Origin of the sequence: Arcicella lustrica, from assembly GCF_034930985.1 — a bacterium.
Lineage (GTDB): Bacteria > Bacteroidota > Bacteroidia > Cytophagales > Spirosomataceae > Arcicella > Arcicella lustrica.
In genome coordinates this window covers 1-51,960 of record NZ_JAYGIM010000024.1, presented here as the reverse complement: position 1 = coordinate 51,960, position 51,960 = coordinate 1, and the positions used below count along the sequence as shown (strand labels likewise).

The 51,960-nt window shown below is 33.9% G+C and carries 45 protein-coding genes; 27 read left to right on the top strand and 18 right to left on the bottom strand.

The window, feature by feature from the left end:
* Positions 1–474: 474 nt before the first annotated feature.
* Positions 475–771 (bottom strand): hypothetical protein, encoded by a 297-nt coding sequence (locus tag VB798_RS23740; protein ID WP_323689730.1) that lies wholly within the window; start codon positions 769–771, stop codon positions 475–477.
* Positions 772–917: 146 nt separating this feature from the next.
* Positions 918–1,220, bottom strand: coding sequence for a hypothetical protein (locus tag VB798_RS23735; protein ID WP_323689729.1), 303 nt, complete (start codon positions 1,218–1,220; stop codon positions 918–920).
* 406 nt (positions 1,221–1,626) lie between these two features.
* Here VB798_RS23735 and VB798_RS23730 point away from each other — a divergent pair, with 406 nt between their 5' ends.
* From VB798_RS23730 to VB798_RS23690, 9 genes are all read left to right on the top strand, one after another.
* Entirely contained in the window at positions 1,627–2,166 is a 540-nt protein-coding gene (locus VB798_RS23730; RefSeq protein ID WP_323689728.1) for a hypothetical protein, read from the top strand.
* Positions 2,167–2,611: 445 nt separating this feature from the next.
* A complete protein-coding gene (locus VB798_RS23725; RefSeq protein WP_323689727.1) occupies positions 2,612–3,157 on the top strand; it encodes a DUF7010 family protein in 546 nt (181 codons plus the stop codon).
* Positions 3,158–3,277: 120 nt separating this feature from the next.
* Positions 3,278–4,396 carry a transglutaminase-like domain-containing protein gene (locus VB798_RS23720; protein WP_323689726.1) on the top strand — a complete coding sequence of 373 codons (1,119 nt, stop codon included), beginning with the start codon at positions 3,278–3,280 and terminating at the stop codon, positions 4,394–4,396.
* A gap of 124 nt (positions 4,397–4,520) precedes the next feature.
* Positions 4,521–5,006 (top strand): GyrI-like domain-containing protein, encoded by a 486-nt coding sequence (locus tag VB798_RS23715; RefSeq protein WP_323689725.1) that lies wholly within the window; start codon positions 4,521–4,523, stop codon positions 5,004–5,006.
* Between the two features lie 296 nt (positions 5,007–5,302).
* Positions 5,303–5,827 (top strand): RNA polymerase sigma factor, encoded by a 525-nt coding sequence (locus VB798_RS23710; RefSeq protein WP_323689724.1) that lies wholly within the window; start codon positions 5,303–5,305, stop codon positions 5,825–5,827.
* Positions 5,828–5,841: 14 nt separating this feature from the next.
* Complete coding sequence (locus VB798_RS23705; RefSeq protein WP_323689723.1) at positions 5,842–6,657, top strand: HEAT repeat domain-containing protein; 816 nt, start codon at positions 5,842–5,844, stop codon at positions 6,655–6,657.
* 15 nt (positions 6,658–6,672) lie between these two features.
* On the top strand, positions 6,673–7,533 hold the full coding sequence (locus VB798_RS23700; protein ID WP_323689722.1) for a DUF4097 family beta strand repeat-containing protein: 861 nt from the start codon (positions 6,673–6,675) through the stop codon (positions 7,531–7,533).
* 30 nt (positions 7,534–7,563) lie between these two features.
* Positions 7,564–8,385: a DUF4097 family beta strand repeat-containing protein gene (locus VB798_RS23695; protein WP_323689721.1), complete on the top strand. Its 822-nt coding sequence runs from the start codon at positions 7,564–7,566 to the stop codon at positions 8,383–8,385.
* Positions 8,386–8,571: 186 nt separating this feature from the next.
* The gene (locus VB798_RS23690; RefSeq protein ID WP_323689720.1) at positions 8,572–10,992 is read left to right on the top strand and encodes a TonB-dependent receptor domain-containing protein; all 2,421 of its coding nucleotides are present in this window, start codon (positions 8,572–8,574) and stop codon (positions 10,990–10,992) included.
* Between the two features lie 301 nt (positions 10,993–11,293).
* On the opposite strand, the gene VB798_RS23685 is transcribed toward VB798_RS23690, so the two are convergent.
* Positions 11,294–12,331 (bottom strand): aldo/keto reductase, encoded by a 1,038-nt coding sequence (locus tag VB798_RS23685; protein WP_323689719.1) that lies wholly within the window; start codon positions 12,329–12,331, stop codon positions 11,294–11,296.
* A 240-nt stretch (positions 12,332–12,571) separates the two neighbouring features.
* Positions 12,572–12,961: a LytR/AlgR family response regulator transcription factor gene (locus VB798_RS23680; RefSeq protein ID WP_323689718.1), complete on the bottom strand. Its 390-nt coding sequence runs from the start codon at positions 12,959–12,961 to the stop codon at positions 12,572–12,574.
* A gap of 288 nt (positions 12,962–13,249) precedes the next feature.
* On the opposite strand from VB798_RS23680, the gene lysS reads away from it, so the two are divergent.
* From lysS to VB798_RS23665, 3 genes are all read left to right on the top strand, one after another.
* Positions 13,250–14,962, top strand: a complete 1,713-nt coding sequence (lysS, locus tag VB798_RS23675; protein WP_323689717.1) for a lysine--tRNA ligase — start codon at positions 13,250–13,252, stop codon at positions 14,960–14,962.
* A 277-nt stretch (positions 14,963–15,239) separates the two neighbouring features.
* Positions 15,240–15,686, top strand: a complete 447-nt coding sequence (locus tag VB798_RS23670; RefSeq protein ID WP_407654187.1) for an Hsp20/alpha crystallin family protein — start codon at positions 15,240–15,242, stop codon at positions 15,684–15,686.
* Positions 15,687–15,976: 290 nt separating this feature from the next.
* Positions 15,977–17,464, top strand: coding sequence for a Do family serine endopeptidase (locus tag VB798_RS23665; RefSeq protein WP_323689716.1), 1,488 nt, complete (start codon positions 15,977–15,979; stop codon positions 17,462–17,464).
* A 52-nt stretch (positions 17,465–17,516) separates the two neighbouring features.
* Here the strand turns inward: VB798_RS23665 and VB798_RS23660 are convergent, their stop codons facing one another.
* Together VB798_RS23660 and VB798_RS23655 are read right to left on the bottom strand one after the other, a co-directional pair.
* Positions 17,517–18,149, bottom strand: coding sequence for an SGNH/GDSL hydrolase family protein (locus VB798_RS23660; protein WP_323689715.1), 633 nt, complete (start codon positions 18,147–18,149; stop codon positions 17,517–17,519).
* Positions 18,149–18,934 (bottom strand): amidohydrolase, encoded by a 786-nt coding sequence (locus VB798_RS23655; RefSeq protein WP_323689714.1) that lies wholly within the window; start codon positions 18,932–18,934, stop codon positions 18,149–18,151. Before VB798_RS23655 ends, VB798_RS23660 begins: the two co-directional genes overlap by 1 nt.
* A gap of 198 nt (positions 18,935–19,132) precedes the next feature.
* Between VB798_RS23655 and VB798_RS23650 the strand changes: the two genes are divergently transcribed.
* The 3 genes from VB798_RS23650 (at position 19,133) to VB798_RS23640 (ending at position 21,794) form a co-directional block, all read left to right on the top strand.
* Positions 19,133–20,254, top strand: a complete 1,122-nt coding sequence (locus VB798_RS23650; protein WP_323689713.1) for a redoxin domain-containing protein — start codon at positions 19,133–19,135, stop codon at positions 20,252–20,254.
* Between the two features lie 174 nt (positions 20,255–20,428).
* Positions 20,429–21,379, top strand: a complete 951-nt coding sequence (locus VB798_RS23645; protein ID WP_323689712.1) for an NAD-dependent epimerase/dehydratase family protein — start codon at positions 20,429–20,431, stop codon at positions 21,377–21,379.
* Positions 21,380–21,434: 55 nt separating this feature from the next.
* The gene (locus VB798_RS23640; protein WP_323689711.1) at positions 21,435–21,794 is read left to right on the top strand and encodes a DUF4260 domain-containing protein; all 360 of its coding nucleotides are present in this window, start codon (positions 21,435–21,437) and stop codon (positions 21,792–21,794) included.
* An 89-nt stretch (positions 21,795–21,883) separates the two neighbouring features.
* Here VB798_RS23640 and VB798_RS23635 read toward each other — a convergent pair whose 3' ends face one another.
* The 3 genes from VB798_RS23635 to VB798_RS23625 form a co-directional block, all read right to left on the bottom strand.
* Positions 21,884–22,903 carry an AraC family transcriptional regulator gene (locus VB798_RS23635; RefSeq protein WP_323689710.1) on the bottom strand — a complete coding sequence of 340 codons (1,020 nt, stop codon included), beginning with the start codon at positions 22,901–22,903 and terminating at the stop codon, positions 21,884–21,886.
* A 224-nt stretch (positions 22,904–23,127) separates the two neighbouring features.
* The gene (locus VB798_RS23630) at positions 23,128–24,213 is read right to left on the bottom strand and encodes a M42 family metallopeptidase (RefSeq protein WP_323689709.1); all 1,086 of its coding nucleotides are present in this window, start codon (positions 24,211–24,213) and stop codon (positions 23,128–23,130) included.
* 136 nt (positions 24,214–24,349) lie between these two features.
* Positions 24,350–25,906 (bottom strand): acyl-CoA carboxylase subunit beta, encoded by a 1,557-nt coding sequence (locus tag VB798_RS23625; RefSeq protein ID WP_323689708.1) that lies wholly within the window; start codon positions 25,904–25,906, stop codon positions 24,350–24,352.
* 230 nt (positions 25,907–26,136) lie between these two features.
* Here VB798_RS23625 and porQ point away from each other — a divergent pair, with 230 nt between their 5' ends.
* Positions 26,137–27,246, top strand: a complete 1,110-nt coding sequence (gene porQ, locus VB798_RS23620) for a type IX secretion system protein PorQ (protein WP_323689707.1) — start codon at positions 26,137–26,139, stop codon at positions 27,244–27,246.
* 55 nt (positions 27,247–27,301) lie between these two features.
* Positions 27,302–28,693 carry an ATP-dependent protease ATPase subunit HslU gene (hslU, locus tag VB798_RS23615; RefSeq protein ID WP_323689706.1) on the top strand — a complete coding sequence of 464 codons (1,392 nt, stop codon included), beginning with the start codon at positions 27,302–27,304 and terminating at the stop codon, positions 28,691–28,693.
* Positions 28,694–29,014: 321 nt separating this feature from the next.
* Here hslU and hisB read toward each other — a convergent pair whose 3' ends face one another.
* Positions 29,015–30,136, bottom strand: coding sequence for a bifunctional histidinol-phosphatase/imidazoleglycerol-phosphate dehydratase HisB (gene hisB / locus VB798_RS23610; RefSeq protein WP_323689705.1), 1,122 nt, complete (start codon positions 30,134–30,136; stop codon positions 29,015–29,017).
* Between the two features lie 298 nt (positions 30,137–30,434).
* On the opposite strand from hisB, the gene VB798_RS23605 reads away from it, so the two are divergent.
* A complete protein-coding gene (locus VB798_RS23605) occupies positions 30,435–31,778 on the top strand; it encodes a DUF937 domain-containing protein (protein WP_323689704.1) in 1,344 nt (447 codons plus the stop codon).
* Between the two features lie 43 nt (positions 31,779–31,821).
* Here VB798_RS23605 and VB798_RS23600 read toward each other — a convergent pair whose 3' ends face one another.
* The gene (locus tag VB798_RS23600) at positions 31,822–33,327 is read right to left on the bottom strand and encodes an acetyl-CoA carboxylase biotin carboxylase subunit (protein WP_323689703.1); all 1,506 of its coding nucleotides are present in this window, start codon (positions 33,325–33,327) and stop codon (positions 31,822–31,824) included.
* 683 nt (positions 33,328–34,010) lie between these two features.
* Between VB798_RS23600 and VB798_RS23595 the strand changes: the two genes are divergently transcribed.
* Positions 34,011–36,338 (top strand): LruC domain-containing protein, encoded by a 2,328-nt coding sequence (locus VB798_RS23595; RefSeq protein ID WP_323689702.1) that lies wholly within the window; start codon positions 34,011–34,013, stop codon positions 36,336–36,338.
* A gap of 72 nt (positions 36,339–36,410) precedes the next feature.
* Here the strand turns inward: VB798_RS23595 and VB798_RS23590 are convergent, their stop codons facing one another.
* A complete protein-coding gene (locus VB798_RS23590; RefSeq protein ID WP_323689701.1) occupies positions 36,411–36,779 on the bottom strand; it encodes a hypothetical protein in 369 nt (122 codons plus the stop codon).
* A 372-nt stretch (positions 36,780–37,151) separates the two neighbouring features.
* Here VB798_RS23590 and VB798_RS23585 point away from each other — a divergent pair, with 372 nt between their 5' ends.
* Positions 37,152–38,429, top strand: coding sequence for an aminotransferase class I/II-fold pyridoxal phosphate-dependent enzyme (locus VB798_RS23585; protein ID WP_323689700.1), 1,278 nt, complete (start codon positions 37,152–37,154; stop codon positions 38,427–38,429).
* A gap of 150 nt (positions 38,430–38,579) precedes the next feature.
* Positions 38,580–38,762, top strand: coding sequence for a histone H1 (locus VB798_RS23580; protein WP_184137647.1), 183 nt, complete (start codon positions 38,580–38,582; stop codon positions 38,760–38,762).
* A 63-nt stretch (positions 38,763–38,825) separates the two neighbouring features.
* On the opposite strand, the gene VB798_RS23575 is transcribed toward VB798_RS23580, so the two are convergent.
* Positions 38,826–39,230 (bottom strand): MaoC family dehydratase, encoded by a 405-nt coding sequence (locus VB798_RS23575; RefSeq protein WP_323689699.1) that lies wholly within the window; start codon positions 39,228–39,230, stop codon positions 38,826–38,828.
* Positions 39,231–39,423: 193 nt separating this feature from the next.
* A complete protein-coding gene (locus VB798_RS23570) occupies positions 39,424–39,852 on the bottom strand; it encodes a YybH family protein (protein ID WP_323689698.1) in 429 nt (142 codons plus the stop codon).
* A gap of 219 nt (positions 39,853–40,071) precedes the next feature.
* On the opposite strand from VB798_RS23570, the gene VB798_RS23565 reads away from it, so the two are divergent.
* Both VB798_RS23565 and VB798_RS23560 read left to right on the top strand, forming a co-directional pair.
* On the top strand, positions 40,072–40,923 hold the full coding sequence (locus VB798_RS23565; RefSeq protein WP_323689697.1) for a diacylglycerol/lipid kinase family protein: 852 nt from the start codon (positions 40,072–40,074) through the stop codon (positions 40,921–40,923).
* The gene (locus VB798_RS23560) at positions 40,916–41,260 is read left to right on the top strand and encodes a translation initiation factor (RefSeq protein ID WP_323689696.1); all 345 of its coding nucleotides are present in this window, start codon (positions 40,916–40,918) and stop codon (positions 41,258–41,260) included. Before VB798_RS23565 ends, VB798_RS23560 begins: the two co-directional genes overlap by 8 nt.
* Before the next feature lie 102 nt (positions 41,261–41,362).
* On the opposite strand, the gene scpA is transcribed toward VB798_RS23560, so the two are convergent.
* Together scpA and VB798_RS23550 are read right to left on the bottom strand one after the other, a co-directional pair.
* Entirely contained in the window at positions 41,363–43,495 is a 2,133-nt protein-coding gene (gene scpA / locus VB798_RS23555) for a methylmalonyl-CoA mutase (RefSeq protein WP_323689695.1), read from the bottom strand.
* 12 nt (positions 43,496–43,507) lie between these two features.
* Positions 43,508–44,899: a methylmalonyl-CoA mutase family protein gene (locus tag VB798_RS23550; RefSeq protein WP_323689694.1), complete on the bottom strand. Its 1,392-nt coding sequence runs from the start codon at positions 44,897–44,899 to the stop codon at positions 43,508–43,510.
* 317 nt (positions 44,900–45,216) lie between these two features.
* On the opposite strand from VB798_RS23550, the gene dnaA reads away from it, so the two are divergent.
* Positions 45,217–46,662, top strand: a complete 1,446-nt coding sequence (gene dnaA, locus VB798_RS23545; RefSeq protein WP_323689693.1) for a chromosomal replication initiator protein DnaA — start codon at positions 45,217–45,219, stop codon at positions 46,660–46,662.
* A gap of 125 nt (positions 46,663–46,787) precedes the next feature.
* Complete coding sequence (locus VB798_RS23540; protein ID WP_323689692.1) at positions 46,788–47,081, top strand: hypothetical protein; 294 nt, start codon at positions 46,788–46,790, stop codon at positions 47,079–47,081.
* 36 nt (positions 47,082–47,117) lie between these two features.
* Here the strand turns inward: VB798_RS23540 and VB798_RS23535 are convergent, their stop codons facing one another.
* Together VB798_RS23535 and recA are read right to left on the bottom strand one after the other, a co-directional pair.
* Complete coding sequence (locus VB798_RS23535) at positions 47,118–48,731, bottom strand: DUF3667 domain-containing protein (protein WP_323689691.1); 1,614 nt, start codon at positions 48,729–48,731, stop codon at positions 47,118–47,120.
* 128 nt (positions 48,732–48,859) lie between these two features.
* Complete coding sequence (gene recA / locus VB798_RS23530; RefSeq protein WP_323689690.1) at positions 48,860–49,936, bottom strand: recombinase RecA; 1,077 nt, start codon at positions 49,934–49,936, stop codon at positions 48,860–48,862.
* A 151-nt stretch (positions 49,937–50,087) separates the two neighbouring features.
* On the opposite strand from recA, the gene VB798_RS23525 reads away from it, so the two are divergent.
* Entirely contained in the window at positions 50,088–51,257 is a 1,170-nt protein-coding gene (locus VB798_RS23525; protein ID WP_323689689.1) for a hypothetical protein, read from the top strand.
* Positions 51,258–51,302: 45 nt separating this feature from the next.
* Complete coding sequence (locus tag VB798_RS23520) at positions 51,303–51,746, top strand: DUF4920 domain-containing protein (protein WP_323689688.1); 444 nt, start codon at positions 51,303–51,305, stop codon at positions 51,744–51,746.
* The last annotated feature ends 214 nt before the right edge of the window (positions 51,747–51,960 follow it).

Here is a 51,960-nt window from a genome sequence, read left to right as displayed (position 1 = left end):
TTAAAATACATTTAGAAATAAAAAATAAATGGTGTAATCTTGGTAATACAATAAAAAAAACTTGACAATCAATTCAGTTTTTAACCCCTAATACTGTCAAGCTTTTTTAGGATGAGACATTCTTGGACGACTTACAAGATTTCTAAATCAGGACGCTTAATTTCTCGGACGACTTACAAGATTTCTAAATCAGGACGCTTAATTTCTCGGACGACTTACAAGATTTCTAAATCAGGACGCTTGATTTCTCGGACGGCTTACAAGATTTCTAAATCGGGATGCTTGATTTCTCAGACGGCTTATAAGATTTCTAAATCGGGATGCTTGATTTCTCGGACGACCTAGAAGATTTCTAAATCAGGACGCTTGATTTCTCGGACGACTTACATGATTTCTAAATCAGGACGCTTGATTTCTCGGAAGACTTACAAGATTTCTAAATCGACTTGCAAACTCCCAAGACTTTAAAGCTAATTACTTTTTCTTGGAATACGTAATACTAATCCCACTCACTTGCTTATACGCTGGGCTACTTGCTCCAAATGCCGCTTTTATATATTTTTTTACATCAATACTAATATAATATAAACCTGTTCCTTCTTCATATAAAACCTTATCCCTCAGAAGCCTAGCATTACTAAGGTCAGTATAAATAGCCGAAACATGTTCGTTGGCATTACTTTGTTGGTTAATTAAATTTTTTACAGTACTTACTTTCAAATCCACTTCATTAGGAGCATAACTAGGCTCGCTTTCTAAAATAGCGACCAACGCTTTTAAATGCTCAACTTGTTGGTTAAAAGATAGTTGTGACGATGAAATTGTTTTAGTGGTTTCACTATTACTACTATCTAAATTGTTGGTTGTTACTTTAGTAGAGCTTGCTCTCTTCCCTTGCAGTTTTCGATTAAATCCTTTTACATCCTTCTTGTAGCATCTGGGGCATCGGTAGTATCAAAAACATTCATGAGTCGAGTAGATAAAGGTTTATTGTCTTTAAACAACAAAGCCCTTTCATTGATAGCGATATTATAAGCAGCATTTTGTCTGATAATTTCGTCGATTGCATCCTTTGCTTGGCTGTGAATGGTTTCTAAAGAAGGGATTTGAATAGAAGTTTTGCTAGGTTGGTATTGAGTGCCGAATCCTTTGCAGAAATTAATAAGGTCTAGGAAGTTTTTCACGTTCATAACGTGTCCTGTTTCTGATGTTGTAGTCATTTTTGTTGATTTTGGGAAAAGTGAGAAATTAATAATAAGGTAGCTTAGAGCAATCAGCTTTGAGTTCCATAATAGAATACATCTACCTAGCTCTCAGCTGTTTAAAATTAAGATTTTTTTTAAATTGAAAAGACGAGCACCTCCGTATTTTTATTAAACGGTAATTTTTTGGGTGGAAATTCGCTTGTATCTGCATTACAGGGGGATGATATGTTTGTAGAGAAAGGAAAAGGGGAGAAATGTACGACTAGCAAAGGTTAGAATAGGAGGGATTGGTACAAGAAAATAATAACACTAAACAATATAAGAAGTACGACTAAACTTTAGCATATTTGGGGGTTATAAGTAATTATTTACCACCACCATACAAAGAATTTGACACTTTAAATCAGACCCAAAAACAAAAATGAAAACTTACAAAATTGACAATTCAAAAATCTCTGAATTCACAAAACGAAGTAACAATAGAGTATTTAAAATTTTAGCAATTACTACGGTGACAATTTCGATTCTAATGTTTCCAATGACACGACAGAAAGATGCACCAGCCGAATTAATTTATATTATGCTTTTTTCTTTACTATTTACAACTATAATTGTTGGATTTATTTACCTTAACAATAAAAAATTGACTCGGTTGACAGCAGAAAATCTTAAAATTATAATTGATGAAAATTCAATAACAAAGGTAGTAGATGTTGAAAACGACCCAAGGCTTAACTTTTTACACAGATTTGCAATTAACAAAGCAAAGAACATTACGAGTGATATTTATTATTCTAAAATTGACTTTGACAACATTAAGCCTATCAAAAAAAAGAATGGAGATTTGTGGGTTAAAGCAATAAACTCAAATGCTTTTAATGGTGAACACATTATAGTAGTTCCTAAAGAATTAACAAATTTTGACGAACTAGAAAAAGAGGTTAACAATAGACTAAAATAAGAATCACGACTTATGTTGGAGATTTTGGTATTTCCGCCCTTGTTGGTATTTGTTCACCAACAACTAGTGCTTAAGCAACGCACCAATTATCAAAACCATATTTTTTGAGTTGTAGGAAAGCCTCGACTACTTGAAGCATGTAAAGTAAAATAGAATAAATATCCCTTTTTCCCAATCCCGAAGGGATGTCAGTATTATAGAAAAGAGCAAGATATTGTTTCTATCACCCCTTCGGGGTTTTTAGTTTTTTGTAAATGGTTTATCTATAATCCTATCATCCCTTCGGGATTTTGATTTTCGTCATTGTTGTTTGTCACGGGTCACCAAGACTAATGATACGGCATAAACAACTTACCAATTATCAAAACCATAATTTGAGTTGTATGAAAATCTAATATTAGTGGCAAGCATAATGCAGAATCAAGTAACTAACACAATACAAAATATGAATAATTTTAAAGAGGCTCAAGAAGATATGAGAAATGGCTACGGCTATGGCTCAATCGGTATTTTTGTTTCAGGGACAGTTTGGATAACCGCTGGTTTAATGGTGAATTTATATTCATCCCAAAAAGGCATTTGGACCTTAATTATTGGGGGAATGTTCATTTTTCCATTGGCAACATTAATTGAAAAACTAATAGGTATCAAAGGAGGACATCATAAAGATAATCCCCTCGGAAAACTTGCAATGGAAGGAACAATATGGATGATTATGTGTATTCCCTTAGCTTATGGTTTATCTTTGGTTAAAACAGAATGGTTTTTCCAAGGAATGTTGTTGATAATTGCCGGACGATACTTGACTTTTGCAAGTATTTACGGTTTACGTATTTATTGGCTTTTGGGAATTGCTTTGGGCTTGGCAGCTTATGGTCTATTTATCATGAAAGCATTAGATTTTGTTTCTGCATTGACAGGTGGTTTAATTGAAATCGTGTTTGGTGTAATTGTTTATGTTTTATATAGAGATAACAAACAAAAGAATTGAGTGTTTCCGTTGTTATTGTTGTTTGTCACGAAGTCGCCAAGACCAACAATACCTGTAGTAAACTATAGTTTTTCACAGATTGCCATTGGCAGAAATTGTTAACACATAACTAAACATAAAATGAAACTACAAAACCTAATACTCACAGTTTTAATATCATCCTATTCAACGTTGGCTTACAGTCAAAAAACTTATAAAGGTCTTCCTGTTATAGAGGCAAATAGTGCAAAAATCAAATATTATGTAAACAATATTGAAAACAATAATTGGACAGTTACACCTAAAGTTGCAGACGATAGCCTTCTGATTAAAACCTACCTTTCTGAAAAAACTAAAATTTTGTTCAAGTTCAAGACAGATATTGATAGTATAAAATTTGAAATTAAGAATGATGAAACCAAACGTTTCTATGTTCATTTAAACAAGGAATCTTATGCCTTGACAACAGTAAGAAGACAGAAGATTTTTATACCAACGTTAAATTATGCTTCAACAAAAAGCAATCCTAAATATAAAATTTTATACACCAACGACAATGAAAAAGGGTATCTTGATTCCTTGAATTCAAAATATCCGATTCTTTTCAAAAATTCAAAAACGCAAATTGATAAAGTTTTGACTATCTTAAATTGGACTCGTAGCCAATGGGAACACAGAGGAGATGTAAGTCCTAAAAAAAATGATGCTATCTCAATTTTAGATGAAGTAAAGGGAGGTGGAAGGTTTCCTTGTTTTGCTTATGGATATGTCTTGGCATCACAGTTAAAGGTTTCAGGATTTAAGTCAAGAGTTATATATCTTAAAACCAGTGATATCGCAACGTCAATGCGAGGTGGAGGACACGTTGCGACTGAAGTTTTTATCGATGAATTACAAAAATGGGTTTTTGTTGATGCTCAATTTAACGCCATGCCTTTTCTCAATAATGTTCCTTTGAATGCCGTAGAATTTCAAAATGCTATTAGAACAAATTTTGATAAATTAGAATTTAAGAGTCTGGGGAAAGTTGATAAAATGTCCTACATAAATTTTGTTCAACCTTACCTTTATTATTTTGATTGTTCTTTTGACCAGCGTGAAAATGTAATTACTGAACGTAACAGAGTCAATAACAAACGAAGTTTAATGCTTGTCCCTTTGGCAACGGAAAATCCGACTTTTATGTTGGTGTGGAACTCAAAAATTGATTATTGTGAATACACAAACTCAATTAATGATTTTTATGCAAAGCCCAATTAGATTGGAAAAATCTGCCAAAGTATTTATTAGGAAATGGGGTTGATGCCTGAACGTCGGTACATTAATCAACATTATACCAGCGGGCGAAATACTAAGAAGTTTTGGAAGTAACCAGCTTATGAATATGCAACCAAGAATTGAAACTTTAACCGAACGAAAACTAATTGGCAAGCGACTGACAATGTCATTAGCGGATAATCAAACTTTTAAACTTTGGCAATCATTTATGCCAAGACGGAAAGAAATTAAAGGCAACTTGACGGCTGAATTATTTTCTATGCAAGTGTACCCTCAATCGTTTGACTTTGCTTTTTCTAATCTTAATTTAGAATTTGAAAAGTGGGCAGCTATTGAAGTAGCAGACTTTAAGACTGTTCCTAATGAAATGGAAACTTACACATTGATAGGCGGACTTTATGCAGTTTTTGATTATAAAGGGTTAAGCACTGATACTAAAATATTTGAGTATATTTTCGGAACGTGGTTACCAAATTCAACAATCTATTTACTTGACGACAGACCTCATTTTGAAATATTGGGAGACAAATACAAAAACAATGACCCAAACTCAGAAGAAGAAATTTGGATACCAATCAGACCAAAAGAATAATGAAAGTTTGGCGTTATAGGGCTGAACTGCAAGATTTTAATTTTAGGAATTTGGTGTCATTGTCTTAATTCCACTACCAATTTCTTTTCTGCAAAGCTTTCAATCCAGCAGGCATATTTATAGAACTGTATCTTCGGATTACTGATGGCATTACTTCATTCATGCCATCAGTAATTAAAAACTTTTTTATTTTTTTTCCAATTATTTCTGTAACCTTTCATAATTACTGCAGTTACCAATACAAATTACACAAAATCAACCTTAATTACTTGGATAATCTTTCTGACAACGCACTCATGCTAAAAGTAAAAGCTGGAGACCTCGACAAGATGGGTCTGCTCTTTGAACGGTACCATCGTTCATTGTATGGCTTTCTTTTTCACATGACTAATCAGAAAGAAGCAAGCGAAGATATGACTCAAAATGTGTTTTATCGGATGCTTAAATATAGAAATGCGTTTGTGGGCGATGGTGAGTTTAGAACTTGGATGTATCATTTGGCTCGCAATGTGTTGAAAGACCATGCCAAAAAAACTATCAAAAATGGCGCTCAATACGATATAAAAGATTTTGAGGAAAGAATAGGAGGGAGCACACTGGCTGATGAGCAATTTGAGAAAGAAGAAGAATTGAATATGCTAGAAAAAGCCCTTGGTAGTTTAAGTACAGAAAACCGTGAATTATTGATTTTGAGTAGGTATCAGGAATTGAGTTATCAGGAGATTGCCAAAATATTGGATACTACCGAAGGGGCAATTAAAGTAAGGGTGCATCGTGCGATGGGTCAATTAAAAAGTATTTATTTTAAAATTAATGTATAAAAAAAGCAAGTCTTATGAAATGTGAATATGATAAAGAGCGACTTACTTATTTGTTGAATAATCCTATCAACGATGTTGAGCGTATAGCGTTAGAAGAACATTTAGCTGAATGTCTGGATTGCCAGAAAGAGTTTGAACAATCTCAGAAATTATGGGCAATAATGGGCGAGATTCCTAAGCCTGTGCCTTCTGCCAATATGCGAACAGATTTTTACGCCATGTTGGAAGATTATAAGGAAACCGTTGCCGAAAAGAATAATCCGTTGACGAGTATATTGGCGAAATTCAAACAGCTTTGGACGATTCAACCTGCCCTTCAATTGTCATATAGTTTTATGTTAATCCTTTTTGGGCTTAGTATGGGTTATTTTATCAATCATTTGAATGTCAGACAGGCTTCAAATCAGGAAATAACGGCTTTATCGTCTGAAGTTCAAGAAATGAAGAAAATGATGATGATGTCCTTATTGGAAAACCCTTCGGCCTCTGAAAGAATGCGTGCTGTGAGTTATTCAGAGGAAATTACCGAAGTAAATACACAGGTAGTAGATGCATTGTTGATGACACTGAACAATGATGAAAATGTGAATGTTCGCTTGATGACCTTAGAAGCCCTTACCAAGTTGTCAGATAATGCTAGGGTGCGTGAAGGATTGGTACAAAGTATTACTAAACAAGATTCTCCGTTGGTACAATCAGCCATTGCTGATGTAATGGTGAAATTGCAAGAAAAAAAGTCAATAAAACCGCTTCAAAAATTGCTCAAACAAGACAATCTCAACGAGATGGTCAAAGACAAAATAAAACAAAGTATTAATCAACTCATTTAAATAAACCTTTACATCATGAAAAGAACATTATTCTCCTTTATAATGGGAGTGGTACTCTCTTGTGCCCAATCGTCAACAAATGCCCAAAAATTTGATGAACATCTTCATAAAGAATTTGAAGTATCGAAGACAACCACCAACATTTTAGCCATTTATAATATCAATGGTTTTGTAAAAGTAGAAGGCTATGCTGGTGATAAAGTGATTCTGGAAGTTGATAAAAATATTTCTGCCCGAGATGAAGATGATGTAGAAACTGGAAAGAAAGAATTCCAGTTGGCATTTGAACAAAAAGGCGATAGTATTATTGCTTATGTGGCTCAACCGTTTGATTCTCGCCCTAATCGTAATAACGAGCGGAGAAACGACAAACGTGTAGAATATCATTATAATGTTGAATTTAAAGTAAAAGTACCTTTCAATATGAACTTGCATATTTCTACCATTAATAATGGATTTGTAGATGTAAAAGATGTAGCAGGAGCATTGCATTTACGCAATATCAATGGTGAAATCACTGTAGCCAATGCGAAAGGACAAAGTAATTTGCATACTATTAATGGTAATATCACGATAAACTACGTGAGTAATCCTCCAGAACCATCATCTTATTATACCTTAAACGGTGACATTAGGGTTACCTATCTCAATGACCTTTCGGCAGACTTACAGTTTAAAAGCATGAATGGACATTTCTACACAGATTTTTCTAATACTGAAGTATTACCAACACAGGTAGTGAAAAACAAAGAAACTAGGGGTGACGGGACGGTTTATAAACTAAACAAAACATCTTCTATCAGAATTGGCTCTGGCGGAAAAGCTTACCGTTTTGAAACCATGAACGGAAGCGTATATATCAAAAAACAACTATAAAATATTTATTACAAAAAATATATCAAGCACATGAACACAATAAAAAAAGCAAGTTTCCTGCTACTATCAATCATATTGATGAACAAAGCAGTAGCTCAGTCAGAAACAAAAGACCAAATTACAGTGCCTTTAACTGACCCAACTAAGCCATATTCGTTAACAGTAAAACTAATCAATGGCTCTATTAAAGTAGCCAGTTATGCGGGTAAAGAGATTTTGATTGAGGCACAAGCTGCTAACGCTAAAAAAGAGGAAAGCAAAGCCAATGCCGAAGGCATGAAGCGTATCGTGGCAGATAATGGATTGGAGCTTACTGCGGAGGAAAATAATAACAAAGTAGTAGTACATTCTGATTCATGGAAAAGAGCCGTTAACCTTACGATAAAAGTACCACAAAATGGAAACTTTAAACTCCATACCATCAATAATGGAGATATTACGGTAGAAAACATCAATGGAGAAATGGAGGTAAACAATGTAAATGGAGCAATAAAACTTTCTAACATTTCAGGTTCTGTAGTGGCTAATACGGTGAATGGCAATATCATTACCAATTTCAAATCAGTAGATAGTAAAGCTCCTATGGCATTTACAACGTTGAATGGAAACGTGGATATTACTTTTCCTGCTACCATTAAAACAAATGTTAAGTTGAAATCAGACAGAGGAGAAATCTTAAGCGATTTTGATATTGACATCGATAAAACTCAGCCTAAGACAAATACAGCAAGTGAAAAAGGGATGTATAAAATCAAAATCGAAGACTGGATTTACGGGAAAATCAATGGCGGAGGACCAGAAATCATGATGAAGAATATGCACGGAAATATCTATTTAAGAAAAGCCAAATAAACCTATTTTAACTTATTAATAAAGAATCTGTAGGGTTAAGATTTATTTTAAACTTACAGGTTTTTAACCTCAGCCCGAACCTATTGACCTGTTTTCTCATAATTAAGCCTGATAAAATTGCAACAAATCAGTAAAACCTCTTGTCTTTGTCCCAAACAAAAACCTCAACAAACAACCTAATATGCTATGAAAAAATTACTTTTGCTGATGCTATTACTATGTATTGCTAGTTTTAGCTTCGCTCAAACGTTTACTATCAACGGAACTGTTAAGAATCAGCAAAATGAAGTAGTTCCTTTTGCTACGATTGCCTTGCATAATGCCAAAGATTCTTTATTGATAAAAGCAGACATTGCCACAGAAGAGGGTATTTTTAAAATGGCTAATATTGCTAAAGGATTGTATTATCTACAAATTAATGCAGTAGGGTTCAAAAGTTTTAGGTCTTCATCTATTGAAGTAATCAATCAAAACATTGATTTACCGTCTTTTACTTTGTTAACTTCTGTGCAACAGTTGGAGGAAGTAAAAGTGGTAGCGTCCAAACCTTTAATAGAGGTAAAACAAGACAAAATAGTTTTCAATGTTGAAAGCAGTATTAATGCGACAGGCTCAAATGCGTTAGAATTATTACAGAAATCTCCCGGAGTACAAGTAGATAAGGATGATAATGTGTTGGTAAAAGGCAAAGCCGGCGTAAGGATTTATATTGATGGAAGACCGTCTCAAATGAGTGGGAAAGACCTTGCTTCAACCCTCAGAAGTATGAATTCTGCTGATATTGAAGCCATCGAAATTATCACGAATCCTTCCGCTAAATATGATGCTGCTGGTGATTTAGGTATTATCAATATTCGTTTGAAGAAGAACCGAAAAATTGGTACTAATGGCAATCTAAGTCTTGGGGCTAATTTTGGTATTACACCAAAATACAATAGCTCACTGAATATAAATCATCGTGATAAAAAGGTTAACCTTTTTGGTTCTTATAGTTATAATCAAGGGGCTTGGCATAATACCACTTTTGATGACCAAATTCTGAACAATACCATCTATAATAAAACGTGGCATGGCTTATGGAAGGATACTTCGCAAAGTGCTAAAGTGGGCGTTGATTACTACATTGATTCAAAAAATACGATAGGCTTTAGTGCGAATGGAAGAATGAGCGACCATAACGGCGGAGGCGAAAGCCAAACGCTGATTGGCAAACGATTTAGTACAGTACCTGATTCTGTGGTACTTTATTCACAAACATCTAACCCTGAAAAAAACAAGAACCTCAACTTAAATCTAAATTATCGTTTTGCCGATACTACTGGTCATGAACTAAATGTTGATGCCAATTATGGTATTTTTACTTCAAGAGGAATAAATTATCAGCCCAATAGGTATCAGTTTTATTCACCAGAAATACCTGCTATCGAGCGAAATTATGTCAGTAAAACCCCGACAGATATTACGATTAGTTCTTTTAAAATTGATTATGAACAGCCCTTCAAAAAAGGAAAACTGGGCTATGGCGTAAAATGGTCGGATGTGACTTCTGATAATACTTTTGATTTCTTTAATGTCATTAATAATACAGAAGTTAGAGATATTGACCGAAGTAACAGATTTACCTATACCGAAAGAGTATACGCTGGATATATAAATTATAATCTTCAGTTAAATAAAAAGTGGGATTTTCAAATTGGATTGAGGGCTGAGAATACTAAGTCGTTAGGGAATCTTACCAGTTATAAACACAACGATTTGGATAGGGTAGATACTACTTATCTAAACTTTTTTCCGAGCGGTACGCTATCATTCAAGGCATCTGATAATCATTCTTTTAATCTTAATTATAGTCGTAGAATCAACCGTCCGAGTTATCAGAATCTAAACCCTTTTGAATATAGGATTGATGAATTGGTGTATTCAAAAGGAAATCCATTCCTTCGTCCTGAGTTAGCCAATAGTTTTAAATTGACCCATGTATATCAATCTAAACTGACAACTTCTTTAGGATATTGGCGAACCAAATTCCCAGTGGTGGGTCTAAGAATACCTTATGATAGTAGTCGAACCTATTTTATTTCGAGAAACTTAGATTATTCAGAAGGAGTAAGTTTGGATATGAGTATCACGGCTTCTATTACAAAATGGTGGCAAATTTATTTCAATGTGAGTGCCTACCACAATATCTGGAAGGCTAATCTGGAAAATGGATTAGTCATTAATAACAGTACGGCAGCACTTAATTGCAACGGACAGAATACTTTCAAGATAAAAAACAACTGGACGATAGAATTATCGGGCTGGTATAATTCTCCATATCGTAGAATAGATTACAATTCAGGAATGGGGATGATGGATGTAGGCGTACAAAAGAAGTTTTGGAGTGACAACGCCACTTTCAAGGTTTCTTACAGTGATGTACTAGGTACTGCTCGTGGTGGATACCATTCACGCTATGCAGGGATTGAAACAAATTTAAGGTTCACTTTTGAAGGACAACAATTGAAATTTAGTTTTAATTACCGATTCGGCAATAAGGAAATCAAAGGAGCGAGAAATCGCAACTCAGGTTCTGAGGATGAAATGAATAGGATTAAAGGAGGATGATTTTCTATTAGCGAGTGAGTTAAGTCTTATTGATTACCCTCATCTTTTAAAAAGTTGAAATGAAGATATGATTATTGATAAAATGGGTTTAAATCGCCTTTCAAACCTCATCCCCCAGCCCCTTCTCCTTCAGAGAAGGGGAGCAGACTTTGGAACTTAAAGCTCCCCTCTCTGAAGGAGAGGGGTTGGGGGTGAGGTTAATTTATATTGATTATCAATCACTTATGTACTTGTGGGTAATCGATAGGACTTAAGTCACCCGCTAATAGAAAGTAATATTTAATAGTATTGCTTCTTAGCCCTAATAAAACTTAGGCAAAGGATTCAATTTTAGATTTTGTCTTTGATGCCAATACGGATAAATTGTTGGTACTTCGCTGGCTTGGTCCAATTTCTTTACTTGTTCTGTGGTCAAGTTCCAACCTACTGACTCAATGTTTTGAAGGAGTTGTGCTTCATTTCTTGCACCGATAATGATACTTGAAACTGTTGGTCTTTGTAAAACCCAATTTATTGCTACTTGTGCTACGGTTTTGCCCGTTTCTTCGGCTACTTCATATAAAGTATCAATAATATTGTAAAATACTTCTTCATTAATTACTGCTTCTGGAATCGGGCTACCGCCTTGCGCTACTCTGCTATCTTGTGGAAGTGGCTGATTTCTACGATATTTTCCGCCCAATCTACCTGCCGCCAATGGCGACCAAACAATTGCACCCACTTTTTGGTCTAAACCCAAAGGCATCAATTCCCATTCATATTCACGATTGGCCAAAGAGTAATAAACCTGATGTGCTACATATTTATTCCAACCATATTTATCAGCGATAGCTTGCGATTTCATCAAATGCCAACCCGAAAAATTAGAGGCAGCGATATACCTAATTTTGCCACTTTGAATTAAATCATCTAAAGCACGTAAAGTTTCTTCGATTGGTGTGTTTCCATCAAAGCCGTGCATGTGATAAAGGTCAATATAATCAGTATTTAGGCGTTTTAAACTTCCTTCCACTTGTTTGATTAATCTAAAACGAGAAGAACCTTGATTGTTTGGACCATCGCCAAAAGTAAAAGTAGCTTTGGTAGAAATTAAAGATTTATCTCTTTTACCAGCCAAAGCTTTTCCCAGAATCTCTTCTGAAAGTCCTTGAGAATAAACATCGGCAGTATCAAAGAAATTTAAACCTGCCTCCAAACAAATATCTACTAAACGAGTAGCTTCTTCTACTTGAGTACTTCCCCAAGCTTTGAAGAAATCATTTCCACCGCCAAATGTAGCAGTACCAAAACTTAGCACGGGCACTTCTAAGCCCGATGCACCTAATTGTCTGTATTCCATTTTAAATAGTTTTAATTTTTATGTCTCAACAAGTAAAGTACTTGATGATAAAATACAAAAAAGACAAAATGGGTTCGTTTGTATAAAAGAATTAGCCTGTAGGAAAGGGTAGAGGAGGTTGTTTTTCGAAGTCCTTTAAATCAAAACAGCTTCCCGAAAAATTCAGGAAGCTGTCGTTTTTCACCTAACCACTAATATTTATTGTTGTTGAATAATAACTTTCAAAAGACGACTGTTTAATTATCTTTTTGAAAATTTTCTTATTGTATCTTGAAACTCCGCCTTTCTTCTTCGGGCGATGTCTATTTTTTGCTCGTTAATCATAATTACACTTAGTTCTTCTACGGTATTGAAGGCTTTCAAGTACTTCAAATTAATCAGTACTGATCTGCTAATTCTTAAGAAATCGTAAGGCTTAAAGAGTTCACAAAATTGTTTTAATGTTTTTGAGAACAAATGTTTTTCTCCGTTTTTGTAGTGAACATAAGTATAATTTCCTTCACCTTTGCACATCAAGATTTCCTCAATGTAAATTTCTGTTTTTCCTCTTTCTAAATAAATAATTGTTTTTTTTTCTCTATTAAATCTCTTAGGAGAATATAAAAAATTGGTTTGTATTGGTAAGTTCATAGTTGTTTGGTTTGCAAAAATCACCTTGATGAATAGTATTGCATAGTACAAAACAAATGCCTTTGCTATCAATATTTTAGCGTATAAATACCCTATGGGTAAATTAGCGTATTTGTACGTTATGATGAAACTAGCTTTTGGTACTACAATTTGTTAGTCGCAAAAGCATTTAAAAATGGTAACAAAAAAAGTAGAAATAATTTTATGGGTTTGAAGACACACGAATAATCCTTAATTTTGTAGCAAAACAAGATTTGCGATTTCCTTGCAAATCATATTACAACGACTATGCTTTCAGAACAAGAAGTACTTCGCCGACAAAAGCGAGAAGAATTGATGAAGTTGGGAATTGACCCTTATCCAGCTGAACTATACGAAATCAATGTAACTACTGAAGATATTCAGCAGCATTACGAAAACAATAAGATTGATTATAAAAACATCTCGATTGCAGGTAGATTAATGTCTTTCCGTATTATGGGAAGTGCATCCTTTGCAGAACTACAAGATGCTTCTGGTCGTATTCAATTATATTTTCGTAGAGATGACCTTTGCCCTGGCGAAGACAAAACACTTTATAATACTGTATTCAAAAAGTTATTGGATATTGGCGACATTATTGGTGTAAAAGGTTATGTATTCACTACTCAAACGGGTGAAATTTCTATCCACGTTACTGAATTCAAGATTCTTAATAAATCTTTACGTCCGTTACCAGTTGTAAAACGTGATGAAGATGGCAATGTATTTGATGGTTTAACTGACCCTGAAACTCGTTACCGTCAGCGTTATGTTGACTTAATTGTTAATCCAGATGTTAAAAAAATATTTTTGAAGCGTTCAAGAATTGTAACGACGATGCGTTCAATTTTTGATGATAAAGGTTGGTTAGAAGTAGAAACACCAATTCTTCAACCTATTCATGGTGGTGCTTCTGCTCGTCCTTTCAAAACACATCATAATACATTGGATATGCCTTTATATATGCGTATTGCCAATGAATTGTATTTAAAACGCCTTATTGTGGGTGGTTTTGATGGTGTTTATGAGTTTGGTAAAATGTTTCGTAACGAAGGAATGGACAGAACTCATAATCCAGAATTTACTTCATTGGAATTCTATGTAGCTTATAAAGACTACAATTGGATGATGGGAATTACTGAAGAAATTTTCGAGAAAGTCGCTTTGGCTACCAACGGACAAACGAAAGTAAAAGTAGGTGAAAACGAAATCGAATTTGCAGGACCATTTACTCGTTTGACAATTGCGGAGGCGATTGAAAAATATACTGGTGTTAATGTGGAAGGCATGGACGAAGTGACACTTCGTGAGCATTGCAAATCATGGGGAATTGAAGTGGATTCTTCGATGGGAACTGGTAAATTAATTGACGAAATTTTCGGAGAGAAAGTAGAAGCCAATTTAATTCAACCAACTTTCATTATCGACTATCCAGTTGAAATGTCGCCTTTGACTAAAAAACACCGTAGCAAACCGGGCTTGGTTGAACGTTTTGAATTATTTGTAAATGGTAAAGAAATTGCTAATGCTTATTCAGAATTAAATGACCCAATCGACCAACGTGAACGTTTTGAAGAGCAACTCAAATTAGCTGAAAGAGGCGACGATGAAGCGATGGTGATGGATGAAGATTTCCTTCGTTCTTTAGAATATGGTATGCCACCAACAGCAGGTATCGGTATTGGTATCGACCGTCTGACGATGTTGATGACGAATCAGACTACCATTCAAGAAGTATTATTCTTCCCGCAGATGCGTCCAGAAAAGAAAGCTGAACTTTCTACGAATGAAGAGTATGAGGCAATCGGCGTACCAACAGAATGGATTCCTGTACTTCAGAAAATGGGCTTTATGACGATTACTGCTTTGAAAGAAGCGAATCCGAATAAAGTATTTAATGATTTGGGCGGAATGCGTAAAAAACTAAAATTAGATATTCCAATTCCTGCTAAGGACGATGTTCTTAAATGGTTTGAATAAATAATAGAAAACGGCTACTTCAATTGAGGTAGCCGTTTTTGTTTACTCACATTTTTCATCTGTGCTTTTCTCAGATACTTAATGACAATTTTATAATCGTAATTTTTAAGAATCGGCTATTTTGTCATGTTAAAAATTTTAAAAATAAAGAATAGCAGACAAAATGGCGTAATTGATTGGCTGGTATAAGATTTGAAATAAAAGGGATGTCCATTAATTAAAAATGGATAATTCATTTTAAACATCAAATCAAAAAACATTTAAACATAATAAAGCCATGAAACTTGTAAGATTCAACAACCCAGCATTTCAATTTTTCAATGAAGATTTCAACAACGTTTTAAAAAATCTAGACACTATGTATCCGTCAAAACAAAATCATCAATTAGCTTTCAATAATATTCCAGCAGTGAATGTAAAAGAAGTAGAAGGTTCTTTCCAGATTGAGGTAGCCGCTCCGGGTTTGAAAAAAGAGGATTTCAAATTAAGTCTTCACGAAAATCGCTTGAGTATTTCAACCAAAAAAGAAGAATCTAGTGAAGAAAAAACAGAAAAATATACTCGTCAGGAATTCAATTATTCTTCTTTCCAAAGAACATTCAATTTACCAAAATCAGTAGATGGAGAAAAAATTGAAGCTACTTACAATGATGGTATTTTGAATATCAATTTACCCAAAAAAGAAGAAATCAAGCCAGCAGTAAAAGAAATTTCAGTAGCTTAAATAGTTGTGAGATTTGAGCAATGAGCTTTGAGAATAAATTTAAAAATATTGAGTTTTAAGAGAAAGTTTGATGCACTTAAACACATTATTTTGAGAATAAGACCTGAAAACTCAAAGCTCATCGCTCAAGGCTTAAAACTCATCGCTATTTTTCTTAAAATTTGTTAAAAAGCCCTACAGCGATGCACCTTAAAAAAAGTTTTTGCGTTAAATTAGCAGATGTGAATGAAAGACCGAAAGATTTATTCAATCTTTAAATGTTTTGTAAAATTTAACAAAATATCACAACCATGGAAATTAAAAATAATGTTAAAAACCTAGCTATAGCCGGAGTATTGAGTAGTGCTACTACGCTTGGAGCCTATAAGCTATTTTTAGAAAAATCATCATCAGATTCACTTTTTACTAATACGCCTTCAGCTTTTACTAGAATGGTGTCAAATGCTGGTGCTGTACCAGCGGGAGCGCCGGGTGAATTTACTTTTGCTGCCGAAAAAGCTACTCCAGCTGTAGTGCATATCAAAACAAAAATGACTCGTAATGTGAGCCGTCAAATGATGGATCCATTTGAAGATTTCTTTGGAGGTTTTGGAGGAGGCGGTCGTCGTCAACAACAAGAACCGCAAGAAGCCTCAGGTTCAGGCGTAATTATTAGTTCAGACGGTTACATTGTTACGAACAACCATGTAGTACAAGATGCCGATGAAGTATCTGTAATTTTAAACGATAAGCGTGAGTTAAAAGCAAAAGTAATTAGTACTGACCCTGCTACTGATATTGCGGTGATTCAAGTGAAAAGTAATAATTTGCCATTCCTAACTTTCGGTGATTCGGATGGTATTAGAGTAGGAGAGTGGGTATTGGCTGTAGGTAATCCATTCAATTTAGAATCGACCGTTACGGCTGGTATCGTTTCAGCGAAAGGACGTCAAAATATCATCGATCGTGATAAAGATGTAAATCCACTAGAATCATTTATTCAAACTGATGCTGCCGTAAATCCGGGTAACTCTGGTGGTGCTTTAGTAAACTTGAAAGGTGAATTAATTGGTATTAACACTGCAATTTATAGTCGTACAGGTCAATTTGCAGGTTATTCATTTGCAGTTCCTGTAAGTATTGTTAAAAAAGTAGCCGCAGATTTAATAAAATATGGAAACGTTCAACGTGGATATTTAGGAATCAATATTGCGGAAGTAAATGCCAAATTGGTTGAAGAAAAAGATTTGAAAGTAAGTGATGGTGTTTATGTAGGTGGTTTCCCAACAACAGGTGGAAGTTCGGCACAATCGGCAGGTTTGAAAGTAAATGACGTAATTGTAAAAATTGACGGTATTGAAACGAAATCAATGTCAAAATTGATGGAATTGGTTGGTCGTAAGCGTCCGGGCGAAACTGTAGTTGTTACTGTGAATCGTGATGGTTCTTTGAAAGATTTTAATGTAGTATTGAAAAATAAAGATGGCAATACCAACATTGTAAAAGGAGAAGTGGCAGGAAATATTGTAAAAAGTGATTTCCTTGGAGCAAAACTTTCTAATTTAACTGAAAGCGAAAAATCTAAATTAAAAGTAAGTGGTGGTGCTAAAATCACAGAAGTTGACCCTGAGGGACGTTTAGGTTACCAAGGTTTAGATAAAGGATTTATCATTACCAAAATTGATGATAAAGCTGTAGTTGATGCTAAAGAAGTAGCAGACATATTAGCCAACCGTAAAGGAAGAGTTAGACTTGAAGGCGTTGATGTAGATGGTACTAGGGTATTAATGGTACTTTAAAATCATTGTTACTTTCATTAAAAAACCTGTGAAGCTAAGCTTTACAGGTTTTTTAATGATCCAATTTTTTAATTGCACTTGAAAGTTCATTTGCCCAAAGTGGATAAGCTGCTTGTTTCAAATGAATGCCATCTAAAGAATATTGATTTTTTAATGATTCTTTTTCAGATAGAACTTGATTGGTATCTACATAAACCAGTTGGTTTTGCTGACAAAAACTTGCTAGTTGTTGATTCAAAATCGTTATTTGATGATTAATTTCAGGGAAATTGGTATAAATAACCGCATTAATGATTGGCTTAATTTGCTGTTTTTGAAGGGTATGAATCATTTTGGTATAATTCTCAAAAACTCTTTGTTCAGGAACGCCAGCCAATAAATCATTTACTCCACCTTCTATTACACATATTTTAGGTTTTATTTTCGGGCTTAGAACTTCTACATTTTTTAGAATATACAAAGTAATCGCCCCGCCGTAAGCTAAGTTTGTAATGTCGTTTCTTCCCAAAAGTAAAGCCCAATTTTCTTGTGCTAGTAAAGAATCTCCCACCAATAAAATATTATTTGATGCTGGCGGAAATAAATATTGATGTAGTTTTTCTTTGAACTTAAAAGCTAAAGTTCCGCCCGTAAGAATAAGTATTACATTTAAGATTAAAGAAAAAGTAAGCAATCTTTTTTGCATTATAAAAGGTTGTTAATTTCAAAAGAATCAGCATCTAAATAAGCTGGAAATTGTTCTCTGAATTCTGCTAAACTTTTTTTGTTGAGTACTTGTGTTTCCACAATTTCACTATCTGCTTGGTAGAAAAGATGATTTCCTTTGAAATCAATTATGGTTGAATTTCCTGAGTAAACTAAATCCATTCCATCTTTTCCCACACGATTTACTCCTACGACAAAGCTTTGATTTTCAATGGCTCGTGCTTGTAAAAGTGTATCCCAAACTTTTGAGCGTACTGCTGGCCAATTGGCTACATAAATCAATAAATCGTAAGCTTGATTTACATTTCTTGACCAAACAGGAAAGCGTAAATCATAACAAATTAGCGGACAAATTTTCCAACCCTTCAATTCTACAATTAATTGTTGTGTGCCACCAGTAAAGTAATGGTGCTCGCCACCCATTCGGAATAAATGTCGTTTATCGTATTGCTCAAAACTTCCGTCTGGTCGCATCCAAATTAATCGGTTAAAATACTTTTCACCTTCTTTGGCAATAAAACTTCCAGTGACAACAGCATTTGTTTGTGCGGCTTGCTGTTTCATCCATTTTTGTACGAAAAAATTCATCGGTTCACCTACTTGTTCAACATTCATTGTAAAGCCAGAATTAAACATTTCTGGTAAAACAATCAAGTCGGTTGGCGTAGAAATCATCGCAATTTTTTCTTCCAACATTGCCAAATTAGCAGTTGAATTTTCCCAATATAAATCAGTTTGGATGAGTGTTATGGAAAGGTCTTGCATACAATTAAAATTGTTTAAGAAAGGAAAATAAGGAAAGCTATTTTTCAAAAATACTCATTTTATGTGGCTCAATCAAGTTTTGATTTCGTAGAATATGTTTGATTTAAAAGGAAACTGAAAACTTAACTAACAAAACAAGATACATTCATGAAGAAAAACATTTATCTTTTATGAATCATAAAAAACAATTTTAAAAAAATGAAAAGAATACTTATCCTCTCATTATTAACGATTTGCGTAGGAATATTTGGCTTCAAAAATATTGAAGAGCATCCAACTTTAGAAATAGGTTCACCAGCTCCTAATTTCAATTTAAAAGCTACTGATGGCAAAATGTATTCTCTGAATTCTTTTGCTAAAGCCAAAGTGTTGGTCGTGGTATTTACTTGTAATCATTGTCCAACGGCGCAGGCTTACGAAGAACGCATCAAGAAATTGGTGACGGAATATAAAACTAAAGGAGTACAAATAATTGCGATTTCACCAAACGACCCAGTAAGTGTCCGTTTAGATGAAATGGGTTATACTGATTTGGGCGATAGTTTCAACGACATGAAAATAAGAGCCAAAGAACATCAATTTAATTTTCCGTATTTATATGATGGTGATACCGAAGAAGCTTCTAAAAAGTTTGGACCAGTTGCAACGCCGCACGTTTTTATATTCGACCAAAAAAGAATTTTAAGGTATTCTGGCAGAATTGATGATGTAGAAAAACCAGCGGGTACTCCTAAAAATCATGACACAAAAAATGCAATTGAGGCATTATTGGCTGATAAACCTGTAGCGATAAGTAAAACAAAAACATTTGGCTGTTCAGTAAAATGGGGTGGAAAAAGAGAATTGGCGGCTCAAGAAAAAATAGATTGGGCAAAAGAGCCAGTAAGTTTAGAGACCATTGACGAAGGAGGAATAAAGAATTTATTGAAAAATAATTCTGGAAAATTACGTTTAATCAATGTTTGGGCTACTTGGTGCGGACCTTGCGTAGCAGAATTGCCAGATTTTATGACGATAAACAGGATGTATCGCTTGAGAGATTTTGAATTAGTGACGATTTCGGCAGATAAACCTGATAAAAAAGACAAAGCTTTGGCTACTTTAAAAAGATTGCAAGCTTCGACCAAAAACTATATTTTTAATTCAGACGATGCTTATAAATTGATTGAGTTAATCGACCCAAAATGGCAAGGAGCTTTGCCTTATACTCTTTTGGTTGAACCAAACGGTAAAATTGTTTATCAAAAACAAGGAACGATTAATCCGCAAGAAATGAAGAGAATCATTGTAGATAATCCTTCTGTTGGTAGAGTTTATTAGCAAGTACATTTTATTGAAATATTAAAATAGCGATTAAAACGGGCTTGAATAGCTGTTTTAATCGCTATTTGTTTTGTAAAGATTTTCGCAATATGTCATTTTGTTTGCATGATTGGTCAAGGACGATTTCGGGGTTTTCCGACAACTTTGTATCATCATTAAACAACAAAATACATGAAATCAGAAATCTTAGTTTTAGGCTCAACAGGAAGCATCGGTTATGCTTTTACCGAAAATTTACTTAGCAAAAATATTCCAGTAACCATAATTGTTCGTGATGTAGCGAAAGCGAAAAACCTTTTTCAAAGCTTTAATCATGTAGAAATTATCAAAGGTGATGCCCAAGATTTGAATCTTTTGAAACAAGTAGCCGCCGACAAAAAGTATATTTTTCATGGCATCAATTATCCATACAACGAATGGTTTGGTAATATGGATGTGGTAACAAATAAGATTATCGAAGCGGCAAGCTTAAATAAAGCCATGATTGTTTTTCCGGGAAATGTTTATAATTATGGCAATACGCCTTTGATTAAAGAAGATTCTCCAGAAAATCCATGTACTCGGAAAGGAGCTTTGCGAGTAGCAATTGAAAAAACGTTAAGAGATGCAGCCAACGCTGGTAAATGTAAAGTGCTAAATGTTTGTTTGCCAGATTTTTGGGGACCAAATGTGCTAAATTATGGTATTAAACCAATTTTTATAAATGCTTTGAATGGCGAAGCACTTCCTTATATGGTTCGTCAAGATATTCCACATCAGTTAGTTTTCACCAAAGATGCTGCTGAAATAATGGTAAGATTGATGCAAAGAGGTGTTCAAAAACCTTATGAAAATTATAATTATGGCGGACAAGTACATCCAACGATGAAAGGCTTATTAAACAGAATTTCAAGATTGGCGAATGCTCCAGAAAAAATAAAACTTCACTCAAAATGGTTATTTTCTGTATTGGGAATTTTTATGCCTATAATGAAAGAAGTAAAAGAAATGCTTTATCTTTTTGAAGGAACAGTACTTTTAGATGACACGAAAGTAAGAAGTATTTTCCCAGATTTTAAAGAAACACCTTTGGATGAAGCGATTACAGAAACTTTGAATTGGTTTAGAGGGAATCAGTTATAAGCTGTGAGCTTTGAGTTTGGAGTATTTTATAATAAAATATATAGAAAAAAAAGACATGAAAAATATTTTAAAATTAGAAGAATTGGCTGAATTTATATTGGGAATATTGATTTTTAGCCGTTTAGAGTTTGCTTGGTGGTATTTTCCTGCTTTACTTTTATTGCCAGATTTAGGGATGTTGGGCTATTTAATAAATTCCAAAATCGGAGCGTGGTTGTACAATTTTGGGCATCATAAAGCTTTAGGAATTGCTATTTTAGCATTAGGTTTTTATGAACAAAATCAAGGGATTTTATTGTTTGGAACAATCCTTTTTGTTCATTCAGCTTTTGACAGAATGATGGGCTATGGACTAAAGTATGAAGATAGTTTTGAAAATACACATTTGGGAAGGATAGGTAAAACAGCAAAATAGCTTTCAGCCTTGAGCTATCAGCTATCAATTTGTAGAAAATTCTTTTTTGCTATTAAAAATCCGAAACCCGAAATCCGACCGCCGAAATCCTATGCTACCATTTTAGGATTTTTACGATAAACATTGGGTGTATGTCCTGTCCATTTTTTGAAAGAACGAGAAAAAACACTTGGTTCAGAATAACCCAATAAATAGGCAATATCTGTTGTACTTAAATGTGATTCTTGTAAATGTTGAAGGGCTAAATTCTTACGAATATCATCAAGGAGTTGCTGAAAAGTGACTCCTTCTTCTTTCAATTTCATTTGTAAAGAACGCAAACCAATTCCCAAACTTCTTGAAACATTAAAAAGAGATGGTTCTTCGCCTTTCAAACCATCTAAAATTTCTTTTTTCACTTTTTCCTTGAATGAATTATCTTGTTTCAAACCATCCAGAATACACTGTGCGTGTTTATCAAACAAATGAAAAAGACTTGAATTCGCATTGATTATGGGTAGATGGAAGTACTTTTTTTCAAAAACCATTCCCGTAAAATTACTTTCAAAAATAACTTCTTGCGTTTGAAAAACTCGCTGATATTCAGATGAATCGGAGTATGTTGGATAATTGAAATGAACAGATTTTAGCGGTAAATCTTTGCCAATCATCCCTTTCATGGCAGCGTGGTAAATAGATAATTCCGACTCAAAAGCATAGTGTGGATAAAGCATCTCATCACTTAGTTGGGAAAGCGTTACATGAACTAAATCATCTTGGATAAAAACACTTGTTTTTGAACCATCACAAACAATATCTTGATATTGGCAAAGTTTTTCTAAAGCTTTATCTAAAGTAGGGCAGTGCATCATCACATAAGCCAAAATCCCGACTGCAATGGTGTTGATAGATTCACCAAGATGAAGAGCCAAATGTTTGTCGCCTGTCATTTCTACGGCTTCTTTCCAAAGTATTTGTACTTTTTTGATGGGCAAACGGGCGTCTGGGTCTTGTAGCATTTCTGGACTTAAACCAACTTTTTCGCACAAAGTATTAAAATCCGCTCCTTTTTGCTGGGCAGCATATAAAATCAGATTGAAAGAAGCAACTGAGAGGGAATTGTTTTTCATGGGTTGGAGGGGGATTAGCTGTGAGTTATGAGCGGTTAGCTTTGAGCTTTTTTTATTTTCCATAATTTTAATTGGAATATTTCTCATTAAGGATTCTAAAAAAGTTCAAAACTTATGAGCGATGAATATTATAGAATCCTTAATTTCAATAGAAATGTTACTTGTCAAAGTATAAAAAAGCTCAAAGCTCACGGCTTACTGCTCATAGCTCACAGCTAAAAAACTTACTTTATATAACGCCAATCTTCATTTCCTTTTAGGGCAAGCAAAGATTCGTAAATCAAGTTAATAACCGCTTGAACATCTTCTTTTGAAACTGTTTCAACCGTTGTGTGCATATATTTCAATGGCAATGAAATTAAAGCCGAAGCGACACCTTCAGTTGCATAAGCAAAAGAATCTGTATCAGTACCCGTAGAACGAGAAACCGCTTGACGTTGAATTTTGATTTCTTTAGATTCAGCTACATCAATGATAAAATCACGCAAATTGTTTTGTACCGCTGGACCATAACAAATCACAGGACCAGAACCACATTTTAAATCACCTTGCTCTTTTTTGTTGTACATCGGCGACTGAGTATCGTGGGTAACGTCTGTTACAATGGCAACGTCTGGTTTCAAACGTCTGACAATCATTTCAGCACCTCGCAAACCGATTTCTTCTTGTACTGCATTTACCACATATAAAGTAAAAGGCAATTCAACGTTGTTTTCTTTCAGCATTCTGGCTACTTCTGCAATCATAAAACCACCCATGCGGTTATCCAAAGCACGACCTACGAAGTAACGATTGTTCAATTCTGTTAAACCATCTTCAAAAGTAACGACTGTTCCAACATGAACGCCCATTTCTTCTACTTCCTTTTTATTGGCAGCACCCAAATCAATAAAAATGTCATTGACAGTAGGAGCTTTGTCTTTTGCCAAATCACGCACGTGAATAGCTGGATAGCCAAATACGCCTTTTACCACACCTTTTTTAGTATGTAAATTACAACGCATAGAAGGAGCAATCACTGCATCAGAACCACCATTTCTTCTTACGAAAATATAGCCATTATCGTCGATATAATTCACAAACCAAGAAATTTCGTCGGCATGAGCTTCAATAACTACTTTGTAAGATTGTGCTAAGGACGCATTTTTAGGTTTAATAACACCAACTGCTGTGCCATACACATCAATGATGGTTTCGTCGATATAAGGTTTGATATAATCCAACCAAATTTGTTGTCCTGGAGCTTCAAAGCCAGTTGGCGAAGCATTGTTGAGGTATTCGTAGAGGAATGTTTTTGCGTTTTCAGTCATAATCCAATTATTAAAATCTAAATGTCATTTTTACAAAAATACAAAACCCCAAAGGTTTTTAAAGCCTTTGGGGATAAAAATCAGTTTTTGATTAAGTATTCTAGAAAAAGAAAAGCTCATTGCTCACAGCTCACAGCTACAAAGGAATATTCCCATGCTTCTTTCTTGGTAAGTTCGCTACTTTATTCTCTAGCATTTTAAAAGCACGTATTAATTTCTGACGAGTTTCTGAGGGCTGAATTACTTCATCAATATAACCACGATGTGCTGCTCGGTATGGATTGGCAAATTTCTCGGTATAATCATCTACTTTTTCTTGGAGTTTTTCAACAGGATTTTCAGCTTCTGAAATTTCTCTTTTGAAAATAATTTCTGCTGCTCCTTTTGCACCCATAACCGCAATTTCTGCTGTTGGCCAAGCATAATTCATATCTGCTCCAATATGTTTTGAATTCATTACATCATAAGCTCCGCCGTATGCTTTACGAGTAATTACGGTAATTCTTGGTACGGTTGCTTCGCAGAAAGCGTATAATAATTTTGCTCCGTGTGTAATAATGCCACCCCATTCTTGGTTAGTGCCGGGCATAAAACCGGGAACGTCTTCCAACACCAATAAAGGGATATTAAAACAATCGCAAAAACGAACAAATCTTGCAGCTTTCTGACTTGCCTGAATATCCAAAACTCCTGCCATCACCGCTGGTTGATTAGCAACAATGCCAATACTTCTGCCTGCCAAACGTGCAAAACCAACTACAATATTTTCTGCGTAATTTTGATGTACTTCAAAAAAAGAATCGGCATCAGTAATGTGTTCAATTACTTCTTTAATATCATAAGGCTGATTGGGGTTTTCTGGAATAATACTATCCAAAGCTTTTCGTCCTTCATCACCAAACTCATAAGGTAGAGAAGGTGCTTGGTCTTCACAGTTTTGAGGAACGAAGGATAATATTTTCTTGATATTATTGATACAAGTAACTTCGTTGGCACATGAAAAATGCGTAACTCCAGATTTAGTAGAGTGCGTAGAAGCACCGCCTAATTCTTCAGAAGTAACAACTTCGTGTGTAACGGTTCTTACTACATTTGGTCCTGTTACAAACATGTAGGAAGTATTTTCAACCATCAAAACGAAGTCAGTAATAGCTGGAGAATACACTGCTCCACCCGCACATGGACCCATAATGGCTGAAATCTGTGGAATTACGCCCGAAGCCAAAGTATTTTTATAGAAAATATCTGCATAACCAGCCAATGAAGTAACTCCTTCCTGAATTCTTGCTCCGCCAGAATCATTCAGGCCAATAATTGGAGCGCCATTTTTCATGGCTAAATCCATGATTTTACAAATTTTTTCAGCGTGACTTTCAGATAAAGCCCCACCAAAAACGGTAAAATCTTGTGCAAAAACATAAACTAATCGTCCGTTTACAGTTCCATAGCCTGTAATGACTCCATCACCTAAATAATATTCTTTATCTAAACCAAAGTCTTTACAGCGGTGCATGACGAATTTTCCAATTTCTTCAAAGCTACCTTCATCTAGCAATAAAGTTATTCTTTCACGAGCAGTTAACTTTCCTTTTTTGTGTTGAACTTCAATGCGTTTTTCTCCACCACCCAATAAAGCTTCTGTATTTTTTTTTGCTAATTCATCAAATTTTGATTGATTGCCACCTGTATTCATTTTCGATGATTTTGTTCTAAATGGTTCTGTTTGAATTCTTATCAAAGATATAATTCAAGAATCAAATACCTGCAAAAATGATATAGTTTCTTGATTTTGTATATTTTTGATTTTGCCGATTTTAGGGTTAAAATATCGAAGTCCATTCATTAAAAATACTTGATGATAAAGAACGAGAAATAAATGGAATAAATTAGATTGGTTTGTAAGCTTGAATCGTTTTCTACAAAATGTCTTTTTTTAAAAGTATTGTAGCTCAAATTAAACTAATTTTGGGTTTGAAAGACAAAATCAATTCATTCAGCATGACTAAAAAATACTATTGGATTTTTTTTACGATATTTTTTCTACAAATCGCAAAGCAAGGGTTTTGTCAAATTGGAGGTAACGGAAGTTTTAGCTTCTTAAATATTCCTAGCAATCCTATTCAGTTAGCTTTGGGTGGCGTTAATGTTTCTCGTTCAGAAAAAGATGTTAATGTGCTTTTTCAAAATCCTGCACTTTTAGATAGTAGTTTACACAACCTTTTAGCGGTAAATTATACTCCTTATTTCTCAGGAATTAATTATGCTACAGCGGCTTATGCCAGAAAATTCAAAGAAAATATTATTGCTTTGGGTGTTCAATCTATTAACTATGGAAACTTTCAATTGACGGATGCTTCAGGAAATATACTTGGACAATTTGCTGCCAATGATGTAGCAATGACTTTGTCGAGTTCTCGTACTCAAGGAAATATAACATTTGGTGGAAGTTTGAAATTTGCATCCTCAGTCATAGAAAGTTATTCAGCGGTAGCCTTACTTATGGATTTTGGTGCTATATTTAAGCATCCAACGCAAGCTTTAACGCTTGGTTTAACGGTGAAAAATGTAGGAGTCACACTAAAATCTTATACTCCTTTTGATAAAACCGATTTACCTTTTGATGTACAAGCTGGTATAAGCTTTAAACCTAAATACATGCCAGTGCGTTTTTCTTTTACGGCTCATCATTTGTATCAGTATGATATTTCATATTTAGATAAAAGTATCATCAAAAAAGATTTGAATGGTAATGTTATCGAAAACAAAATAAGTCCTGTGGATAATTTTGCAAGACATTTCGTCATCGGTGCAGAGCTTTTATTGAGTAAAAATTTTCATGCCTTAATTGGTTATAATCATTTAAGAAGTGCAGAATTAAGCCAACAAAATGTCAGTGGTTTCTCTGGATTTTCGCTTGGTTTTTTGATTCATACTAAATTATTTAATTTTTCTTACGGGTATTCAGGATATAATACTGCCGGAAATTTGAATAGTTTTGGTTTAGTTTGTGATTTAAACAGAATAATAAAATAAAAATTTACTGACCTAGCAAAATTGTACATACGCAAATTTGTGGAACGTTTAAAAGATGGCAAATTTAGATTCATTAACTCCTAAACAAATTGTCGCTGAACTCGACAAATACATTATTGGGCAGAAAGATGCCAAGAAAAATGTAGCAATTGCACTTCGAAATCGTTGGAGACGAATGAATGCTCCAGAAGAAATGCAAAAGGAAATTACACCCAATAATATCTTAATGATTGGTTCTACTGGTGTTGGGAAAACCGAAATCGCTCGGAGATTGGCTAAATTAGCAGATGCTCCATTTACAAAAGTAGAAGCTTCTAAGTTTACAGAAGTGGGTTATGTTGGGCGAGATGTAGAATCAATGGTTAGAGATTTGGTAGAATCTTCAGTGCATTTGGTACAAATAGCCAAGAAAGAAGAAGTAAAAGATAAGGCTTCGGAAATCGTTGAGGAAATTATTGTGGAAGCACTTGTTCCATCTATGGGAAAGACTGGTAAAAAGAAAAAACAGGAAAAAATCGGTTTTGAAAATGAATTGCCAGAATCTGACGAAGAGCTCAACCAAAGAACCAGAGAACTTTTTCGTGAAAAATTAAGAAGAGGTGAATTAGAAAGCCGTAAGATTGATATTGCCGTTAGAAGTACCAATTCTCCGAACATTGGTGTGATGGGTGGCCCAATAGATGAAATGTCGATGATGAATATTTCTGAAATGATAGGCGGAATGTTACCCAAAAAAGAGAAAAAACGCAAAATGACGATCGCTGATGCTCGTAAAGTTTTGTTGGAAGAAGAGTCAGCAAAGCTGATTGACATGGATGAAGTAAAAGAGGAGGCAATTAGAAAAGCAGAGAATTTAGGAATTATTTTTATTGATGAAATTGATAAAATTGCCTCTTCAAGAAGTGGCGGTGGTGGTCCAGATGTAAGTCGTGAAGGAGTACAAAGAGATATGCTTCCGATTGTTGAGGGTTCAACAGTAAATACAAAATATGGAGTGATTAATACCGACCATGTTTTATTTATTGCAGCAGGTGCTTTCCATGTTTCAAAACCAAGTGATTTGATTCCTGAATTGCAAGGGCGTTTTCCAATCAGAGTAGAGTTGCAAAGCTTGAAAGAAGAAGATTTTTATAGAATTTTGAAAGAACCAAGAAGCGCACTCACAAAACAGTATATATCATTGTTACAATCTGAAGGCGTAGAATTATCGTTTGAAGATGACGCTCTAGCAGAAATTGCTAGAATTGCTTTCGCTGTCAATTCAGAAGTCGAAAACATTGGAGCTAGGCGTTTGCAAACAGTGATGTCACATTTATTAAATGATATTATGTTTGATATTCCTGATGTAATTACGCCAAACGAAAAAATAATCATTGGAAAAGATTTAGTTATTGAACGTTTGGGTGGAATGGTTAAGAACAGAGATTTAAGTCAATATATATTATAAAACAGCATAAGCCAGTCATTAAAAAGAGCTTCTCGAAAATTTTCGAGAAGCTCTTTTTAATGACAAACATTTAGAAAATCAGGGCTAATTACTTACCTCTCTCGTTATAGATGTTTTGTAATTTGATAGCTACAACTGTTGAAGCACCCATTAGAACGATAAAGAAAGCCCAAGTTAATACTGTTCCAGACATTTTTATATGATTTTGAAGGTTCAATTATTCTATTTAATCTTGCCACAAAGGTAAGTAAGAATTGTTAAAAATGGATTAATAGGAATTAATTCTTTGGTTAATTTCCTATACAAAATGATTTCAGAGATTTATAAAACGCCTTTAGTTGAAGGCAGAATGTCTAAATCTTTGATTTCTCTTTTCGTTGCCATTTTGATAGCTTTTGCAAAAGCTTTAAAAATCGCTTCGATTTTATGATGTTCGTTATCCGCTTCTGCTTTAATATTTAGATTACATTTGGCAGTATCTGTAAACGATTTGAAGAAATGGAAAAACATTTCGGTTGGCATTTCTCCAATTTTCTCACGAGAGAATTTTGCATCCCAAACCATCCAATTTCTACCAGAGAAATCAATCGCTGCATGTACCAATGCTTCGTCCATTGGCAATAAATAAAAACCATAACGAGTAATTCCTTTTTTATCACCCAAAGCTTTTAAATATGCTTCGCCCAAAGCTAAAGCAGTATCTTCAATCGTGTGATGTTCGTCGATATGCAAATCTCCATTTACTTTGATGGTCAAATCAGCGCCAGAATGTTTAGCCAATTGATCTAACATGTGGTCGAAAAAACCTAAACCAGTATCAATCTTTGATTTTCCTTTTCCATCTAAATTCACAGTTACCCAAATTTGTGTTTCTTTGGTAATGCGCTCTATACTTCCGATGCGTTCTGGTAAACGAAGGAATTGGTAAATTTCATCCCAATCTTTTGAATCCAAAGCAATGGCATCCGCTAGTTGTTGGTCTTCAGGTTTATTATCACCCAAATAAATTGCTTTTGCACCTAAGTTTATGGCTAATTGAACGTCGGTAAGTCTATCGCCCAATACAAACGAGTTTTTTAAATCATACACTGAAGCATCGAAATACTTTTCCAACATTCCTGTTCTTGGCTTACGAGTAGGAGCGTTTTCATGTTCGAAAGTACGGTCGATGTGTACTTCGGCAAAATGAATATTTTCATTTGTCAAAGTTTCCATCATTTTGTTGTGTGCTGGCCAAAAAGTGTTTTCAGGAAAAGAGTCTGTTCCTAATCCGTCCTGATTCGTTACCATCACTAATTCAAAGTCTGATTCTTCCGCAATTTTGCGAAGATTTGAAATCGCTTTTGGAAGGAATGCTAATTTTTCAAGTGAATCTACTTGGAAATCTATCGGAGGTTCAGCGATAATAGTACCATCACGGTCAATAAACAATATTTTTTTCATGGAATATAACATGATTATAAAATCATGAATTTGAAATGGGAACTACAAAATTAGTACTACATTCCTAGAGTTTTATCACTTTTATCAAATTTGCTTGATGTTTATTCTTTTGAATGTCTAATTTTTAAGTAAAAATTCCGTTTTAACTGCAAAATGAGGAATTTGTTCAAAAAAGAAATAGATGAAAATTGAGTACAAATTCTCAGCGAAGATTTGTTCTTGTAAATATTTTGAGTGTTTTTTTGAGAATTAGGTTGTAATTTTGACTTAACATTAAAAGATTTTAAAAACAAAGAGTATGAATTTATTTGGAGAACTTAGAGAGCTGCTAGCAGGAGATATTTCATTCAAAATAGCCAACATAACAGGAGAAAAAGAAGAAAAAGTAAAAGTGGCAATTGATGGATTAATCCCTACTTTGGTTGGAGGTTTGATGAAGAGAGTCTCTAACGAAGCAGGCGCAACAACCTTAATGAATGTTATTCAGAGAGGTAAACATGATGGAAGCATTAGTGAAAAATTACAAGATTATTTAAGAGATAAAGAAAGTTTTACGCCACTTTTTGAACAAGGAAGTGCTTTGGTTAGTCAGGTTTTGCCAGACAAAAAAAGCTCAATTGCAACCTTAATTTCACAATTTGCAAGTATTAGAAACTCCTCTGCTACCTCAATAATGGCAGTCGTTGCACCAGTTGTGGTTGGAAAATTAGGTAAATTGGTAATAAGCCAAGGTTTGGATAAAATTCATTTAGCCAATTATTTACTTGATCAAAAAGTACATTTAATTGATGAAACACCTGATGCACTTCAGCCAAAAATGATAGATACGCTTGGCATTGCAATTTTCATGAGTCAGGAAATTAAGCCAATTCAGTTTGCTCCAGCTGCGCCGATCAAGTCTGTTGCTGTCAATAATACTGTAGCATCAAAGCCTGAGAAAGAGTCAAAAATGACTTATTCGACTAAAAACTACGAAAGCGAATCAAGTGGCGGTTTGGGAAGTATTCCGAAATGGTTTTTACCATCAGTATTAATTGTAGCAGTTATTGCAGGTTTAGGATATTTTGCTTTTACTTATGATTGGAAAAGTTTAAGTACTTCATCCGACAGCATGGTAGATTCATCTGAAATGGAAGAAGTAACTGGAGCAATTATTGATACTAATAGTTTAGCAAAGGACTCTTCAACTGCAAAAGTGGATACAACAGCTTTAAAAGCGGAAGAAAAAACAATAGCTGTAAATTTACCAAACGGGCAAAAAATAGATTTAACCAATGGTTCTTTTACTTATAATTTTGCTAGATATTTGGCAGATTCTTCTGCTACAGTAAACCGAGTTTTTACTTTTGATAACATTGGTTTTGAAGGAAATACTGGTGCATTAACAACAGGTTCTGATAAAACAGTGATTGATTTAGCAAAAATCATGTCCGCTTATCCAAAATCACAAATTAAGCTGACAGCCTATATTGATAACATGGGCGATTCACTTCAAAGTAAACGATTAGGCTCAAGACGTGCAGCGGCTATCAGAAATATATTAATAGGAAATGGTATTAATGCGATTAGAATAGACTTTATGGGTATTGTTTTAAGAAATGCGAGCAATAAAGGAGTAGAGTTAAAAGTGGTTAAGAAATAAAAAACAAAGAGGCTAATGTTTAAAAACGTTAGCCTCTTTGTTTTTAACGATAAGCCAAACGATTGGCTTTCCAATTACTATTTTCTATAATCGTGGAATTCGCAATGGTGCTATTATTGGACTTTTTATTAGTCATCAAGAAGTTTGCTAAAGCTGCTGCTAACATTTCCTCTTCAGCATCAGGTAATTCGTCCAATAATTCTGGAGAGTAATACAAACTGATAAATCTTGTATCAAAATTTCCAGACAAAAAAGCTTCGTGTTGCATCACAAATTTACAAAAAGGTAAAGTTGTTTGAATGCCTGAAATTTTGAATTCATCAATTGCTCTAATCATTTTAACAATTGCTTCCTCTCTATTTTTGCCATAAGTAATCAATTTTGCAATCATTGGGTCATAGAAAATCGGGATAGCCATTCCTTGCTCAAAACCATCATCTACTCTTACTCCATTCCCTTCTGGTCGAATATAAGTATTTAAAGTGCCAACATCTGGGAGGAAATTATTTCTTGGATCTTCAGCACATACTCTTATTTCTATTGCATGTCCTTGAATATGAATATCTTCTTGTTTAAAAGAAATACTTTCTCCTTCAGCAATTCTAATCATTTCTTTAACTAAGTCGATTCCCGTGATGAGTTCAGTGACAGGATGTTCAACTTGTAAACGAGTATTCATTTCTAGGAAATAAAAATCTAAATGTTCATCTACGATAAACTCAACAGTACCTGCGCCATAATAATTACAAGCTTTTGCTACATCAACAGCACAACGCCCCATTGCTTCACGAATTTCAGGCGTTAAAACAGCAGAAGGAGCTTCTTCAACTACTTTTTGATGACGGCGTTGGATGGAACATTCTCTTTCAAATAAATGTACAACGTTTCCATGTTGGTCGCCTAATACTTGTATTTCGATGTGTTTGGGTGCAGTAATATATTTTTCAATAAAAACAGCTCCATTTCCGAAAGAAGTAATAGCTTCAGAAACAGCTCTGTCCATTTGTTCATCAAAATCTTCTTCTTTTTCAACCACACGCATCCCTTTTCCACCACCACCTGCAGAAGCTTTAATCAATACTGGATAACCAATTTCTAAAGATTTTTCTTTAGCGATGCTTCTGTCGGTTACTGCATCTGGCGTGCCGGGAACCATAGGAATATTGTATTTCGCTACAGTATGTTTAGACGTTAGTTTATCGCCCATCAATTCAATACTTTCTGGAGAAGGACCAATGAAAATCAATCCTGCTTCTATTACCTTTTTACAAAAAGCAGCATTTTCAGAAAGAAAACCATAACCAGGATGAATGGCATCAACATTCAATTTTTGACAAATCTCAATGATTTTATCACCTAAAAGATAAGATTGATGAGAAGGAGGAGGACCGATACAAATGGCTTCATCAGCAAAACGGACATGAGGAGAATTTCTATCTGCTTCAGAGAAAATAGCTACCGTTTGAATATTTAACTCTCTGGCTGTACGCATGATACGCAAGGCTATTTCTCCACGATTGGCGATAAGAATTTTATTGATTTTTGGCATATAATATCCTAAGCTGTTTTTATGATTTTGTTTAAACAAAGGTAAACTACATTATTAAATGTATAGATTTTTTTTAATTTTTTCTGGTAAATATGATATATTTATTGATGAAGTACTTGTTCCCAATGATTGGTGAATTATATTTATATGTTGTCTCAATAATATTTAAAAATAATACTAGATTATTTAATGTATTTATGGTACTATTCGTTTGTGATTTGTTTTTTGGTATAAATTTTGATATTTAAATGTTGTCATCTAAGTTAAAGAATGTATTTATCATTTTTCTTGTATATTTTAATGAACACAATTTAGGACTTTTTTGATAAACTGTTTTTTATGAGGTGTAAAATAGACTAACGGTTTTATGGTTGTTTAAATAAGAATTTACCTGCATGTGGAATTGAATAGTTTCTTCTTAATAGGTATTTAATTATTTAAAATGCTTGTAGATACATGATTTATAGCAAATTGATTTTTGTTAGTTTTTTTACTTCTAAAGAAAATTAGATTAATTTTGTAGTAAATAAGTTTCTAAAACTATTAAGACTTTTAAAGTGATTTTACCAAGAAATTAAATAGTGGTAAGAATTCTTAAAAGTTAACATACATTAATCATTAATTACTAAACACAACAACACTTAAACGAATGCTCTAATAAAAAGTTTAGGGCGAAAATTAAAATGAGAACAAAATTTTTATCAATTGTACTTGGATTAGCAGTTATTGTAGCATCTTGTACTTCAGAACTGATTGTTGATGGAACAAAGACGAATGACATTAATAGTCTAGTAGTTCCTGCTGGTTTTGATTGGAAAACATCAAGAGATGTAAATTTCAACATTTCTATCAGTGACATCCGTTTCAAAAGTGCACTTCATGTTGTATCTATTTATGGTGCTGATCCAACTACTGGTGCAGTTGCTCTTTCAAAAGGTGCGGCTTCAATATCTTCTCCTTTTTTAACGAAGATTTCAATACCATCTTCTGTCAAAGAAGTTTATTTTGTTAAAACAGCTCCAGATGGAACTAAAATAACACAAAAAGTGGCGCTTACTGCTTCTTCTAGTCTTACTGTATCATTAGGAACAGTTTCTTCGGGAAGATTTGGTGTTTCTTCAGATTCAGAGAAGTATGTAACGGCAGCTTCATCTGAAACAAGTCCTGATTGTAGCACTGGATGTGATATTTCGGTAAGTAGTGGAACAACAATTGACCTTAATAGTAGCACAGGTTCAAAAACATATTGTTTAACAGGGAGTGATTACACAGTAAACTTCAATCCAAATACTTTGAATGGTGGTACTCTTCGTATTTGTGGTACTAACATTACACTTAATAATTTGAATTTTAATTCGGGTGCTAAATACACCGTAATTATTACTTCAAAAGGTTCGGCTAATTTCAGTAATGTTAACTGGAATTCAGCAGATGTAACTGTGAAAAACTTCGGTACTTTAAATTCTTCAGGTAATCTTATTGTTGGAGGTACTTTTTATAATTACGGAGTTGTAAATGCTAATGCTGAATTACAATCTCGTTCAGGTTCAAATATTATAAACGAAGGGCAGATTATTGTTAAAGGTTCTTCTCCATTAGATGGTGCAATGACTAACAATGCTGAGATTACATTTAATGGCGAAGTTAGATTGAATTCTTCTGGTCAGACGGTAACAAATAATGGTAAAATGACTGCTGTAGGTAATTTTATTATTAATAGCTCAACCACATTGACAAACAATAGTTATATGACCGCTAATAGTATGCAGATAAATAGTTCTGGTATTTTAAATAACAAATGTCAATTAATTATCAAAACTGATTTGGGTGTTGATAAAACAATTAACAATGATAGCTATATTTCAGTTGGAGGTAGTACTCGTATCAATGGGTCTGGTGTTGTTAATTTATTCAACGGAGCTTTATTAGTAACTAATTCTCTATCAACTTACGACGGTAAAATTACTGGTACAGGGAGCAATTATTCATTATTCAAGGTATTAACTACTGCAGGTGGTAATATCAACAATGGTGGTGGACAAAAACTTACAGGTACTGTTCAATTCTCAGAACCAAGCGATGCTCTTAAAGCAAGTTTCTTAGATGGAACAGCTCAGAAAACTAAAGATGGAGGTATTTACATCGCAAAAACTGCATGTAATGAAGGAAATGGTACAGAACCGGTAGCAAGTAATGATTCAGATAAAGATGGTATTATTGATAGTGAAGATGCTTTCCCTAATGATGCTTCTAAAGCATTTATAAATTCTTCTGCTCCATCTACAGTAGCATTTGAAGATCAATGGCCAAATAAAGGAGATTATGATTTGAATGACGTCGTTCTTTCGTACAGATATCAGATTATTACTAATTCGTCTAATATTGTAGCACAAGTAAAAGCCACTTATACTTTACATGCTACAGGTGGATCAATTCAAAATGGTGCTGGTGTTCAGTTTAACATTCCAGCTGGAAAGGCAACTAACTTTACATCAAATACAGGTGGAAGCTTAGAAGCTGGACAAGATAGTGTTGTAGTAATTCTATTCAAGAATAGCATAGGAGAATTAGCCGCTTGGAATACAATTGCCGGTCAAAGCCCAGTTGCATCTAAATCTTATTCATTTAGTTTTGATGTTGTTGGTGGACCATCTTTAGGTGCATTTGGTGTGGGTTCTTATAATCCATTTATTTGGAATAATTCAAATGGTACAAGAGGTAAAGAAACACATTTACTTGGTAAAAATCCAACTAAGTTAGTTGATAAATCATTCTTCGGAACAATAGATGATTCTTCATTGACAACAGCACTTTACAGTACAAGTACAAGACTACCTTGGGGAATTGAAGTATCAACTGAAAACTTTAAATATCCAAGTGAATCGAAAAATATCACACAAACATATTTCAAATTCGCAGATTGGGCTACATCAGGAGGTAAATCAAGTGTAGATTGGTATTCAAATGTTTCAGAAGGATATAGAAACAATGCTAATATTTTTAATCCTTAATTGATTTAGGGTTATTATAAAAAGAGCTTCGAGAGTATTCTCGAAGCTCTTTTTGTTATATGGTAGCTTATTTTACTCTTCTTCAAAATCTTCTCTATTAAACAAAGCTCTGAAAGTTTCAGACATGGCGATTAAGTCATGTACTTTGTTTTTGGCTAATTTCAATACTCTTGTTTCTTGGCAATTTTGGATTCTTTTGTCAAAATGATTCCACAGATGAATCATATCATTCATATTTTCTGCGAAACGATCAATGATGAAGCGTTCAAATTTTGGTTTGTCTCCTTCTGCTAAATATAAAATGACGTGAAAGCTTTCACCCACAAAAAACCATGATAGCTGACTTCTACTAAAGTCTTTTATCATGGCATTGTTATCAACCAAGAAGTCAATTATATCCACTTCGTTGCTTACATCGTATAAGTTTTGCGAGTTTTTCATATCATTATTGTATTTTTTTAAGAAGATAGACTCTAAAAATTTTACAAAAATTTGACTACTCTAAACATTAGCTGTAATGAATATAATAATAACAATCGATATTTTACTTCAAAATGAATAAGTTCTTGAAATATTACTAGAAAATATCAATGAATTGTTGAATACAAATGAAATAGCACTTAATGTTGGCACATTTTTGCAGAAAGAAAATAATACCTTAACTTTGTGATTATTTAAAGATTATAAAATGTTTTTCTCTTGAAATATATAATATTATTTAGACAGCGAAATATTTTGTAATTGAATTCAAAGAAAATGTTTTTAGTTTTCCTTGAAGACATATTTAGTTTTAATCATTAAACACAAATAAAAGTGGATATTTTCGATAAAGTCAGCAAAGGTCTGGGACCTATCGGTGCCCATGCTCATTATTCTCATCACTACTTTACTTTTCCTAAATTAACAGGAGAGTTAGGACCAAGAATGACCTTCATGGGTAAAGAAATGTTAAACTGGTCATTAAACAATTACCTAGGTTTGGCGAATCATCCTGAAGTGCGTGAAGCTGATAATAAAGGGACTCAAGATTATGGTTTGGCTTATCCGATGGGAGCTAGAATGATGTCAGGTAATTCAGATTTACATGAAGAATTTGAAGCTCAATTAGCTGAATTTGTTGGAAAAGAAGATGCCTTTTTATTGAACTTTGGTTACCAAGGAGTAATGTCAGTAATTGAGTGTATTTGCGACCGTAACGATATTATTGTTTATGACGCTGAGGCTCACGCATGTTTGATTGATGGTATTCGTTTACACAAAGCTAAAATGGGTGATTATTATAAGTTTAATCACAACGACATGGATTCTTTGCGTAAAAACTTAGAGAGAGCTACCAAAAAAGTTGCTGAAACAGGCGGAGGTATTTTGGTAATTACTGAAGGTGTTTTCGGAATGTCGGGTAAAGTAGGTTCTTTAGATGAAATTGTGAAAATGAAAGAAGATTTCAATTTCAGAATTTTAGTGGATGATGCACACGGATTTGGAACAATGGGACCAAACGGTCGTGGAGTACACGAAGAATTGAATTGTATTGATGGAATAGATTTGTACTTCTCTACTTTTGCAAAATCAATGGCATCAATTGGTGCTTTTATTGCAGCAAGCAAAGAAATCGTAATGTTCTTGAAATACAACATGCGTTCACAAATTTATGCAAAAGCATTACCAATGCCTTTTGTTGTAGGTGGGATGAAACGTTTGGAATTAATCAAAAAACACCCAGAATTACGTGAGAAATTGTGGGAAAATGTAAGAGCTATCCAAACAGGATTTAAAGCAAAAGGATTTGATGTTGGTGAAACTACTTCACCAGTAACGCCAATCTTCTTACATGGCGATTATGAACTTTCGCACGTTACTGCACTTGTACGTGACATGCGTGAAAATATGGGTGTATTTTGCTCAATAGTAACATATCCAGTTGTTCCTAAAGGACAAATTATGTTGAGAATTATTCCTACAGCTTCACATACTTTGGAAGATGTAGCTTATACCTTAGATTGTTTCGAAAAAGTACAGCAACGCTTACAAGACGGTACTTATCGCAGAATTGCTGAAGAATTTTTAGCTCAGCAAGCAGAATTAGCATAATTTATATAGGTTTTTGACTTATTTCGCTTAAAATTTGTTGCTTGGATTTGTAAGATGTAATAAAATAGCTATATTTCGGACACAAAAAATGCGTCTCAACGCTATTAAAGGCTTTTTCAACCAATTATCAACTTAAATCCAGTTTCTATTATGAACAGATTTGCAGAAGTGAAGGACTTAATTTTGTCCTTAGAAGGAGATTTCGAGAAATTTTATGACAAAGGCAATCAAGCTGCTGGTACTCGAGTTAGAGGTGGTATGCAAGAATTGAAAACTTTAGCTCAAGAAATCCGTACAGAAGTTCAAGAGATAAAAAACAATGCAGCGAAATAATGCTAAATAGTTAAAGATTTTATAAAAAGGCTCAAAGTATTTTGAGCCTTTTTATTTTTTAGACTAAAACTCTTCTTTGTTCATTATCGTAGCCGAACCTTCAGTAGTTTTCTTTCCAGTTTGAACATCAAAAATCTCAGTTGAAATTTCGGCAGTATGCTTATCAGCATTGATTGATGTTACAGTAAATACTGCTTCATATTCATTATTCACAAACATTGGACGTTTGTAGTCTGAAACCTGTTTTAGATAAACACTTCCGAAACCTGGAAATTCTGTTCCCATAATTTTAGAAAAAACACTTGAAGCCAATGCTCCGTGAATAATCGGACGCTTAAATGCAGTGGTTGCAGCAAATTCAGCATCCAGATGAAGAGGATTATTATCTCCAGATACTTTTGCAAATAAAATAACATCTTCTTGTGTGAAAGAAAACTTATGACGGTAAACAGTTCCGAGTTGAATCATTGTATAATTAATCTTTGTGATTTTACTTAAAATAAGGACGAAATTACGACAAATTCTCTCCAATTTTAAACCTTCACTTATTTCAAAAAGTAATAAAATATTAATAATGAATTTTGAAGAATGTGCTTTGAAATTTATTCTAATTTAAAAATCTTGTAAATCTCAAAACTCACTTCTCATAGCTTTAAGCTATTTAAGATGAATGGTCGGCAACAATTACCCATTGTCCTTTTATTTTTCGCCAAAGTAAAGTGTAGTGCCCGCCAATATCTCCTTTTTCAGGACGAGTTAAATGCCATTTGCCAACAACAAAGCAAGCATCTTTGGCAATAAAATTGACTTTGATAATATCAAATTTCAACGTGCCCATTGTGGCTTTGTCTGGATAGTTTTTCCGATAACTGTCCAAAGTTCCTTGGTAACCATATTTTACGCCACTTTTGCCAATGTACATCAGTGAATCTGAAACCCAATAGCCATTCATGAACTTTTCAACGTCGCCGCTGTTCCATGCTTTGGTCTGAGTATCCAAAATATTCAGAATTATTTGTCTGTCTTTGCCCGTTTGAGCGAACACATTCAATGAGAAGAATGTTAATGAAAGCAAGAGTAATTTTTTCATCCCTTAATTTTTATGTAAATTTGAATATATATTTAATTCTTATCCAAATATAAGAATATGTTTAAATACTCTTGATGAAGAGTTTGCTGCTTATGAAATTCAAAGAGTTTTACGAAAAATACAAAGATTATTATTTAGTTGACGGAATGATGTACTTGTCGTTCGTAATTATGATAATATTGATGTTTATCTTTTTTAGCTGATATGGTTTGGTTTGTGATGAATCCTAAGTCGGGAACTACTACACCCGCACAAAAAAATAAAATTACTAGTCTGGTCGGAAAACAAGCAAATGCTAAACTGTTTTTTACGGAATATAGTGGACATGCCACAGAGATTGCCCAACAAGCAGTTAGAGAAGGTATTGTTAAAATTATTGCAGTTGGCGGAGACGGAACAGTAAATGAAGTAGCACGTGGTTTAGTAGATTCAGAAACAGCCTTAGGAATTGTTCCGATTGGTTCAGGAAATGGTTTGGCCAGACATCTGAAAATTCCTTTAAAAATTGATAAAGCCATTCAGTTTGCACTTTCTTCTAATGTATCATCTATAGATGTCTGTTTTTTGAATGAGATTCCATTTTTTTGTACAGCAGGAGTAGGGTTTGATGCTTTTGTAGCCAATGAATTTGCACAGCAAGATTCAAGAGGCTTGAAGACTTATGCGAAAATGTCTTTAAAATCATTCAGAACTTATAAACCAGAATCGTATCATCTTGAATCTCAACAAAGTGTTGAAATCAAAAATGCGTTTTCTATTACTTTTGCCAATGCTACGCAATATGGTAATAATGCTATGATTTCGCCCAAGTCAAAAATTGATGATGGTTTAATCGAGATGGTAGTATTGAAGCCTTTTCCATTTGGTGCTGCTCCGATTATTGGAGTTCGTTTGTTTAGAGGAACGTTACCAAATTCAAGGTATATCGAAACAGCATCTGATACAGAATTTATTTTGAAAGCTGAAGAAGATTTATTGATACATTACGATGGAGAACCTTTACAATTATCAACGAATGTTTTGAAAATTACCTTGAAACCCAAAGCTTTAAAAGTAATTGGTTATGTCTAAAAATAAAAAAATACCATTAGGAGTAGTGTACTCTACCAATCCAGATTTTGATTATGCTTTTGAAAATGATGGAGAAGTAACAACATTAGAACCCAACAAACAGAACTTGAAAGTTCAATTAGATAAAAAAGCTCGTGCTGGAAAGCAAGTGACGCTTATTTCTGGCTTTGTCGGTAGCAATGATGATTTAGAAATTTTATCGAAAAAACTGAAAAATCTTTGTGGTTGTGGCGGTTCAGCTAAAGATGGAGAGATTTTAATTCAAGGAGATTTTAGAGAGAAAATTTTAAATTTCTTAATTACAGCAGGTTATAAAGCTAAAAAAGTAGGAGGATGATTAATTGTTATGAATTATAAGTTATGAATTTGAAATGTTTTTTATACTCTATAAGTTTTAAATTGAAATATAATAATTTTAAATTCATAACTCATAATTTTATTAACCTTCCATCAAATCTTTTAAAATTTTCTGGGCAGCGATAGAAATTACTGTTCCCGGCCCAAAAACACCAGAAACACCTGCATCGTACAAAAATTGATAATCTTGTGCAGGAATTACTCCACCAGCAATTACCATAATGTCTTCTCGACCATATTTTTTGAGTTCTTCAATTAATTGAGGAATTAAAGTTTTATGTCCAGCTGCTAAACTTGAAGCTCCCACTACATGCACATCATTCTCAATGGCTTGTTTGGCTGCTTCTTCAGGCGTTTGGAAGAGTGGTGTAATATCTACGTCAAAACCTAAATCGGCAAAACTGGTTGCAATTACTTTTGCACCACGGTCGTGCCCGTCCTGACCCATTTTAGCGACCATTATTCTTGGTCGTCTTCCTTCGAGATTAGCAAATTCATTTGCCATTTCTCGGGCAATTCTGAAATTTTCGTCGTCTGTCACTTCTGCTGAATATACTCCTGAAATGGAGCGGATTATGGCTTTATGCCTGCTAAATACAATCTCCAAAGCATCTGAGATTTCACCTAAAGTAGCTCTTAATCTTGCTGCTTCAACAGCCAATTGAAGTAAATTACCTTCGCCAGTTTTAGCCGACAGAGTCAATTTTTCTAGAGCTTCATGAACTGCAATATTATTTCTACTTGCTTTAATGTTGTTTAATCTTTCAATTTGTGAAAGTCTAACCGCTTGATTATCAACATCTCTTACTTCTAATTCTGTTTCTGTGTCAATTTTAAAACGATTTACACCTACGATAATATCTTTTCCAGAATCGATTCTAGCTTGTTTTCTAGCGGCGGCTTCTTCGATTCTCATTTTTGGTAAACCAGTTTCAATGGCTTTTGCCATTCCGCCCAATTCTTCTACTTCTTCAATAAGTTTCCAAGCTTTTTGGGCTAATTCTTGCGTCAAATATTCAACATAATATGAACCACCCCAAGGGTCAATTACTTTAGTAATATTGGTTTCATGCTGAATGTATAATTGTGTATTACGGGCAATTCTGGCAGAAAAGTCTGTTGGTAAAGCAATTGCTTCATCCAAAGAATTGGTATGCAAACTTTGAGTATGCCCTAAAGTTGCCGCCATTGCTTCTATACAAGTACGAGTAACGTTATTGAAAGGGTCTTGTTCAGTAAGCGACCAACCAGAAGTTTGACAATGAGTTCTAAGCATCAAGGATTTATCGTTTTTTGGGTTAAATTTCTTAACGATTTTTGCCCATAATAATCTCCCAGCACGCATTTTTGCAATTTCCATAAAGTGATTCATCCCAATTGCCCAGAAAAACGATAATCTTGGAGCAAAATTATCAATATCCAATCCTGCTTGAATCCCCGTTCTTAAATATTCCAATCCATCGGCTAAGGTGTAAGCTAATTCTAAATCTGCGGTTGCTCCAGCTTCTTGCATGTGGTAGCCCGAAATAGAAATAGAATTGAATTTAGGCATATTTTCAGCTGTATAAGCAAAAATATCTGCAATGATTCTCATAGAAGGAATTGGCGGATAGATATAAGTATTCCGAACCATAAATTCCTTTAAAATATCATTCTGAATTGTTCCAGATAATTTTTCAGGTGAAACTCCTTGTTCTTCAGCCGCAACAATATAAAATGCCATAATGGGCAAAACAGCGCCATTCATGGTCATAGAAACCGACATTTCATCTAATGGAATTTGGTCGAAAAGTATTTTCATATCTTCAACTGAATCAATCGCTACTCCAGCTTTTCCAACATCTCCAGTTACTCTTGGATGGTCGGAATCATAACCTCTATGCGTTGCTAAATCAAAAGCGACAGATAACCCCTTTTGCCCAGCAGCTAAGTTTTTACGATAAAAAGCATTTGATTCTTCAGCCGTAGAAAATCCAGCATATTGACGAATTGTCCAAGGTTGTTGTGTGTACATCGTGGCATAAGGACCTCTCAGAAAAGGAGATAAGCCAGCTCCAAAACCAAGATGTTCTGCTTCTTTTATATCATCAAAAGCAAAGTAAGGTTTTACAGAAATTCCTTCTGGTGAACGCCAGTTTTGTTTAGCAGAAGAGGTTTTGCTTTCTTCTTCTTTACTTGCTTTCGTTAGTTTTATATTGGATATATTCGGTCTCATGGCTTGGCTCTTTTACATTTCAAAACTTTCAGATAAACGCAAGTTTGGTAATAATACCCAATCAGAATGTACTGCAGAAGTACTTTCAAGGGTTTTAATGAATGGTTTTTCATCTAATCTGAATTTATTTACACCAACCATGACATATTTATTTGCCTGTAAATCGTCCTGTTTCCTGATATTCTCAGCACTTATTTTTTCTTGAATAAAACCCTTTTTGAAGGCTTCCATTATTCCCTCTAAAGATTCTACTTCTTCTAATATTTTTAAAGATTCTTCCGCAATTTCAAACGTCAATTTTTCGATAAAATAACTACCTGCCGATGGGTCGCTTACTTTATCGAAATAACTTTCTTCTTTTAAAATAATAGAAATATTTCTGGCAATACGTTGTCCAAAATCATCTGTGTTTTCATCATTTTTATCGAAAGAAAGAATACTTATAGAATCACAACCACCAATGATTGCAGACATTGCTTCGGTAGTAGTTCTCAATAAATTGCTGTGTGGCGTAATTGCTGAATGATAATATGAAGACGTTTGGCAATGAAATGAAGTAGTATTTGTCAAAGAAATATCGAATCCATAAGCCTCCAAAAGTATTTTTTTCCAGAGAAATTTTAAGGCTCTTAGTTTTGAAATTTCAGCAAAATAATTGGTGCCAATTGAAATAGAAAATTCAATATTTTTAAGAATGTCTTTTACTTCTATTCCTTCTTGACTCAATTTATCAATTGTTTCAATGGCTTGTGCTAATACAAAGGCTAATTCTTGAGCCACATTTGCTCCAGCATTATGGAAGTGATGGCTAGAAAAATGGAGTACTTTGAATTGAGGTGAATTTTGTACTTTTCTAATAAGTTCGGCAGTATCTTTCCAATGGTTTTTATCCCAATTTCCAGTGTTCATCCATCTTCCAAAGGCATCGTTAATTATTCCTCCTTTCCACTGATAAGTTGCGAACTTTTGTAACTCATTTACCAAATCTAAAGCTTGATTTTCTACTTTAAAAAAAAAGGGTGTATCAGATAGTTTGAAATTGTGCAACAATTTCTTAATTTCAACATTAGAAAGTAACACGTCGCTTAAGTCAATCAGAAAAGAATCAACACCCTGTCTTAATAGTTTGAAAATCAATGAATTAGTCTCTTTTTCTGATGAATATCTAACAATTTCTCGATAGTTCCAATTGGAGTTAACTCTTTGGTTTTGAGCTTGTTGTATGTTTTTTGTGGATTGAAAATCAATCTCTTCAAAAGCATAGTATGGTTCAATCTGGATATTCTTGTCAATATTCCAGACCATCATTTCGTCGAAGTTTTTACCTTTTAATTCTTTGACGGCCTGTTGTTTCCATTGCTCTTTTGTATGAGAATGAAATTCATTAAAAAGTTGATTCGCCATAATCGTATTTTCTGAAATATTTAACTTTTCAAAGTTAGTCAAATTTATGAATTTAGACTTTTCAAAACAAAAAAACAAGGAAAGTTACCAAATAGGCTTATCTTGTTGGATTATCCCAAGAAAAATGCTGGTATATTATTTTTTAAATTATTTTAATTGAGAATGAAACGAAATTGATTTTTCTCTCCAAGAAAATTCACTATTTTTGCCATCCTTTTGGGGAAATGAAATATAGATTTTCAGCTAAATAGCTAATCGTTTGAAAATCAAATATTTAGTAAAAGTGCTTTTCTTGAGCCGCCAATATAGATTATAACATGCATTCAACATCTCAACTTCAAGCAAGGCAAGTTTGGTCAAAGTGCCTTGAGATTATACATAACGATATCAACGAACAAAGTTTTAAAACTTGGTTTGAACCTATCATACCCCTGAATGTAAGTAATCAAACTCTTTCTATACAGGTGCCAAGCCAATTTTTTTATGAATGGCTTGAGGAAAACTATATCCATGTACTTCGTAAAGCAATTGATTTTACTTTAGGAAAAAATGGAATGCTAGAATACTCAATTATAGTTGATAAAGGAGACAAGAAAAACCCACCGATAACTTATAATATCCCAAACCAAAAATCATCTGTTCCTGTAACAGCTCAACAACGTAAACCAGAACCAACTTTGTACGAAAGTCCATTTCAATTAAAAGATTTGGATTCTTTAGATTTGGATTCTTATTTAAACGCACATTACACCTTCGATAATTTTGTAGAAGGAGATTGTAACCGTTTGGGGCGTTCGGCGGGTTTAGCGGTAGCACAAAGACCAGGTGTTACTTCATTCAACCCATTGATGATTTACGGAAGTGTAGGTTTAGGAAAAACACACTTGATTCAAGCAATCGGGAATTATATCAAAAATACGCAAACCAATAAGTTTGTTTTATATGTTACTTCCGAAAAATTCTGTAATCAATTTATCAACGCTATCAAAAATAATACGCTACAGGCATTTACTAATTTTTATATGCAAGTAGATTGTTTAATTATTGATGATGTACAGTTTTTAGCAGGAAAAGAAAAAACACAAGAATCATTCTTCCATATTTTTAACCACTTGCATCAATCAGGAAAGCAAATTATTATGTCGTCTGATAGAGCGCCAAGAGAATTGGCTGGTATGCAAGATCGTTTACTTTCACGTTTTAAATGGGGTTTAACGGCAGATGTACAGCAACCAGATTTTGAAACAAGAATTGCGATTTTACAGAAGAAACTTCAAGCTGATGGTATTTATATTGAAGATAAAGTAATTGAATATTTAGCACACAGTATCGATACTAACGTTCGTGAAATGGAAGGAGTAATTGTGTCTCTGATGGCGCATGCTTCTTTGAATCGCAAGGAAATTGATATGGATTTGGCTAGAACTACTTTGAAAAATATTGTAGTTGATAATGAAAAAGAAGTAACGGTTGATTCTATTTTAGATGCAGTAACAAGCCATTTTGATGTAAATATGTCGGATTTGAAAAGTAAAAGCCGTAAGAAAGAAACGGTTTTCCCTCGTCAAATTGCGATGTATTTAATGAAAGAATTTACCAATTTACCTTTAAAATCGATTGGGTACCATTTTGGTGGTAGAGACCACAGTACGGTAATTCATGCAGTACAAACAATCAGTATCATGCTTGAAACCGACAAAGAAGTAGAAAAAACAATGCAGAAATTATATAAATATTTTAACAGAGTAAGAGTTAAAAATTAGAAAAAATAACCAAAAAGCCCGAAGAATCTTTACATTTTCTTCGGGCTTTTTTTGTTAAATTACCTTGTATAATAGCAGTCAAATCGTATTTTTGTTCTACAATTCAGCTCTTCAACTTCAATCTTATGAAAAAAAATATACTCTTGACTTTATTATTAATCAGTTCGTTTTATAGCAATTCTTTGGCAGATGATGTTAATCCCATTGAATTGATGCCTTTGAAACATAAAAATTTGATGTTAGATAATCCGAAAGGAAAGCTGAAAATCAAATTTGTGATGAATGATTTCAAATCATCTGGTGATACGACTAAACCCAAAAGTCTTTTTGCAAAAATTAAAAATGTTGTAAATTCTTTGCTAGATGCTTCCGATAATCCACCATTTAAATTACAAGTGGTTCGAGAAAAGAAAAACTAAAAGCGTTGAGATTTTAAATCTCAACGCTTTTAGTTTTTATGATAAGGCAAATTTAATAGCTCCTGTAATACTCAGAATTGTAAAGAATGAGATGATATAAAGGAAAAACAGAATGAAGGATTTAAAGATAGTTTTGAATAGTCGCTGACGATAAACCACTTTCAAGGCTACAATAAAATAAATAATAAAACCTAACATGGTAGCAGACAAAGCTTCTTTCCAGTATCCAAAAAATACGCCTCCACCTACAAAAATAACAATCATTAAAAATAACACACTGTGAATGTGAATAGAAAAAATAAGATGTTCATAATAATAGCGAGTATGTCCTTCTAAAATATTAGGGACATATTGATACCTTCTGGTTTTTCTAAAACGAATAAGATAAAGGAAATAATCCCATAAGTAACGCAAAATTCTAAAAGGATAAGTGAAAAAGCTATGCGAACGTTTGCTATAAAGAAACTTCAAAAGAATTGCTACAATCGGCATTAAAATGAACATCATCAATGAGAATACTCCAATTCCAAAATGAGTAATCTCTTGAATTGCTGTTTCAGCATCTTCTTCAAAAGCTAATTCATAATGTGTTACATTTCTTAAAAAACCTCTTTCTAATGCAAGAAATCCCATGAAATTTGTACTTGCTCTTCCAGTTTTTTTTCTGTGAGTAATTAGACTATCTAATTCAGTATCAGACATTTTTAAGATTCTCTGTTTGTACGCTTTATTCTCGACACTTCCATCACTTCCTTTTATGGTAATAATAGTATCCTGAAAATATTGTACTTTCAGCAAAGCATTATTTTTTAAGGAATGAAGTCTTAATACATACTTTAACTGGCTTTTTGTGCCAATCGTTTCTGTAAAATACTCACTCATTTCGTTACTGACATCACTCAATTCTACCGTATTTACAGTATCTAAAACGATTTGCTTTTGAATGGCAATTAACCTTTGTCGTTGTTGATGTTCGGGTAGCTTTTCTATTAATGTTCTTAAAGTATCGTCATTTTGGATGTTCATTTCATCCAAAATTTCATCAGCATCAATATTGACGAAATCTATCCAGCTATTTGTTTTCTTTTGTAAATCTTTTGTTTGTTCATCCAGATTCTCTAAATCTTTAATATCACTTTTTACATCATTTAATTCGTATTCAGCCTTATATAAGCCATTGGTATCGCTTGATGATTTTATTTCCTTCAAGGCTTTCTTAGCGTTCTTTAGTCTTTTTTGATTTTCTTTTTCTGCCTTACTTTTTGATTCAGAAACGCCATCAACCACACCATCAAAAAAGCCATTTTGTCCTTTTTCAATAGCAGTATCAATCATAAAGCCTAAGAGTAAGAAAAAAAGAAAAGACGCAAGAAAATAAAGGCGAATAGGAGGGACATAGCGCCCACGGCGACCTTCCAGAAAGTCTTTCGTGATTTTACCGGGATACAAAAAAATAGCACGAAGGGTATTATATAATTTGGTGTCGAGATGGGTGAAGCCTTCAACTACTTCAAAAATTAAGTGACTAACTGGTACTTTCAAATCATGATTTTCTTGCCCACAATTCGGACAAAAATTATCTTCAGGTTTTAAGATTGTGTGGCAGTTATGACAAATTTCTACTTTTCTGCGTTTTTTGTGTTCAGACATTCCAATGGTTAGTGTTAAATGAAGTGCGATTTAGAATTTCCATTGAAAGTAATAAAAAAAAGGAGAAAATCAGCTGATTTTCTCCTTTTTAATGCAAAACAATGACTGTTTTGGCTAAAAAATGAAATTTATTCTAATTCGCCATCATCAGCGATATTAGGCTCACTTGTATCAAGTAATGCTTTTTCGTCGCCTTTGATTTTCTCCTTGATTTTATTTTCAAGTTCTTCTAATAAATCTGGATTATCTTTTAGCATTTCTTTTACGCCGTCACGTCCTTGTCCTAAACGGTTAGTACCATAGCTAAACCATGAACCTGATTTTTTCACAACTTCCATATCAACGGCTAAATCAAGTACTTCACCAGCTTTAGAAATTCCTTCGCCATACATGATGTCGAATTCAACGACCTTGAATGGAGGAGCAACTTTGTTTTTAACAACTTTTACACGAGTACGGTTACCAATTACGTTGTCTCCGTCTTTAATTTGACCAATTCTACGAATATCCAAACGAACAGAAGCATAGAATTTCAAGGCGTTACCACCCGTTGTTGTTTCTGGGCTACCAAACATTACGCCGATTTTATCACGCAATTGGTTGATAAAAATACAGCAACAGCCAGTTCTGTTAATAACACCTGTCAATTTACGCAAAGCTTGCGACATCAAACGAGCTTGCAGACCCATTTTAGAATCGCCCATATCGCCTTCTAGTTCTGCCTTTGGAACAAGAGCCGCCACAGAGTCAATTACACAAATATCAATCGCACCTGATGAAATCAATTGTTCAGCAATTTCCAAAGCTTGCTCACCACTATCAGGTTGTGAAATCAATAAATTCGCAGTATCGATACCTAGTTTTTCAGCATAACCTTTATCAAAAGCATGTTCCGCATCAATAAAAGCGGCCAAACCACCTGCTTTTTGTGCTTCTGCAATGCAGTGCATTGTTAAAGTAGTTTTACCAGAAGATTCTGGTCCGTAGATTTCAATTACTCTTCCACGAGGTACTCCACCTACACCAAGTGCTAAATCTAGCCCTAATGAACCTGTTGAAATCACGGGAACGTCAAGTACTTTACTATCCGACAAGCGCATTACTGTACCTTTTCCGTATGCTTTGTCTAATTTTTCAAGCGTTGTTTGTAATGCTTTTAATTTTTCGTTGGCAGGATTTGTTGCCTCCGCTTGTTGTTTTGCCATGTTGGATTTTTAGGTTAAATTTTGGTTTTAATTCGGGGAATCAAGCTGAGTTATTGAAATTTTGTTGAGAAACAATTAGCAATAGGGAATCAAAGCCAGTTTTTTTCTGTCATTGATTAGTAGAACTCAATACCCGAATTCAAAATTTTTAATGGTGAAATTACCAAATTTTCAGCAATTTAAAGTACTTTGCTTACAAATGTTCAGACGATTTTTTCAAATAAACCTAGCCCTCTTTTTGTTTACTGCTCAGTATAGCTTTGCTCAGTTAAACAATACTCATCTGGAAACTTTCCAGCACATCGATTCCACCAAAAACCAACAGCTTTATTTTCAATTCGATAGCTTTAGTTTTTTGAAAAATAATGAATACTTCGGGAAAATTGCCGATGGATTTACACTTTTTGGGAATCAATTTTCTCCAAAATTTATTTATCAGCCAGCACCTAATGTAAGTATTGAAGCTGGAGTTTATGCTTGGAAAGATTTCGGAAATGATAAGTTCACAAGTGTACAACCAATTTTTACTATCAAAGTTCAAAAAGATTCTTCGCAGTTTTTGTTTGGAAATTTAGATGGTCAGTTGAATCATCATTTGATAGAACCAATGATGAATTTTGAAAGAGTAATATTGAATCGTCAAGAATTTGGACTTCAATACACCAAACGTACCTCAAAAACCTTTTTTGATAGTTGGATTGATTGGCAACAAATGATTTATAAAGGTTCTGATTTTCAGGAAAAAATCTTTGCAGGCTTTTCTTGGAACAAACGCTTGATTCAACATAAAAATTTCACGCTTTCTCTTCCTGTTCAATTGACTTTATTGCATCATGGCGGACAAATAACGAGTTCAAAAGATACCAATCAAGTAGTTACTTATACCAATGTTGCGCTTGGAATAGAGGCTGAATTGAAAACCATTGGTTTTATTCAAAGTATCAAAACTCAGAATTATTGGTTGGGTTATCGTCAAAATTCGGGCTACAATCCATACTTTTCAGAAGGTTCAGGAATTTATTTAAATTTATTGGCTGAAACAAAAGTGATGAATTTGATGCTGAGTTACTGGCAATCAAGTGGATATAGTTCAGAAATGGGTGGAGATTTGTACCAATCGGTTGGAAGAGTTTACCGAAATCAAAATCAATTAGAAAAAGAACGTAAGCTATTGTTTTTCAGATTTATGAAAGACTGGAAACTGATTGATAATTTATGGCTTACTTTTAGGTTTGAACCTTATTTCGATTTGAATAATCACTCGTTTGAACATTCCGAAGGTTTATTTTTAACTTACCGTCAAGGATTTAAACTTAAGTAATTGAAATTTAATAAATTTGTACAATTCATTAAACAAATAGAAAACATGAAAAAGTTAATACTTGTATTTTCATTAATGTTTGCAGCATTTTCAATCAATGCACAAAGTAAATTCGGACAAGAAATTACAGAAGAAGGCGCAATTCCTACAACTGAATTATTGAAAAAAGCAGATGGAAAAGAAGAAATTACGGCTAAGGTTTCGGGCGTTGTTGAATCAGTTTGCCAAGTAAAAGGTTGCTGGATGAAAGTAAAACTAGACGACGGACAAACGATGCGTGTTACTTTTAAAGACTATGGTTTTTTTGTACCAAAAGACATTGCAGGTAAAACGGTAGTTATCGACGGAACGGCGAAAGTAAAAACCACATCAGTAGCTGATTTAAAACATTATGCAGAAGATGCAGGGAAAAGCAAAGAAGAAATTGCCAAAATCAAAAAGCCAGAAAAAGCTTTGGGTTTTGTAGCAAATGGAGTAATTGTAAAATAAATCCCATGAAAAACATGAGTTATCCCGAATTTTTCTTTGGAATAATGAATGTTTGAAGTTTTGAATGTATTATTATCTCGTCCTTACTTTTCTTTTCTCGTATGTTTGTCTTACTAAAAATCATGTTCAAATAGATTAAATTCCGAAATTAGCATTTGTGTGATGAGAGGAGATTCTTGTCTAAACAATCCATTTGGATATGTACATTTCAAGG

Excerpts from the sequence above, each read along its gene's own strand:
- VB798_RS23735 (WP_323689729.1), bottom strand. The coding sequence starts at position 1,220 with ATGACTACAACATCAGAAACAGGACACGTTATGAACGTGAAAAACTTC.
- VB798_RS23730 (WP_323689728.1), top strand. The coding sequence starts at position 1,627 with ATGAAAACTTACAAAATTGACAATTCAAAAATCTCTGAATTCACAAAA.
- VB798_RS23725 (WP_323689727.1), top strand. The coding sequence starts at position 2,612 with ATGAATAATTTTAAAGAGGCTCAAGAAGATATGAGAAATGGCTACGGC.
- VB798_RS23720 (WP_323689726.1), top strand. The coding sequence starts at position 3,278 with ATGAAACTACAAAACCTAATACTCACAGTTTTAATATCATCCTATTCA.
- VB798_RS23715 (WP_323689725.1), top strand. The coding sequence starts at position 4,521 with ATGCAACCAAGAATTGAAACTTTAACCGAACGAAAACTAATTGGCAAG.
- VB798_RS23710 (WP_323689724.1), top strand. The coding sequence starts at position 5,303 with ATGCTAAAAGTAAAAGCTGGAGACCTCGACAAGATGGGTCTGCTCTTT.
- VB798_RS23705 (WP_323689723.1), top strand. The coding sequence starts at position 5,842 with ATGAAATGTGAATATGATAAAGAGCGACTTACTTATTTGTTGAATAAT.
- VB798_RS23700 (WP_323689722.1), top strand. The coding sequence starts at position 6,673 with ATGAAAAGAACATTATTCTCCTTTATAATGGGAGTGGTACTCTCTTGT.
- VB798_RS23695 (WP_323689721.1), top strand. The coding sequence starts at position 7,564 with ATGAACACAATAAAAAAAGCAAGTTTCCTGCTACTATCAATCATATTG.
- VB798_RS23690 (WP_323689720.1), top strand. The coding sequence starts at position 8,572 with ATGAAAAAATTACTTTTGCTGATGCTATTACTATGTATTGCTAGTTTT.
- VB798_RS23685 (WP_323689719.1), bottom strand. The coding sequence starts at position 12,331 with ATGGAATACAGACAATTAGGTGCATCGGGCTTAGAAGTGCCCGTGCTA.
- VB798_RS23680 (WP_323689718.1), bottom strand. The coding sequence starts at position 12,961 with ATGAACTTACCAATACAAACCAATTTTTTATATTCTCCTAAGAGATTT.
- lysS (WP_323689717.1), top strand. The coding sequence starts at position 13,250 with ATGCTTTCAGAACAAGAAGTACTTCGCCGACAAAAGCGAGAAGAATTG.
- VB798_RS23670 (WP_407654187.1), top strand. The coding sequence starts at position 15,240 with ATGAAACTTGTAAGATTCAACAACCCAGCATTTCAATTTTTCAATGAA.
- VB798_RS23665 (WP_323689716.1), top strand. The coding sequence starts at position 15,977 with ATGGAAATTAAAAATAATGTTAAAAACCTAGCTATAGCCGGAGTATTG.
- VB798_RS23660 (WP_323689715.1), bottom strand. The coding sequence starts at position 18,149 with ATGCAAAAAAGATTGCTTACTTTTTCTTTAATCTTAAATGTAATACTT.
- VB798_RS23655 (WP_323689714.1), bottom strand. The coding sequence starts at position 18,934 with ATGCAAGACCTTTCCATAACACTCATCCAAACTGATTTATATTGGGAA.
- VB798_RS23650 (WP_323689713.1), top strand. The coding sequence starts at position 19,133 with ATGAAAAGAATACTTATCCTCTCATTATTAACGATTTGCGTAGGAATA.
- VB798_RS23645 (WP_323689712.1), top strand. The coding sequence starts at position 20,429 with ATGAAATCAGAAATCTTAGTTTTAGGCTCAACAGGAAGCATCGGTTAT.
- VB798_RS23640 (WP_323689711.1), top strand. The coding sequence starts at position 21,435 with ATGAAAAATATTTTAAAATTAGAAGAATTGGCTGAATTTATATTGGGA.
- VB798_RS23635 (WP_323689710.1), bottom strand. The coding sequence starts at position 22,903 with ATGAAAAACAATTCCCTCTCAGTTGCTTCTTTCAATCTGATTTTATAT.
- VB798_RS23630 (WP_323689709.1), bottom strand. The coding sequence starts at position 24,213 with ATGACTGAAAACGCAAAAACATTCCTCTACGAATACCTCAACAATGCT.
- VB798_RS23625 (WP_323689708.1), bottom strand. The coding sequence starts at position 25,906 with ATGAATACAGGTGGCAATCAATCAAAATTTGATGAATTAGCAAAAAAA.
- porQ (WP_323689707.1), top strand. The coding sequence starts at position 26,137 with ATGTCTTTTTTTAAAAGTATTGTAGCTCAAATTAAACTAATTTTGGGT.
- hslU (WP_323689706.1), top strand. The coding sequence starts at position 27,302 with ATGGCAAATTTAGATTCATTAACTCCTAAACAAATTGTCGCTGAACTC.
- hisB (WP_323689705.1), bottom strand. The coding sequence starts at position 30,136 with ATGAAAAAAATATTGTTTATTGACCGTGATGGTACTATTATCGCTGAA.
- VB798_RS23605 (WP_323689704.1), top strand. The coding sequence starts at position 30,435 with ATGAATTTATTTGGAGAACTTAGAGAGCTGCTAGCAGGAGATATTTCA.
- VB798_RS23600 (WP_323689703.1), bottom strand. The coding sequence starts at position 33,327 with ATGCCAAAAATCAATAAAATTCTTATCGCCAATCGTGGAGAAATAGCC.
- VB798_RS23595 (WP_323689702.1), top strand. The coding sequence starts at position 34,011 with ATGAGAACAAAATTTTTATCAATTGTACTTGGATTAGCAGTTATTGTA.
- VB798_RS23590 (WP_323689701.1), bottom strand. The coding sequence starts at position 36,779 with ATGAAAAACTCGCAAAACTTATACGATGTAAGCAACGAAGTGGATATA.
- VB798_RS23580 (WP_184137647.1), top strand. The coding sequence starts at position 38,580 with ATGAACAGATTTGCAGAAGTGAAGGACTTAATTTTGTCCTTAGAAGGA.
- VB798_RS23575 (WP_323689699.1), bottom strand. The coding sequence starts at position 39,230 with ATGATTCAACTCGGAACTGTTTACCGTCATAAGTTTTCTTTCACACAA.
- VB798_RS23570 (WP_323689698.1), bottom strand. The coding sequence starts at position 39,852 with ATGAAAAAATTACTCTTGCTTTCATTAACATTCTTCTCATTGAATGTG.
- VB798_RS23565 (WP_323689697.1), top strand. The coding sequence starts at position 40,072 with ATGAATCCTAAGTCGGGAACTACTACACCCGCACAAAAAAATAAAATT.
- VB798_RS23560 (WP_323689696.1), top strand. The coding sequence starts at position 40,916 with ATGTCTAAAAATAAAAAAATACCATTAGGAGTAGTGTACTCTACCAAT.
- scpA (WP_323689695.1), bottom strand. The coding sequence starts at position 43,495 with ATGAGACCGAATATATCCAATATAAAACTAACGAAAGCAAGTAAAGAA.
- VB798_RS23550 (WP_323689694.1), bottom strand. The coding sequence starts at position 44,899 with ATGGCGAATCAACTTTTTAATGAATTTCATTCTCATACAAAAGAGCAA.
- dnaA (WP_323689693.1), top strand. The coding sequence starts at position 45,217 with ATGCATTCAACATCTCAACTTCAAGCAAGGCAAGTTTGGTCAAAGTGC.
- VB798_RS23540 (WP_323689692.1), top strand. The coding sequence starts at position 46,788 with ATGAAAAAAAATATACTCTTGACTTTATTATTAATCAGTTCGTTTTAT.
- VB798_RS23535 (WP_323689691.1), bottom strand. The coding sequence starts at position 48,731 with ATGTCTGAACACAAAAAACGCAGAAAAGTAGAAATTTGTCATAACTGC.
- recA (WP_323689690.1), bottom strand. The coding sequence starts at position 49,936 with ATGGCAAAACAACAAGCGGAGGCAACAAATCCTGCCAACGAAAAATTA.
- VB798_RS23525 (WP_323689689.1), top strand. The coding sequence starts at position 50,088 with ATGGTGAAATTACCAAATTTTCAGCAATTTAAAGTACTTTGCTTACAA.
- VB798_RS23520 (WP_323689688.1), top strand. The coding sequence starts at position 51,303 with ATGAAAAAGTTAATACTTGTATTTTCATTAATGTTTGCAGCATTTTCA.